Annotated in this window: 53 protein-coding genes and 1 tRNA gene (2 of these 54 only partly in view); 17 read left to right on the forward strand and 37 right to left on the reverse strand. The window is 62.8% G+C overall.

What is annotated here, in order from left to right:
* On the reverse strand, positions 1–72 hold the start of the coding sequence (locus tag DDF70_RS00470) for an autotransporter assembly complex protein TamA (protein WP_114942906.1). Its footprint begins 1908 nt before the window's first position; 72 of the gene's 1980 nt are visible here — the first part of the coding sequence; the start codon lies at positions 70–72; the stop codon falls past the left edge of the window.
* Positions 73–680: 608 nt separating this feature from the next.
* Between DDF70_RS00470 and DDF70_RS00475 the strand changes: the two genes are divergently transcribed.
* The 5 genes from DDF70_RS00475 to DDF70_RS00495 are packed head-to-tail and all read left to right on the forward strand — an operon-like array spanning position 681 to position 5088.
* Positions 681–1496 carry a cytochrome c oxidase subunit II gene (locus DDF70_RS00475; protein WP_114942907.1) on the forward strand — a complete coding sequence of 272 codons (816 nt, stop codon included), beginning with the start codon at positions 681–683 and terminating at the stop codon, positions 1494–1496.
* A gap of 36 nt (positions 1497–1532) precedes the next feature.
* A complete protein-coding gene (gene ctaD / locus DDF70_RS00480; RefSeq protein ID WP_162820165.1) occupies positions 1533–3314 on the forward strand; it encodes a cytochrome c oxidase subunit I in 1782 nt (593 codons plus the stop codon).
* A complete protein-coding gene (locus tag DDF70_RS00485; protein ID WP_114942909.1) occupies positions 3307–4005 on the forward strand; it encodes a cytochrome c oxidase subunit 3 in 699 nt (232 codons plus the stop codon). The genes ctaD and DDF70_RS00485 overlap by 8 nt, the downstream gene beginning before the upstream one ends.
* A 14-nt stretch (positions 4006–4019) precedes the next feature.
* On the forward strand, positions 4020–4742 hold the full coding sequence (locus DDF70_RS00490) for a heme-copper oxidase subunit III family protein (protein WP_114942910.1): 723 nt from the start codon (positions 4020–4022) through the stop codon (positions 4740–4742).
* A 10-nt stretch (positions 4743–4752) separates the two neighbouring features.
* Positions 4753–5088, forward strand: coding sequence for a cytochrome C oxidase subunit IV family protein (locus DDF70_RS00495; protein ID WP_114942911.1), 336 nt, complete (start codon positions 4753–4755; stop codon positions 5086–5088).
* A 58-nt stretch (positions 5089–5146) separates the two neighbouring features.
* Here DDF70_RS00495 and DDF70_RS00500 read toward each other — a convergent pair whose 3' ends face one another.
* Positions 5147–5971: a DUF2189 domain-containing protein gene (locus tag DDF70_RS00500; RefSeq protein ID WP_114942912.1), complete on the reverse strand. Its 825-nt coding sequence runs from the start codon at positions 5969–5971 to the stop codon at positions 5147–5149.
* A gap of 267 nt (positions 5972–6238) precedes the next feature.
* Between DDF70_RS00500 and tam the strand changes: the two genes are divergently transcribed.
* Complete coding sequence (gene tam, locus DDF70_RS00505) at positions 6239–7012, forward strand: trans-aconitate 2-methyltransferase (protein WP_114942913.1); 774 nt, start codon at positions 6239–6241, stop codon at positions 7010–7012.
* Positions 7013–7465: 453 nt separating this feature from the next.
* Here the strand turns inward: tam and DDF70_RS00510 are convergent, their stop codons facing one another.
* From DDF70_RS00510 to DDF70_RS00540, 7 genes are all read right to left on the reverse strand, one after another.
* Entirely contained in the window at positions 7466–8833 is a 1368-nt protein-coding gene (locus DDF70_RS00510; RefSeq protein ID WP_114942914.1) for an FGGY-family carbohydrate kinase, read from the reverse strand.
* A 4-nt stretch (positions 8834–8837) separates the two neighbouring features.
* On the reverse strand, positions 8838–9161 hold the full coding sequence (gene rhaM, locus DDF70_RS00515; RefSeq protein ID WP_114942915.1) for an L-rhamnose mutarotase: 324 nt from the start codon (positions 9159–9161) through the stop codon (positions 8838–8840).
* Positions 9158–10204 carry an ABC transporter permease gene (locus tag DDF70_RS00520; protein ID WP_114942916.1) on the reverse strand — a complete coding sequence of 349 codons (1047 nt, stop codon included), beginning with the start codon at positions 10202–10204 and terminating at the stop codon, positions 9158–9160. The genes rhaM and DDF70_RS00520 overlap by 4 nt, the downstream gene beginning before the upstream one ends.
* Positions 10201–11220 carry an ABC transporter permease gene (locus DDF70_RS00525; RefSeq protein WP_114942917.1) on the reverse strand — a complete coding sequence of 340 codons (1020 nt, stop codon included), beginning with the start codon at positions 11218–11220 and terminating at the stop codon, positions 10201–10203. Before DDF70_RS00525 ends, DDF70_RS00520 begins: the two co-directional genes overlap by 4 nt.
* A 29-nt stretch (positions 11221–11249) precedes the next feature.
* Complete coding sequence (locus DDF70_RS00530) at positions 11250–12767, reverse strand: sugar ABC transporter ATP-binding protein (RefSeq protein ID WP_114942918.1); 1518 nt, start codon at positions 12765–12767, stop codon at positions 11250–11252.
* A 78-nt stretch (positions 12768–12845) separates the two neighbouring features.
* The gene (gene rhaS, locus DDF70_RS00535) at positions 12846–13841 is read right to left on the reverse strand and encodes a rhamnose ABC transporter substrate-binding protein (RefSeq protein ID WP_114942919.1); all 996 of its coding nucleotides are present in this window, start codon (positions 13839–13841) and stop codon (positions 12846–12848) included.
* A 36-nt stretch (positions 13842–13877) separates the two neighbouring features.
* Entirely contained in the window at positions 13878–14690 is an 813-nt protein-coding gene (locus tag DDF70_RS00540) for a DeoR/GlpR family DNA-binding transcription regulator (RefSeq protein WP_114942920.1), read from the reverse strand.
* A gap of 243 nt (positions 14691–14933) precedes the next feature.
* Between DDF70_RS00540 and DDF70_RS00545 the strand changes: the two genes are divergently transcribed.
* Together DDF70_RS00545 and rhaI are read left to right on the forward strand one after the other, a co-directional pair.
* The gene (locus DDF70_RS00545; RefSeq protein WP_114942921.1) at positions 14934–17039 is read left to right on the forward strand and encodes a bifunctional rhamnulose-1-phosphate aldolase/short-chain dehydrogenase; all 2106 of its coding nucleotides are present in this window, start codon (positions 14934–14936) and stop codon (positions 17037–17039) included.
* A gap of 116 nt (positions 17040–17155) precedes the next feature.
* A complete protein-coding gene (gene rhaI / locus DDF70_RS00550) occupies positions 17156–18451 on the forward strand; it encodes an L-rhamnose catabolism isomerase (RefSeq protein WP_114942922.1) in 1296 nt (431 codons plus the stop codon).
* Positions 18452–18455: 4 nt separating this feature from the next.
* Here rhaI and DDF70_RS00555 read toward each other — a convergent pair whose 3' ends face one another.
* Genes DDF70_RS00555 through coxB form a run of 4 tightly spaced genes read right to left on the reverse strand, consistent with a single transcriptional unit; the run spans position 18456 to position 22956 of the window.
* Positions 18456–18983 (reverse strand): DUF421 domain-containing protein, encoded by a 528-nt coding sequence (locus DDF70_RS00555; RefSeq protein ID WP_114942923.1) that lies wholly within the window; start codon positions 18981–18983, stop codon positions 18456–18458.
* Between the two features lie 25 nt (positions 18984–19008).
* Positions 19009–19365: a hypothetical protein gene (locus tag DDF70_RS00560; RefSeq protein WP_114942924.1), complete on the reverse strand. Its 357-nt coding sequence runs from the start codon at positions 19363–19365 to the stop codon at positions 19009–19011.
* 1 nt (position 19366) lies between these two features.
* The gene (locus tag DDF70_RS00565) at positions 19367–21934 is read right to left on the reverse strand and encodes a cbb3-type cytochrome c oxidase subunit I (RefSeq protein ID WP_114942925.1); all 2568 of its coding nucleotides are present in this window, start codon (positions 21932–21934) and stop codon (positions 19367–19369) included.
* The gene (gene coxB, locus DDF70_RS00570; RefSeq protein WP_245435313.1) at positions 21931–22956 is read right to left on the reverse strand and encodes a cytochrome c oxidase subunit II; all 1026 of its coding nucleotides are present in this window, start codon (positions 22954–22956) and stop codon (positions 21931–21933) included. Before coxB ends, DDF70_RS00565 begins: the two co-directional genes overlap by 4 nt.
* Positions 22957–23129: 173 nt before the next feature.
* Between coxB and DDF70_RS00575 the strand changes: the two genes are divergently transcribed.
* On the forward strand, positions 23130–23675 hold the full coding sequence (locus DDF70_RS00575) for a c-type cytochrome (protein ID WP_114942927.1): 546 nt from the start codon (positions 23130–23132) through the stop codon (positions 23673–23675).
* Here the strand turns inward: DDF70_RS00575 and DDF70_RS00580 are convergent.
* The 7 genes from DDF70_RS00580 to DDF70_RS00610 form a co-directional block, all read right to left on the reverse strand.
* Positions 23672–24622, reverse strand: coding sequence for a hypothetical protein (locus tag DDF70_RS00580; protein WP_162820166.1), 951 nt, complete (start codon positions 24620–24622; stop codon positions 23672–23674). The genes DDF70_RS00575 and DDF70_RS00580 overlap by 4 nt on opposite strands.
* Positions 24619–25116: a c-type cytochrome gene (locus DDF70_RS00585; protein WP_114942929.1), complete on the reverse strand. Its 498-nt coding sequence runs from the start codon at positions 25114–25116 to the stop codon at positions 24619–24621. Before DDF70_RS00585 ends, DDF70_RS00580 begins: the two co-directional genes overlap by 4 nt.
* On the reverse strand, positions 25107–25646 hold the full coding sequence (locus DDF70_RS00590; protein ID WP_114942930.1) for a DUF3341 domain-containing protein: 540 nt from the start codon (positions 25644–25646) through the stop codon (positions 25107–25109). Before DDF70_RS00590 ends, DDF70_RS00585 begins: the two co-directional genes overlap by 10 nt.
* Positions 25643–26956 carry an NrfD/PsrC family molybdoenzyme membrane anchor subunit gene (gene nrfD, locus DDF70_RS00595; RefSeq protein ID WP_114942931.1) on the reverse strand — a complete coding sequence of 438 codons (1314 nt, stop codon included), beginning with the start codon at positions 26954–26956 and terminating at the stop codon, positions 25643–25645. The genes DDF70_RS00590 and nrfD overlap by 4 nt, the downstream gene beginning before the upstream one ends.
* 4 nt (positions 26957–26960) lie before the next feature.
* Positions 26961–29873: a TAT-variant-translocated molybdopterin oxidoreductase gene (locus DDF70_RS00600; protein ID WP_114943268.1), complete on the reverse strand. Its 2913-nt coding sequence runs from the start codon at positions 29871–29873 to the stop codon at positions 26961–26963.
* Positions 29874–29878: 5 nt separating this feature from the next.
* Positions 29879–30529, reverse strand: coding sequence for a cytochrome c3 family protein (locus tag DDF70_RS00605; protein ID WP_114942932.1), 651 nt, complete (start codon positions 30527–30529; stop codon positions 29879–29881).
* A 147-nt stretch (positions 30530–30676) separates the two neighbouring features.
* The gene (locus tag DDF70_RS00610; protein ID WP_114942933.1) at positions 30677–32989 is read right to left on the reverse strand and encodes an FdhF/YdeP family oxidoreductase; all 2313 of its coding nucleotides are present in this window, start codon (positions 32987–32989) and stop codon (positions 30677–30679) included.
* Between the two features lie 269 nt (positions 32990–33258).
* Here DDF70_RS00610 and DDF70_RS00615 point away from each other — a divergent pair.
* Positions 33259–33334: transfer RNA gene (locus tag DDF70_RS00615), tRNA-Lys, on the forward strand.
* Between the two features lie 147 nt (positions 33335–33481).
* Here the strand turns inward: DDF70_RS00615 and DDF70_RS00620 are convergent.
* Both DDF70_RS00620 and DDF70_RS00625 read right to left on the reverse strand, forming a co-directional pair.
* On the reverse strand, positions 33482–34561 hold the full coding sequence (locus DDF70_RS00620; protein ID WP_114942934.1) for an IS630 family transposase: 1080 nt from the start codon (positions 34559–34561) through the stop codon (positions 33482–33484).
* Between the two features lie 122 nt (positions 34562–34683).
* The gene (locus tag DDF70_RS00625) at positions 34684–36246 is read right to left on the reverse strand and encodes a 2-isopropylmalate synthase (protein WP_114942935.1); all 1563 of its coding nucleotides are present in this window, start codon (positions 36244–36246) and stop codon (positions 34684–34686) included.
* Positions 36247–36666: 420 nt separating this feature from the next.
* Between DDF70_RS00625 and DDF70_RS00635 the strand changes: the two genes are divergently transcribed.
* Complete coding sequence (locus DDF70_RS00635) at positions 36667–36990, forward strand: hypothetical protein (protein WP_114942937.1); 324 nt, start codon at positions 36667–36669, stop codon at positions 36988–36990.
* 38 nt (positions 36991–37028) lie between these two features.
* On the opposite strand, the gene DDF70_RS00640 is transcribed toward DDF70_RS00635, so the two are convergent.
* The 6 genes from DDF70_RS00640 to pdxY all read right to left on the reverse strand — a co-directional run bounded on the left by DDF70_RS00640 (position 37029) and on the right by pdxY (position 42646).
* Positions 37029–37745, reverse strand: a complete 717-nt coding sequence (locus DDF70_RS00640) for an NUDIX hydrolase (protein WP_114942938.1) — start codon at positions 37743–37745, stop codon at positions 37029–37031.
* Positions 37742–38647, reverse strand: a complete 906-nt coding sequence (locus DDF70_RS00645; RefSeq protein WP_114942939.1) for a PhzF family phenazine biosynthesis protein — start codon at positions 38645–38647, stop codon at positions 37742–37744. The genes DDF70_RS00640 and DDF70_RS00645 overlap by 4 nt, the downstream gene beginning before the upstream one ends.
* Positions 38648–38997: 350 nt before the next feature.
* Entirely contained in the window at positions 38998–40020 is a 1023-nt protein-coding gene (locus tag DDF70_RS00650; RefSeq protein ID WP_114942940.1) for an ABC transporter substrate-binding protein, read from the reverse strand.
* 36 nt (positions 40021–40056) lie between these two features.
* Positions 40057–40848, reverse strand: a complete 792-nt coding sequence (locus DDF70_RS00655; protein WP_114942941.1) for an ABC transporter permease — start codon at positions 40846–40848, stop codon at positions 40057–40059.
* Positions 40848–41660 carry an ABC transporter ATP-binding protein gene (locus DDF70_RS00660; protein WP_114942942.1) on the reverse strand — a complete coding sequence of 271 codons (813 nt, stop codon included), beginning with the start codon at positions 41658–41660 and terminating at the stop codon, positions 40848–40850. Before DDF70_RS00660 ends, DDF70_RS00655 begins: the two co-directional genes overlap by 1 nt.
* A 137-nt stretch (positions 41661–41797) precedes the next feature.
* Complete coding sequence (gene pdxY, locus DDF70_RS00665; RefSeq protein ID WP_114942943.1) at positions 41798–42646, reverse strand: pyridoxal kinase PdxY; 849 nt, start codon at positions 42644–42646, stop codon at positions 41798–41800.
* Between the two features lie 154 nt (positions 42647–42800).
* On the opposite strand from pdxY, the gene DDF70_RS00670 reads away from it, so the two are divergent.
* The 3 genes from DDF70_RS00670 to DDF70_RS36310 all read left to right on the forward strand — a co-directional run bounded on the left by DDF70_RS00670 (position 42801) and on the right by DDF70_RS36310 (position 44001).
* On the forward strand, positions 42801–43322 hold the full coding sequence (locus DDF70_RS00670) for a DedA family protein (RefSeq protein WP_114942944.1): 522 nt from the start codon (positions 42801–42803) through the stop codon (positions 43320–43322).
* Positions 43323–43386: 64 nt separating this feature from the next.
* Positions 43387–43542 (forward strand): hypothetical protein, encoded by a 156-nt coding sequence (locus tag DDF70_RS36305; RefSeq protein WP_162820167.1) that lies wholly within the window; start codon positions 43387–43389, stop codon positions 43540–43542.
* A 258-nt stretch (positions 43543–43800) separates the two neighbouring features.
* Positions 43801–44001, forward strand: coding sequence for a hypothetical protein (locus DDF70_RS36310; protein ID WP_162820168.1), 201 nt, complete (start codon positions 43801–43803; stop codon positions 43999–44001).
* A 119-nt stretch (positions 44002–44120) separates the two neighbouring features.
* Here the strand turns inward: DDF70_RS36310 and ilvC are convergent, their stop codons facing one another.
* On the reverse strand, positions 44121–45140 hold the full coding sequence (gene ilvC / locus DDF70_RS00680; protein ID WP_114942946.1) for a ketol-acid reductoisomerase: 1020 nt from the start codon (positions 45138–45140) through the stop codon (positions 44121–44123).
* Between the two features lie 277 nt (positions 45141–45417).
* Between ilvC and DDF70_RS00685 the strand changes: the two genes are divergently transcribed.
* Positions 45418–45963 carry a DUF924 family protein gene (locus tag DDF70_RS00685; RefSeq protein ID WP_114942947.1) on the forward strand — a complete coding sequence of 182 codons (546 nt, stop codon included), beginning with the start codon at positions 45418–45420 and terminating at the stop codon, positions 45961–45963.
* A gap of 3 nt (positions 45964–45966) precedes the next feature.
* On the opposite strand, the gene ilvN is transcribed toward DDF70_RS00685, so the two are convergent.
* From ilvN to DDF70_RS00700, 3 genes are read right to left on the reverse strand one after another with little or no spacing between them, the layout of a single operon-like run.
* Entirely contained in the window at positions 45967–46512 is a 546-nt protein-coding gene (gene ilvN / locus DDF70_RS00690; protein ID WP_114942948.1) for an acetolactate synthase small subunit, read from the reverse strand.
* A 29-nt stretch (positions 46513–46541) separates the two neighbouring features.
* The gene (locus DDF70_RS00695; protein WP_114942949.1) at positions 46542–47222 is read right to left on the reverse strand and encodes a glutathione S-transferase family protein; all 681 of its coding nucleotides are present in this window, start codon (positions 47220–47222) and stop codon (positions 46542–46544) included.
* A 17-nt stretch (positions 47223–47239) separates the two neighbouring features.
* Positions 47240–49012, reverse strand: coding sequence for an acetolactate synthase 3 large subunit (locus DDF70_RS00700; RefSeq protein ID WP_114942950.1), 1773 nt, complete (start codon positions 49010–49012; stop codon positions 47240–47242).
* A 276-nt stretch (positions 49013–49288) separates the two neighbouring features.
* Here DDF70_RS00700 and DDF70_RS00705 point away from each other — a divergent pair, with 276 nt between their 5' ends.
* Positions 49289–50116 (forward strand): RMD1 family protein, encoded by an 828-nt coding sequence (locus DDF70_RS00705; RefSeq protein ID WP_114943270.1) that lies wholly within the window; start codon positions 49289–49291, stop codon positions 50114–50116.
* Here DDF70_RS00705 and miaA read toward each other — a convergent pair.
* Positions 50076–51032, reverse strand: coding sequence for a tRNA (adenosine(37)-N6)-dimethylallyltransferase MiaA (miaA, locus tag DDF70_RS00710; protein ID WP_425374041.1), 957 nt, complete (start codon positions 51030–51032; stop codon positions 50076–50078). The two genes, DDF70_RS00705 and miaA, sit on opposite strands and share 41 nt — an antisense overlap.
* An 8-nt stretch (positions 51033–51040) precedes the next feature.
* Here miaA and serB point away from each other — a divergent pair, with 8 nt between their 5' ends.
* Positions 51041–51949, forward strand: a complete 909-nt coding sequence (gene serB / locus DDF70_RS00715; protein WP_114942951.1) for a phosphoserine phosphatase SerB — start codon at positions 51041–51043, stop codon at positions 51947–51949.
* Here the strand turns inward: serB and acs are convergent.
* The 4 genes from acs to hflC all read right to left on the reverse strand — a co-directional run.
* On the reverse strand, positions 51946–53886 hold the full coding sequence (acs, locus tag DDF70_RS00720) for an acetate--CoA ligase (RefSeq protein ID WP_114942952.1): 1941 nt from the start codon (positions 53884–53886) through the stop codon (positions 51946–51948). The two genes, serB and acs, sit on opposite strands and share 4 nt — an antisense overlap.
* Positions 53887–54062: 176 nt before the next feature.
* Positions 54063–55586, reverse strand: coding sequence for a DegQ family serine endoprotease (locus tag DDF70_RS00725; RefSeq protein ID WP_114942953.1), 1524 nt, complete (start codon positions 55584–55586; stop codon positions 54063–54065).
* Between the two features lie 87 nt (positions 55587–55673).
* On the reverse strand, positions 55674–55865 hold the full coding sequence (locus tag DDF70_RS00730; RefSeq protein WP_009764092.1) for a DUF2065 domain-containing protein: 192 nt from the start codon (positions 55863–55865) through the stop codon (positions 55674–55676).
* Positions 55866–55871: 6 nt separating this feature from the next.
* Positions 55872–56640: the 3' portion of a protease modulator HflC gene (hflC, locus tag DDF70_RS00735; RefSeq protein WP_114942954.1), read on the reverse strand. The gene runs 167 nt beyond the window's last position; only the last 769 of its 936 coding nucleotides appear in the window; the start codon falls outside the window, past its right edge; the stop codon is at positions 55872–55874.

The following is a 56640-nucleotide window of genomic DNA, read 5'->3' on the forward strand; positions in this document are numbered from 1 at the left end:
ACTCAAGAGGACGCCGACCAGAACGGGAACCACGATCCGTCGGTTGTTACGCAGCCGTCGCACGTGAAGCATGATCTCCCTGGCCAAAACAGATTCATATTTCTTGGTCTTGCCGATACCGTCCGGCAGCGGGCCGGGACCCCGATCGGCTCCGTTTGTCGAGAGGCACCTAACCACAGTTTCCCCAGCGGCAAAACCCTGGCCGTACGTTTTTGAGAGACAGTTGATCGAAGATCACAGGCACTGCAGAGGAAAATATACTTTCAATAGATGGAGTTTGAGATTGAGGATAACGGGTGATCGCTGCGCTATCGCGGCAGCAAGACCGTGACATTATAGTGCGACTTAAATCAACTCGACTGACGATTTCTCGCCCAGATCAAATGTGGCGAAAATGAGAACCTTTCCACTCTCCCAGAAAAGAAGGGTTAATCTATGCACAGCTGGAATGCGACAGCCAAGGCTCATTGACCGGATGCTTCGCCGGGTGTAGTTTTTCATCCCATATACTGGCCTTGTCCAAGTTGCTCCCATGTAGAGCGGCAGGCCAGCATTGCCTGCAAAGCGTTTTGGTTGAAGCTTCTCCAAGTGTTTATCAGCCGAAATCGATGTAAGGGCGTAAAAGAGTTATCGCCTTCTGCTTCAAATCCGAGGCCTCGCACGGCAAGGATGGGTCAGGAATGGCTGTAGCGTTCATCTTGGTTCTGGTCGCCGTCGGCTCGGTTCTCTTCCACCTCGTCAGCCCATGGTGGTGGACCCCGATTGCTTCGAACTGGCGCTATATCGACAACACGATCATCATCACCTTCTGGATCACCGGAGCGGTCTTCGTCGCGGTCGTCCTCTTCATGGCCTATTGCGTTTATCGCTTTCGCCATCAGGCCGGACGGCAGGCACATTACGAGCCGGAGAACAAGAAACTCGAATGGTGGCTGACCCTCGTCACGGCTGCCGGTGTCGCCGCCATGCTGACGCCGGGCCTGTTCGTCTGGCGGCAGTTCATCACCGTTCCGGAGGATGCGACCGATATCGAGGTCGTGGGCCAGCAATGGCAGTGGAGTTTCCGGCTACCGGGACCGGACGGGAAGCTTGCCACGTCCGACGCCCGACTGATCAGCCCCGACAATCCGCTCGGGATCAATAAGGACGATCCTAAATCACAGGACGATGTCGTGGTCGAAGGCGGCGAATTGCACCTGCCGGTCGGCAAGCCGGTCAAGGCGCTTCTGCGTTCCGTCGACGTCATCCACGATTTCTATGTGCCGGAGATGCGCGCCAAGATGGATCTCGTGCCGGGCCAGGTCTCCTACATCTGGTTCACGCCGACACGGACGGGCAGCTTCGACATTCTCTGCGCGGAACTCTGCGGCGTCGGCCATCCGCAGATGCGCGGAACGCTCGTGATACAGGAACAAAGCGACTATCAGGCATGGCTGCAGCAGAAGGCGGCGCAGAGCTTTGCGCGCCTCGGGCCTGCACGCGGCGTACCTGACTGAAGGAAGAAAGCGGAAGCAGCCGGGGAGAGAATCCTGATGGTTGATGTCCCACTCGGTCCGGCCGGAGCGGTCGCACCAGCCGATGTCGAAGATGTCGAACTCTACCATCCTCACAGCTGGGTGACGAAATACGTCTTCAGCCAGGATGCGAAGGTCATCGCGATCCAGTACGCATTCGTCGCCCTCTCGGTCGGACTGATCGCCCTCGTGCTGTCGTGGCTGATGCGGCTCCAGCTCGGCTTTCCCGGCGTCTTCGCCTTCATCGATGCGAATGCCTATTACCAGTTCATCACCATGCACGGCATGATGATGGTGGTCTACGTGCTGACCGCCCTCTTTCTCGGCGGCTTCGGCAATTACCTCATCCCCCTGATGGTTGGCGCCCGCGACATGGTCTTTCCCTATGTCAACATGCTGAGCTTCTGGGTCTATTTTCTCGCCGTGCTGGTTCTCGTCGCGAGCTTCTTCGCACCGGGCGGTCCCACCGGCGCCGGATGGACGCTCTATCCGCCGCAGGCCATCCTGTCAGGCACGCCCGGCGGACAGGACTGGGGCATCATCCTGATGCTCGTCTCCCTGATGATCTTCATCATCGGCTTCACCATGGGCGGCCTGAACTATGTGGTGACGGTGCTGCAGGCGCGGGCGCGCGGCATGACGCTCATGCGAATGCCGCTCACCGTCTGGGGGATCTTCACCGCGAGCTTCATGGCGCTGCTCGCCTTTCCGGCCCTGTTCGTCGGCGCCGTGATGATGCTCTTCGACCGGGTCTTCGGAACGAGCTTCTTCGTTCCCGCCATCGTCGAGATGGGCCAGCCTCTGGAACGCAACGGAGGATCTCCCCTGCTCTTCCAGCACCTGTTCTGGTTCTTCGGGCACCCGGAGGTCTACATCGTCGCACTGCCCGCCTTCGGCATCGTGTCGGACCTGATCAGCACCCATGCGCGGCGCAACATCTTCGGCTATCGCATGATGGTCTGGGCGCTGCTCGCCATCGGGGCCTTGAGCTTCGTGGTCTGGGCCCACCACATGTATGTGAGCGGCATGAACCCGTATTTCGGATTCTTCTTCGCCACCACGACGCTGATCATCGCCGTGCCGACCGCGATCAAGGTCTACAACTGGATCCTGACGCTCTGGCGCGGAAACATCCATCTCACCCTGCCCATGCTGTTCGCCCTCGCCTTCATCGTCACCTTCGTGAACGGAGGCCTGACGGGCCTGTTCCTCGGCAACGTGGTGGTGGACGTTCCGCTGTCCGATACGATGTTCGTCGTGGCTCATTTCCACATGGTCATGGGCGTCGCTCCGATCCTCGTGATCTTCGGGGCGATCTATCACTGGTACCCGAAGGTGACCGGGCGCATGCTGAACGAAACGCTCGGCAGAATCCATTTCTGGGTCACGTTTCTCGGAGCCTATGCCATCTTCTTCCCCATGCATTACCTAGGACTGATGGGGATTCCGCGCCGCTACCACGACATCGGGGACATGTCCTTCGTCCCGCCATCGGCCCACACGCTGAATGCCTTCATCACCATCGTGGCTCTGATCGTCGGAGCGACACAGCTTGTCTTCGTCTTCAATCTCTTCTGGAGCCTGCGCCACGGCAGGCCGTCCGGCGGCAATCCATGGCGCGCGACCACGCTGGAATGGCAGACGCCGGAAACACCGCCGCCGCACGGCAACTGGGGCAAGAACCTGCCGGTGGTCTATCGCTGGGCCTACGATTACAGCGTGCCGGGAGCCGACCAGGATTTCCTGCCTCAGAACCAGCCTGGGATCAGCCGCATCGTGCCGGGATCGTCACATGGCTAGCATCCTCCTGTTCCTGGGCGTGCTCGCCGTCATCGGCGCCTGGTGGCTGTCGCGGCAGGGGCTGACATCGAAGCCCTGGCTCGAACAGGGAGGCGCGGGCGCCTTGCCGGAAGCAACGCCCGCGCCTCCATACCGAGTCGGACTCCTCGTTCTTCTCGCCGTCATCGGTTCCCTGTTCGCATTGTTCATCAGCGCCTATGCCATGCGCATGCAATTGCCCGACTGGCGAACATTGCCGATACCACGCATCCTCTGGCTCAACACGGCCATGCTCGCCCTGAGCAGCCTCGCCCTGCAGGGCGCGAAGCGCGCAGCCGACCGCGATGAATTGCCTGAGCTGAGAGCGAGTCTTCTCGCGGGCGGCATTTCGGCTCTCGCGTTCCTGTCGGGCCAGCTTCTGGCCTGGCGTCAGTTGAGCAACGAGGGCTATTTCCTGGCCGCCAATCCGGCCAATGCCTTCTTCTACATCCTGACCGGCCTGCACGGCCTCCACCTGCTCGGCGGTCTGGTGGCGCTTGGCAGAACAACTGAGAAGGCATGGCGCGAAAATGCGACGGAGAAGCTGCGCCTGTCCGTGGAGCTCTGCGCCACGTACTGGCACTTCCTGCTCCTTGTGTGGCTGGTCTTCCTGAGCGTGCTGACTGGCTGGGCGGAGAACTTCGTGGACATCTGCCGGCAATTGCTGACGTGAGAGGAGTTCTGCTCATGGCGGAACAGGCTGCGACGGATTTGCGAACGACCTACACCGAGACCTCCGGCTTGCGTAGCATCGCGAGCGACTTCTCCTCGGATCGGCAGGCCTTCAGGAACGTGTCCTGGGGCAAGGCCATGATGTGGATCTTCCTCCTCAGCGACACATTCGTCTTCAGCTGCTTTCTGATCTCGTACATGACGGCCCGGATGTCCACGACCGTGGCGTGGCCCAATACGAGCGAGGTCTTCGCCCTGACCATCGGCGGCACGTCTCTTCCCCTGATCCTGATCGCCATCATGACCTTCGTTCTGATCAGCAGCAGCGGAACGATGGCGATGGCGGTGAATTTCGGCTACCGCCGCGACCGCAGAAAGACGGCCATCCTGATGCTGCTGACGGCACTTCTCGGCGCCACCTTCGTCGGCATGCAGGCTTTCGAGTGGACGAAGCTGATCCACGAGGGCGTCCGACCCTGGGCCAATCCGTGGGGCGCGGCCCAGTTCGGCTCATCGTTCTTCATGATCACCGGCTTTCACGGCACACATGTCAGCATCGGTGTGATCTTCCTTCTCGTCATCGCCCGGAAGGTGTGGCGTGGTGATTTCGACCATGAGCGTCGAGGCTTCTTCACGAGCCGGAAGGGGCGTTACGAATCCGTCGAGATCATGGGCCTCTACTGGCACTTCGTCGATCTGGTGTGGGTCTTCATCTTCGCCTTCTTCTACCTTTGGTAAGGGACGCGCCATGGCACAGGCAACGGCACATGCTCAAGGGCAACAGCACCCGATCAAGCTTTACCTAGTCGTGTGGGCATGGCTCTTCGTTCTGAGCGCTTGCTCCTACTTCGTCGACTACTTCCAGGTTCAGGGGCTTCTCCGATACGCCCTGATCGTCCTCTTCATGCTGCTGAAGGCGGGCCTCATCGTGGCGATCTTCATGCATATGGCCTGGGAACGCCTGTCATTGGTCTATGCCATTCTGGTGCCGATCAGCGCCGTGCTCGTGTTCGTCACAATCATGGTCCTCGAAGCGGATTACACGTTGCTGTCCCGGATCGTGTTCTTTGGATCCGGGTCCTGAACAGCGGGAAGGCGGTCCGATGACCGGGCCGCCTCCGATAGTCTCCTGAACAAGCGATTTATCTGATCGGGTGAGCGTCGTCGGGATGCGGAGGTTCCACGACCCGGCGATAGAGATGCCAGGTCGCGTGTCCGAGAACCGGCATCACGATGGCGAGCCCCACGAAGAGCGGGATGGAGCCGATGAGGAGAGCTGCGGCGACGATAAGGCCCCATAGTGCCATGGTGAACGGATTCATGGCCACCGCCTTGACGGAGGTATAAACGGCAACGGCCGCTCCTACATCCCGGTCGAGGAGAAGCGGGAACGAGATCACGCTGATGCTCAGCACCGCCACGGCGAAGACGAACCCGAGGATGTTGCCCCAGATGATCAACTGCATGCCCTCCGGTGTCGTGAGAACCTGGCTGATCAGCCCCGTGTAGGTATCGGGCACCGCATAGCCGAAGATCGATTGGTAAAGAAGGCGTGCCGTCGTCAGCCAGGTCAGGAAGATCACCAGCAGCACGACGCCGAGCGCAAGAATCGAGGGAATCGAGGGCGACTTCAGGACGTTGAAAGCATCCTGCCAGGAAGTCGATAGGCCGAGCTCCCGCCGTCGGCTGATTTCATAGAGACCGATGCCGGCAATCGGGCCGATCAGGGCGAAGCCCGAGGCCAGCGGATAGAGAAGCGGCAGCGCGTCATTACTGAAGGTAAGTGCGGCAAGGCAGACGCCCACGACGGGATAGATCAGCCCCAGAAAAACCAGATGCGACGGCATGGCCCAGAAATCATCGAACCCTTTTGCCAGGGCTTCTTTCAAATCGGCAGGTGTAATCTTTCTGACAACCGGATGTGCCGGAGCTTCGCTTGCGCCGGCGACAATATGAAAATTGGCCATAATCGCTCCTCCAGGGATGAACCTTGGCAGTCGAGATCACGGCCTTGCGTGTATCGTTCAGCGGTCACGCATAACCGCAACCCATCGTTAAACTATACGCGGAAACATTGTGTCTGTCGCGTTGGTTTTCACCGATGAGGCCTCACGGGCTCACACGATGTGTTGAGGCGCAGCGATGCGGTTGCACCGCTCCGCTCGTGGTGTGCTGGAATTCCGCCACGATGGTCGGATGACAGGCGGGCAAAACGGAGACGAGGAGATATTCCGTTGGTCGATTGGGATGCAGGACAATATCTGAAGTTCGAGGATGAGCGCACGCGCCCCTCACTCGACCTGCTCAGGCGGGTGCCCCTGGAAGCGGCAACGAACTGTGTCGATCTCGGTTGCGGACCTGGAAACAGTACGGAACTGATTACCCGGCGCTATCCGGCCGCGCGGATCGTTGGGCTCGACAATTCGCCGGACATGCTTGCCAAGGCGAGGATGCGATTGCCGGGGCTGCACTTCGAGGAAGCGGACATCGCCACATGGGAGACGTCCGAGCGTTTCGATCTGATCTTCGCCAATGCCGTCCTGCAATGGCTTCCCGACCACCCTGCCCTTCTCAAACGTCTTGTCTCCTTCCTGAAAGAGGGCGGATGCCTGGCCGTCCAGATGCCGAACAATCTGAACGAGCCTACCCATCGCCTCATGGCCCAGGTTGCACAGGATGGTCCATGGGCGGAAAAGCTGTCCTCCGCGGCTCGATCAAGGGAGACGATCGGATCGTTCGAGAATTATTATGGCTGGCTGCAGCAGGCGGGATGCTCGGTCGACATCTGGCAAACGACCTATGTCCATCCGCTCGACGGCGCCGCTTCCATCGTCGAATGGTTCAAGAGCACCGGCTTGAAACCCTATATCGACCCACTGTCGCCGGAGGAACGCGCCGAATTTCTGCGCCGCTATCAAGTGGCCGTCTTGGAAGCCTATCGGGCTCAGGGAGATGGCAAGGTCCTGCTGCGCTTTCCGCGTCTCTTCTTCGTTGCGCAGCGCCGGTAGAATGAGAGCATCGGGCCCGGAAGTGGAGCGCGCGTCCGGCCCGATGTTCAGAATCCATTTGCCTTCGGAGGTGAAGGTATCAGAGAGAGCTGAGATAATTCGATCAGGCTCTCTGTTCTTCGGCCGTGCGCTCCATCCGCACTGAACGCCTTCTCTCGCGTCTCAGTCGCTTCATCAGAGCAATCGACGCAACCATCGTCCGCTCGAGTTCTGACAAGATCGTGTTGGTGTCGACGGTGAGTGATAGGTTCTTTCGTTCCAATTTCATCAGCAACCTGTTTTGCTCTTCAAACGCTACAACCGAATTGTGACACAGCTAAGCGTCGCAGTGCGGCTGCAATATGGCAGGTGAATAGCAATAGAGGATCGATGATCGTTGCAATAACGTAGTACTACTTGCCGAAAAATTTAACGATATAGCGATGTCCGTTCAGGCAAGATATGCCGTCCCGCTCATATTATCTTCGAGTAAGCATTCCACGCGGCGCAATAGCGCTGAAAGTCTTTCGGCAGTTGGTGGGAGGACGTGTTCTGTCTGTCCTCATGTGAACCTGGATTTGTGGATGTCAACGCGAGGAGCGCCGCACCGACGCTCGTTCCGGTGGAGCTGGAAACGGCGAGGACCTGACGGCCGGTCGCGCTTCCCAGGGCCTCCGTATAGAGGGCATTGCGCGCGAAAGGCCCCTCCACGATGATCGGACCTGCAGCGTGGGCCAGATCGAGACAGGCTTGCGTCATCAGGGCCGTATAGAGCGAAGCCGCAACATAGATTTCATCTTCATTCAAATCGCCGGGCGCATTGACGAGACGATGCACGGCATCGGGAAACGGCCCGCACCCGGGCACGACGCTCGGTGTCAGGAGAATATCTTGGTCCACGACATGGCCGATCGCCTCCGGCGTCGCCTGGCCCCTCCCTTTTGTCAGCAGTTCGAACTCGCGCCCACCCATGAACCGCGCGGACGGGACGGCACGGCCGAGTGCATCCACGTTGGCGAGAGTGTCCCGCTTCGGATCCAGGTGATCGAGGTCGCCGCCGACCGCAAAGATCACGACCCACGTTCCCGTCGAGACGACCGCGAACGGCGCCTCATGCCGGCCCAGATGGGGCAGGAGCGAAGCGTTCGAGTCGTGAATGCCGCAATAGACGGGCACAGGCCGCGCAAGCCCTATCCTCGCACAGATCTCCGCCGTCACATACCCCAGGAGGTCCGAGGGCTTTCTGACGGGGGCGAGCCTGTCGGCGATTTCGAGCCTCTCGACGAGCGAGGAGAAGCGCCCCTCCTTCGGCCTCCAGAGATCGGTGTGACAGCCGAGGGATGTGACCTCCGTGGCAGCAATACCCGTCAGTCGCCAGCCCCAATACTGGGGATAGGTGACGATGGCCTGCACCTGTCCGAAGGCTTCGGGAAACACTGATTTCTGATAGTGCAGTTGTGCTCCGAGATTGAGCCCGCCGGGCAGGCGCGGCGAGAAGGTTTCCGAAAAATCCGGCCTGATCTCGTCATAAGCGGCATCGACCTCTGCCGGATAGCGGAACTCGTAATCGAGGACCGGAAGTGCAAGACCATTGTCTCCCAGAAGCGCCCCGCTTGCGCCATGGGCCGTGATCGATATGGCATCGAACCCGAATTCCACGTGGAGTTCCTTCAGAGATTGCAAGAAGAACTCGAAGATCCCATCGACATCGAAATGCGGATAGGGACCGTCGGTCAGCACCCGGTTCGGACGTGTGCGGGCGGCGATTTCACGCCGCGCTTCGGCATCGACGATGACGGCTTTAACATTGGTCTTGCCGACATCGAGTACTGCGACTTTCATGGGCTCACGCCATATGGAAGACGGTGACGAGGGGCATGTCCACCGGCGAATTGTCGGGATTCGTCGCCATGATGTCGGCCATGTGGGCCCACCAGCGCTTCATGACCGGATGGTTCGGCAGATCGGCCATGCGGTGATCCGCGGATCGCCAAAGGACGCCGAACAGGATGCCGGTCTCCCGGTCGAGATGGATCGAGTAATCCTCGACACCGGCCTCTTTCAGAAGCTCCAACAGTTCCGGCCAGATCTCGTCATGCCGACGGCGATACTCGTCCTCCATGCCAGGATGGAGTTGCATCTTGAAGGCGTATTTTTCTTTTCCTGTCATGCTGCGGCTCTCGAGCGGATGCGACGGATGACGATCGGCAGCGCGATCACGAGGATCAGCAACAGGCCTATGAAGATCGACATGACGATGCCCGGAACATTGAGGAGCCCAAGGCCGAAGGTGACGAGGCCCATGACGATGGCGGCCAGCACCACGCCCGGAACGGTGCCCGAGCCCCCGAGAATGCTGACGCCGCCGAGCACCGCCATGGTGACCACCTCGAGTTCCCATCCTGCCGCGATGGTGTGACGGGTCGAGCCCAGACGCGAGGTGAGGCAGACGGCCGCGAACCCGCTCATGAGACCTGTCAGCAGAAACAGCATGAACTTGGTGCGTTGAACCGGAATGCCGGAGAACTGCGCGGCAAAGGCGTTGTTGCCGATGGCGTAGATCCGCCGCCCGAAAGCGGTCCAGTGAAGCAGGACGCCGAAGATGAGGGCGAACACCACGAAGGCGACCATCTCGAAGGTGACGACCTCGAAACCAGGAAGGGTCGGCCACCAGGAAAAGTCGGACATGTAGCCCTGGCCGAACCAGGCGAAGCTCGCCGGATAGCCGCCATAGGCCTGGTCGCCGAGCACGATCTGGGCAATGCCCCGGAACAGACTCATGGTGCCGATGGTCACGACGATGGACGGAAGCCCGATGCGCGCCACCAGGAAACCGTTGAAGGCTCCGCAGAGCAGCCCGACACCGAGCCCGATCCCGACGAGAGCCGGCGTCTGGAAGCCGGCCTGCACGGCCGCCCCCATGGCGGTCGACGCCAGGGCGATGATCGCGGCGACGGAAAGATCGATTTCGCCCGAGATGATCAGCAGCGTCATCGCGAAGGCGATCATCGCTTTTTCCGTGAAGTTGTAGGTGGCATCCGACAGGTTCCACGGATCGAGGAAGTGCGGAGATGCGAAGGAATTCGCGATGAAGATCGCGATGGCGACGGCCGCGAGCAGGGCTTCCCAGCTGCCGAGGATCCGGCCAGCCGGTGTCGAGAGCTTGTCGGGGATATGTCGCGGCGGCTGCTTCTCGAACGTCAGCGTGCTCATGCGGCGGCTCCTTCGACCTTCACTCCAGCCAGGGGCGGCCTGCTTTTCGCGGCATCGCGGAGGATGAGGCGGCCTTTCCGCTTCTCCTGCCGCGCATTGAAGAGAACCGCCACGATGATGACGAAACCGGAAATGGCCATCTGCCAGAACGGAGAAATGTTGATCACCGGCAAGGCGTTCTTGATCACGCCGAGGAACAGGGCTCCGAGGATCGCGCCGCCCACGGAACCGATCCCACCGAGCGTGGAGATCCCGCCGATGACGCAGGCCGCGACCGTGTCGAGCTCGAAGCCGGCGGCGATGTCCACATAAGCGACCGCATAGCGCGACACCCAGAGATAGCCGCAGAGCCCCGCCAGGGCGCCCGACAGCACGAAGGCGAAGAAGCGCGTGCGCCCGACATCGATCCCCGCATAAAGCGCCGCCGTCGGATTGCCGCCCGCCGCGTAGAGCGATCGTCCGAACACCGTGCGCGTGAAGACGAGCGTGATGAGCGCGATCACCAGGATGGCCGTCCAGCCGAGCAAGGGCAGGCCGAGCAAGACGACACGCGGCGTATTGAGGAAGGTCGCGGTCATCTGCGTCTGGTTGACCCAGGCCCCACCCGAGAGCACGAAGGCCATGCCGCGATAGATCGTGAGCGTGCCGAGCGTCGCCACGATGGATGGAATGCCGATCTTCCAGACCATGAGGCCGTTGACGGCACCGAGGAACGCCCCGATGCCCATTGCCATCACGATGAGAAGAGGCAGCGGGATCTGCGGATAGGCGGCGTTCGTCATGGCGATGGCCATGCCGGTGAAGGACAGGTTCGCGGCGACTGAGAGGTCGATGGACTTGGTGAGGATCACGGCCATCTGGCCGAGCGCCAGGATCATCAGGATCGACGTATCGTTGAAGATGTTGGCGAGGCTCTCGGGCGAGGCGAATCCCGGCGCGCGCGACGAGAAGATCGCGATCAGCACGACGATGATCGCCACCAGCAGGAGTTCACGGTATTTCAGGATTCGGCTCATCGGTCATCCTTGTTCCCTGTCATGCCGGTTCAGGTATTGCCCGTCGCGGCCCGCACGAGCATCTCGGCATCGAGACCGTCGCGCTCCCACATCCCGGCCATACGCCCTTCGTGCATCACCATCACGCGATCGGACATGCCGAGAATCTCAGGCAGTTCGGACGAGACCATGATCACGCTCAGCCCCTCGCCCGCGAGCTCGCTCATGAAGGCATGCACAGCCGCCTTCGAGCCGATGTCGATGCCCTTCGTCGGCTCATCCAGGATGATGACCTTCGGCCGGGTGGCGAGCCACTTGCCGATCACCACCTTCTGCTGATTGCCGCCCGACAACGTGCCGACGGGGACTGAGAGCGCCGCCGCGCGAAGGTCGAGCCGCTCCGCATATTTCCGCGCCAGGGCGAACTCCTCCGCCTGCCGCAGGAACCCCGCCCGGGTGGTCCGGCCGAGCGTCGCCATCGAGATGTTCTGGAAGATCGGCATCTGCAGAACCGCACCGTGGCGTCCACGCTCCTCGGGCACGTAGACGATGCCCGCCGCGATGGCATCCGCCGGCGAGCGGATGTCGATCCGCCGTCCTTCGAGCTCGACGGTTCCGGCGCTGGGGCGGGTGATGCCGAACAGGGCTTGGCAGAGTTCCGAGCGCCCCGCGCCCACCAGACCGTAGAGGCCCAGGATCTCGCCGCGCCGCAGGTCGAAGGAGATGCCGTCGAACTCCGTCGGATGAGCATAGCCCGAGACTTCGAGAACGGTGTTTCCGATGGCTACATCCACCTTCGGAAAAACATGATCGACCGAGCGGCCGACCATCATGCGGACGATCTCGTCCTGCCCGGTCTGCGCCAGCAGGCCGGAGCCGATCGAACGGCCGTCGCGGAACACAACGAAGCGCTCGGCGATCTGGTAGACCTCCTCGAATTTATGGCTGATGAAGAGGATCGCCTTGCCCTGCTTCTTCAGCCGCTCGATGATCCGGAAAAGGTCCTCGACCTCCTTGTAGGAGAGCGCGGCGGTCGGCTCGTCCATGATGACGACGCGGGCCTCGACGGAGAGAGCGCGCGCGATGGCGACCAGATGCCGATGCGCGATCGAGAGGTCTTTCAAGCGGGTATAGGGGCTGATCGGCGCGTCGATGGAGGTGAGCAGAGCCGCGGCGCGTGCGTTCATGGCGCCCCAATTGACGAGCCCCAGCCGATTTCGCGGCGCGTGACCAAGAAAGATGTTCTCGGCGACGGAGAGCTCGTCGAAGAGCACGGTCTCCTGATGGATTGCCGTGATGCCGCTCCGGATCGCCGCCTCGGCGTTCGCGAAATGCACGGCGGCTCCATCGACGACGATCTCACCGCCATCCGGCTGATAGATGCCGGTGAGAATCTTGACGAGCGTCGACTTGCCCGCGCCATTCTCGCCAATCAATGCCGTCACGGTGCCGGGATAGAGCGCGACATCCACATGGTCGAGCGCCTTGACTCCGGGAAACGACTTGGAAATGCCGCGCATCTCCAGAAGCGGAGTCTGGACGTCGGGAACCGCTTGAACCACGGACATGGGAAACCCTGTCAATCGTCGATGAGAGAAAGGAGGGCGCGGCCACCCCGCGCCCTCTCTCCGAGTGGCTTGTCGATCTCAGAAGATCTTGGCGAACTCGTCGACGTTGTTCTTGTCGTAGACGAAGGGATCGGCCATCGCGGCCTCGCCGTTGTCGCCGATCTTGATCTTGCCCATGCGGCCGGCATTGATCTCCGCGCCCGGCTTGCCGTCGGTCTCGCCCTTGACGAGGCGATAGGCGATCTGCGTGGCGGAATAGCCGAGATCGATCGGGTTCCAGATGGCGAATTCCTTCGTGGCGCCGGAATGGACCGCACCGGCCATTTCCGAGGGAAGCCCGAGACCCGTCACGTAGACCTGCCCGATCTTGCCGGCATCCTTCACCACCTGCGAGGCGGCGAGCACGCCGACCGTCGTCGGAGCCACGATCACCTTCACGTTCGGATGGGACTTCAGCAGGCCCTGAGCCTCACGATAGCTCTTGTCGGCCAGATCGTCGCCATAGACGGTCGTGACGAGGTTCAGCCCGGGATATTTCGGAAGCTGCTTCTTCATCTCGGCGATCCAGGTGTTCTGGTTCGTCGAGGTGGAGGTCGCGGACAGGATCGCGAAATCGCCCTTGCCGTCCGGCAGGTGATCCGCCGCGAGCTTCAGGCACATGTTGCCGATCAACTCGTTCGAGGACGGGTTGAGGTGCACGATGCGACCGTCCTTGCCGACGGCGGAATCCCAGGAGATCACCTTGATGCCGCGCTGCGCGGCCCGCTTCAGCGCGGGAACGACGGCATCGGGATCGTTGGCCGAGATCGCGATCGCATCGACGCGCTGGGCGATGAGTGCGTTGATGACCTCGATTTGCCCTTCGGCGGTCGTGCTCGTCGGCCCGGTATAGATCACCTCGACACCGCCAAGCTCCTTCGCGGCTTCCTGGGCGCCCTTGTTGGCCGCCTCGAAGAAGCCGTTGCCGAGGGATTTCGCGACGAGACCGATCTTCACATTCTGAGCGCTTGCGGAGCCGGCGAAGAGTGCCAGACCCAGCGCGGTGCCGAGGGCAAGCTTTGCAAATGCCTTCATGTTCTTCCTCCCTTTCCAAACACCTCTCGCCGGCTCTCAGGCCGCCGATGAGGCTTCCACAGACTGATCCGCCGCCGTCGTTCCGGCGATGATCAGTTTGATTCCTGCATTTTCGATCATGGTCCTGGCTGAGTCCGGGATGGCGTCATCGGTAATCAGCGTCGAGACTCGATCGAGCGGGCAGAGAATAAGGCTGGAGCGACGCTGGAACTTGGTGGAATCCACCATCAGAACCAGCTCGTCGGCCTGATTGATCAGCTTCTGCTCGGCCTGGATGATCAGAGCATCCTGCTCCATGACGCCGAGCGAGCCGACGCCCTGAGCGCCCATGAACATGCGCCGCGCATAGAAATTTCGGGTCACGTCATTCTCGAATGGCGAGAGAATGATGCTCTGGTCACGATAGATCGAGCCGCCCGGCAGCATGACCTGGTTCTTGGAATGCTTCACGAGATGCTCGGCGATGGCGAAGGAGTTTGTGAACACCTGCAGCCGTCGGGTCGTCAGGTAATGAACCATCTGAAATGTCGTGGTGCCGCCATTGATGATGATGGCGTCCCCCTCCGTGCACAAAGCCACGGCCTCCCGGGCGATGGCCCGCTTCTTCGCAATGTTCTCGCTCTCCGACACGCGAAAAGGCTTGGCCGCAAGGCTGCCGATCTGTGCAGGGTGGAGGGCTTCGGCCCCGCCGCGGACGCGGCGCAAGCGCCCTTGAACGTGCAGGGCTGCGATATCGCGGCGGATCGTGGCTTCCGAGGCGGAAGTCAGTTCCACGAGATCCTGGACTGTCGCAACCGGCTTCTCCTGGACGGCGCTCAGGATGATCCGGTGCCTTTCGCGTTCGTGCATGGTTCCTCAACGGGTGGCTCAAGAATGATCGGAAGGATCGAGTACCTTTCAGGTTCACGCAAGTTCCGGCTTAGACTGCGCATCTAATCGCTCACAGTCAATCAAGATCGGCGTACCACCTTCGTATCATGATCAGTATTGATCAAATTTGATCGTTTTTGGTTGACAATCCTGGAGGCTCCCGCCACCTTTCGGCTCAAATCCGGGGCGCTGTGCGCCCTCATGAGCGGATAGGAGGAAACCGTGGACACCGCGACCCAAGCCGTCAAACTCCTCGAAAATCAGTGGGACGACGCCAAGGCGGCTACCTTGGACGAGCCGGGCCTGCTGCTCTACCGCTCCAATCTTCTCGGCGCCGATAAGCGGATCACCAATTACGGCGGCGGCAATACGTCGGCCAAGGTGCTCGAAACCGATCCGCTGACGGGCGAGAAGGTCGAGGTGCTCTGGGTCAAGGGCTCCGGCGGCGACGTGGGAACGATCAAGCTCGACGGCTTTGCCACGCTTTACATGGACAAGCTTCGATCGCTGAAGAACATCTACAAGGGTGTCGAGGACGAAGACCGGATGGTAGGCTTTCTGCCCCACGCCACCTTCAATCTCAACACGCGCGCGGCCTCGATCGACACTCCCCTCCACGGCTTCCTTCCCTACAAGCACGTGGATCACATGCACCCGGATGCGATCATCGCGATTGCGGCGTCGAAGAACTCGCGTGAGTTGACCAGGGAGATCTTCGGCGACGAGATCGGATGGCTGCCCTGGCGCCGCCCCGGCTTCCAGCTGGGTCTCGATCTCGAAGCTTTCGCCAAGGCCAATCCCAATGCCAAAGGTGTGGTGCTCGAAAGCCACGGCCTCTTCACCTGGGCCGACGATGCCAAGGAATGCTACGCACTCACCTTGCGGATCATCAATCAGGCCATCCAATGGTTCGCCGAGCGGACGGCCGGCAAGCCGGCCTTCGGCGGCGCCGTGACCTCCAGTCTCTCGCGGGACGAGCGCCGCAAGATCGCCGCGCGCCTGATGCCGGAGATCCGCGGGAAGATCGGCCAAGCGGAGCGCAAGCTCGGACATTTCGACGACCAGGATGCGGTGCTCGACTTCGTCAACTCGGCGAACCTGAAGCCTCTCGCCCAGCTCGGCACCAGCTGCCCCGATCACTTCCTGCGCACGAAGATTCGCCCGCTCGTCCTCGATTTCGACCCGACGACGCCGGACGCCGATGCGGAGCCTGCCGGTCTCGATGCGGCCCTGGAGGCCTATCGCGCCGACTACACGCGCTACTACGAGCAGTCGAAGCATCCGAATAGCCCGAAGATGCGCGATCCCAATCCGGTGATCTTCCTGATCCCTGGCGTCGGCATGTTGTCCTTCGCCCGCGACAAGGCGACGGCGCGCATCGCGAGCGAGTTCTACGTCAACGCCATCAATGTGATGCGTGGCGCCTCCTCGGTATCCGAGTACCAGGGTCTGCCCGAGCAGGAAGCCTTCGACATCGAATATTGGCTGCTCGAGGAAGCCAAGCTCCAGCGCATGCCGAAGCCGAAGAGCCTTGCCGGGCGTGTTGCCTTTATCACCGGCGGCGCTGGCGGCATCGGCCGTGCCACGGCAGAGCGTCTGGTGGGCGAAGGCGCCTGCGTGGTGCTGGCGGATATCGATGAGGAATCGCTGACCACGACGTTGCAGGATTTTTCCAAGCGCTTCGGACAGGACTCCGTGCGCGGCGTGAAGCTCAACGTCACGAGCGAACCGAACGTCCTGTCCTCCTTCGTCGAGGCGAGCGTCGAGTTCGGCGGCATCGACATCCTCGTGTCCAATGCTGGCATCGCGTCTTCGGCTCCCGTGGAGGACACCGATCTCGCCATGTGGAACCGCAACATCGACATTCTGGCGACCGGCTATTTTCTCGTCTCCCGGGAAGCCTTCCGCCTGTTCCGACGCCAGAAGCTCGGCGGCAATATCGTCTTCGTCTCGTCGAAGAACGGTCTCGCCTCCTCGCCTAACGCCTCCGCCTATTGCACCGCCAAGGCCGCCGAAATCCATCTCGCCCGCTGTCTTGCGCTGGAGGGCGCGGAAGCCGGCATCCGCGTGAACACGGTGAACCCGGATGCGGTGCTGCGCGGCTCCAAGATCTGGACCGGGGAATGGCGTGAGCAGCGTGCCGCCTCATCCAAGCTCGCCGTCGACGAGCTGGAGGAGCATTACCGCAAGCGGTCGCTGCTGAAACTGAACGTCTTCCCGGAGGACATCGCCGAGGCGATCTACTTCCTCGCCTCCGATCTTTCGGCGAAATCGACCGGCAACATCATCAATGTGGATGCGGGCAACGCGACATCGTTCACGCGATAAGCCAAGAGCATTTTTCGGTGAGGTTGATCCGGTTCAACGTCAAAAAATGCGGCAAAGCAAAGAGGGAGATGCTTCCACTTGAGTGAAAAAGCATCTCCAGCACCAGGGAGGACGCCATGACCGAACAGAGGATTGCAGGAGACATCGTCTCAGCCGACAACGAGAAGCGCATGAGCGCCTTGAAGGCGGATTACGATGCCTTGGGAGCCAAGCTCGCGCGCGACGGAGTCGACATCGACACCGTCACCGGCAAGGTCCGACAGTTCTTCGTGGCCGTCCCCTCCTGGGGCGTCGGCACGGGCGGCACCCGATTCGCCCGCTTCCCCGGGCTCGGCGAGCCGCGCAACATTTTCGACAAGCTCGACGACTGCGCGGTGATCCACCAGCTCACCCGCGCGACGCCGACCGTCTCGCTGCACATTCCGTGGGACAAGGTTGACGATCCGAGGCGGCTCAAGGCGCATGGCGATGCGCTGGGACTTAGGTTCGACGCCATGAACTCAAATACCTTCTCCGACGCTCCGGGCCAGGAGAAGAGCTACAAGTTCGGCTCCCTCAGCCACACCGATGCGGCGACACGCCAGCAGGCGATCGAGCACAATCTCGAGTGCATCGAGATCGGCGAGGCGATCGGCTCCAAGGCGCTGACGGTGTGGATCGGCGACGGTTCCAATTTCCCGGGGCAGACGAACTTCACCCGGAGCTTCGAGCGCTATCTCGAATCCATGAAGGCCATCTACAAGCGCCTGCCTGCCGACTGGCGCATCTTCTCCGAGCACAAGATGTACGAACCGGCCTTCTATTCGACCGTCGTGCAGGACTGGGGCACCAACTACCTGATCGCCACGGAACTCGGCGACAAGGCCTATTGCCTCGTCGATCTCGGCCACCATGCGCCGAACGTCAACATCGAGATGATCGTCGCCCGGCTGATCCAGTTCGGAAAGCTCGGCGGCTTCCATTTCAATGATTCCAAATACGGCGACGACGACCTCGATACGGGCGCCATCGATCCCCACCGACTCTTTCTCGTCTTCAACGAGCTGGTGGATGCGGAGCATCGCCGGGCCGAGAACTTCCACCCGGCCCATATGATCGACCAGTCGCACAACGTGACCGATCCCATCGAGAGCCTGATCCGCAGCGCCAACGAGATCCGCCGCGCCTACGCGCAGGCGCTCCTCGTGGACCGGAAAGTCCTCGAGGGCTATCAGGACGACAACGATGCCCTCATGGCGTCGGAGACGCTCAAGGCTGCCTACCGCACGGATGTCGAGCCGATCTTGGCGATGGCGCGTCTGCAGGCCGGCGGCGCTATCGATCCGATTGCGGCGTACCGCGCCAGCGGATACCGCTGGAGCGTCGCCCAGGAGCGTCCCGCCGTCGCGGGCGGTGGCGGAGGCATCGTCTGAAGATTCAGACCACTCCCTTCATGGTCTCGGCCTTCCCTCCGGCGTCCTCCTTGTCCATCCGGATAACGCTGATGGTCCCGTCGCCCTCGATATAGGCCCGCTTGACCTCGGAGCAGTGCTCGATGCCCTGCTCCCGAAGCTGGCTGTTGAGCTCCTCCGTCGTGATCATCTCCTGCCGCATGTTGCGCGGGAGCATCTTGCCGTTCTCGACCAGCAGGAGCGGCGGTGGCCGGGTGAGGCGCTGGAAGGCGGGGAAGTGGAAGCCGAGCCAGTCGATGGCGTAGTTCCAGAACACGATGGTGAGAACGAGAACGATCCCCTCGGTGACCGACTTGTACTCGCTCGCCATCGCGTTCTGCGACGCGTCGGCGATGAGGACGATCACGAGCAGGTCGGCGACGCCGATCACGCCGGTCTGACGCTTGAGCAGAAAGCGCAGGATCACGAACAGCATGATGTAGATCATCGTCCCGCGCACAATGGTCTCCAGGACCGAGTGAGAGGGTATGAATATCTCCTGCCAGTCGATCATGGTCGGACCTCGCGTATCGGGCGCATCATGCGCAGGCCGGAAGGATGAAGGCAGGAACGCCCTGCCAGAGAATGACGACGAGCGAGAGACCGCTGATGAGCGTTCCCGCCTGACTCATGAAGCGATCGGGTGCCGCAGCCTCCTCCCCGAGCCTGCCATGGACCTGGCGCGACCAGAGCAGCGACAAGGCTGCGATCGCAAGGGCCGCGAGCGTCGTGAGCAGCACGATGGCATGAACGCTTCCCACGCCGAGGATCGTCGCACCCGCCCATTCGCGGCCGCACAGGGTTGACGTCGCGCCGTAGATCACGGTGAACTGCACGGCCCAGGCAATGAAGCCTGCCAGCATCAGGAGCACTTGTCCCGTCCGCTGTCCGCTCATGCTAGACGCCTCCCGTCAGGCACGGAAAGCCGTGGACGACCGCGAGCCCGACCAGGCCCTGGCCGACCGTGTAGAACCAGAACAGCATCGTGTTGTCGAAGGTCGTGCGGCGGACGCTGTCTAGCCTGCCTGCGAGCCAGCGGGCAATGGTGTAGAGTCCCATGATGAGCGTCGTCAGCACGAAGAAGATCTGCAGGGACACGATGGCATAGACGGCCGCCCCATAGGCATGGACCGAGGGCCTCAGGCCCGCTTGCCACTGCGCCCAGAGATCCGTCGCAGAAGCGCCGCCCACACACAGCAGCGCCATGGCGATCAGGATCGGGACGGATCGCGGGCTGCGGCGATCATCCCCTCTCAAGCTGCGGCTCGCGTAGGCGATCAGCGCCGCGCTGACGATCAGGAGTGCCGCTGCGATGACGGGCGCAAGCCTTTCGGGGAGTTCGACGCCCTGCGGCGGCCATGCGCCGGGATTCACGAGCCACAGGAAGAGATAGGAGAAGATCAGACAGGTGAAGACCATGCCGGCGACGACCATCAGGACGATCATCGCCCACCAGGAATGGTTCATGGATCCGGTCGCGTAGACGGGAACGGCGATCCCGCCGCCGATATCGGCAGGCGGACGGACCGGGCCCGGATCGGTCTCCCAGAGCCACCAAATCACGCATATGATGGCAAGCACGCCGCAAATGGCCGATAGGAGCACCATCTTGACGGTGAGGAGCAGGAAGAACGCGGCCGTGAACACCGCGGCGAGCAACGGCTGCCAGCCGGGGCCTGGAACCTGCAGGATGTATTGCGGCCTCGCGTCGAACGGGCTCGTCACCAGCGTCTCGCGTCCGCCGGTGGCCGTGCCGGGCAGATAGTAGCGTCCGTCCTCCACATCCTTCGACAGGTTGGGCTCATCCCAGAGCGGGTCACGGCTGACCACGACCGGGATGCTGCGGGTGTTGTAGTTGGCGTTCGGGAGCCATTCGAGCGTGCTCGCATTCCAGACATTGCCGGCATTGTCGTCCGACGCGAAACGGAACTTGCGGGCAAGATCGAACAGGAAGAGCGCGACGCCGGCGGCGATCATGAAGGCCCCGACGGTGGAAACAAGGTTGAGCGCGTCCCATCCCATGCCGACCGGATAGGTGTAGACGCGCCGGGGCATGCCGATGAGGCCGGTGATGTGCATCGGCAGGAAGGTCACGTTGACCCCCACGAACATGAGGCCGAACACCCAGCGCCCGAGCCGTTCAGACAGAGCGTATTTGCTTGCCACCGGCACCCAGTAATAGAAGGCCGCGAAGAGCGGGAACACCATGCCGCCGATGAGCACGTAATGCAGGTGCGCCACCACGAAATAGCTGTCGTGCGCCTGCCAGTCGAAGGGTGCCATGGCGACCATCACGCCGGTGAGGCCGCCGAGGGTGAAGATAAACAGGAAGCCGATGATGAAGAGCGACGGCGTCGTCAGCTTCATGCGGCCCGATGCGATGGTGGCGATCCAGGCGAAGACCTGGATGCCGCTCGGCACCGCCACCGCCGTGCTGGCGGCGGAGAAGAAGCTCAGGGACATCTTCGGCAGGCCCGTGGCGAACATGTGATGCACCCACAGGCCGAAGGAGAGGAAGCCCGTCGCCACCAGGGCGAGCACGATCAATCGGTAGCCGACGAGCGGCGTCTGCGCCATGGCGGGGACGATCATCGACACCATGCCTGTCGCGGGCAGGAAGATGATGTAGACCTCTGGGTGGCCGAAGAACCAGAACAGGTGCTGCCACAAAAGCGGGTCCCCGCCCCTCTCGGCGATGAAGAACGGCCAGTCGAAGGCGCGCTCCATCTCGAGCAGCAGGGTGCCGAGAATGATCGCCGGGAAGCCGATGACGATCATGACGGCGAAGACGAGCATGGCCCAGGAATAGACCGGCATCTTGTCGAGGCTCATGCCGACCGCGCGGGTCTTCATCACGCCGACGATGATCTCGATGGCGCCCGCGATGGCCGAGATCTCGATGAAGCCGATGCCGAGGAGCCACCAATCCGCATTGTCGGCGGGAGAGTACTTCAATCCCGTGAGCGGCGGATACATGAACCAGCCGCCGTTGGGCGCGAGGCCGAAGAAGATCGTGCAGAAGAACACGAGGCCGCCGACGAAATAGGCCCAGTAGGCATAGGCCGAGAGGCGCGGAAACGGCAGGTCGCGCGCGGCCTGCATGTTCGGCAGGAGATAGACGCTCGCCGCCTCCACGGCCGGAACGGCGAAGAGGAACATCATCACCGTGCCATGCATGGTGAAGAGCTGGTTGTAGAGATCGTGCCCGACGAGATCGCTCTCCGGCGCCGCCAGCTGCACGCGCATGATCAGCGAGAGGATTCCCGCCAGGATGAAGAACAGGAACGCCGTGCCGACATACCACAGGCCCACATAGGTGTTGTTCACGGCCGTGATGAAGCTGAGGCCGCGCGGAGCTTTCCAGGCTTTCTTGAGCGCCTCGAACTCACCCGCGGGGCGCGGCAGCGGGTTGGGAAGCTCAGGCTTCCGCCCATCAAAGGCTCCGGAGCGCTCGGGTGCGTTCATTTCAAGCTCTCCAGATAAGCCGCCAATGCCCGCAGATCCTCACCCGTGAACGAGCCGTAGGACGGCATCCGCACGCCCGGCTTGATGTGCTGCGTGTTGGCGATCCAGCCGGCGAGCGTGCCGATGTTGTTGGGAAACTGGCCCGCCCCGATGGTGCGGCGGCTTCCCACATGGGTCAGGTCGGGTCCGAAGGCTCCATCGGCGTCGGTTCCGCGCACCACATGACAGGACCCGCATCCGCCGGCGCGGAACAGGTCTCGACCGCGCACGAGAAACGGCAGGTCCGGCGCCCGCGCGGGCTGCGCCTGCGCGGCTCTCCATCCTTCGAAAGCCCTGGGCTCCAGCGCCACCACGTCGAAGGCCATGCGAGCATGCTGGTCGCCGCAGAACTCGGCACAGACGCCACGATAGACACCGGGCCGCTCGGCCGTGAAGTTGAGACGGTTGATGCGTCCCGGGATCATGTCGACCTTCCCGCCCAGGTTAGGGATCCAGAAACTGTGGATCACATCGGCGGCGGTCACCGTCACCGTCACAGGCTGGCCGACCGGGATGACGAGCTCGTTGGCCGTGGAGAATTCAGGTGCCTCGCCTTCGGCCGCGTACTTCACCCGCCACCAATATTGCTCACCCACCACCTCCACCTGAAGCGCGCCGGGCACCGGCACGTCCGTGTCGCGCATGACGATCAGCCCGTAAGGCAGAAGTCCCGACAGAACGACGATCGGAAAGGCGAGCCCGCCAATGACGATGGTCCTGCGCCCGCCGAGCCAGGCCCGGCGCTCGGGCGGGGCGAAGATCGCGTAGAGCAGAAGCCCGGTGACGAGGAGGAAGATGAGCGTTCCGCCGACCGTCATGATGACGGTGAGCCAATAGATCCTAAGAGCATCGCCGCCCGCCGGATCGAGGGCCGACTGGACGCCGCTGCAGCCTGCAAGCGACAGCGCGCACATGAAGGCTGCCGCGCGGATCGTTGCCCTGCGCCGCCAAGGGAGGCCGTGCGGTGTCGTTTCCAGATCCATCCGCCCTACATGGGTCTTGCATGCATTGAACGGATAAGCTTGGCCGTGAGACTTGGTTCCCGCAAAACATCCTGCAGACGGTCGCCGGGCGAAGCATCTCATTCCATGATGTCAGGGCCGGAACGGAGTACGCGCCCGTCTGTTGCCTCGTCGGATCCCTTCAAGCAGAGCCCATGATCAGGCACTTTCTCCTGCGCATCGCCATCGTCCCGGCCCTTGCCGCATTGCCCTCCTGCAGCGACCAGCGGGAGGGGGCCGCCGCGTCGGCGATTGCAGGCGGCGAGCCTGGACGGGGCCGTGCACTTATTCAGGCCTATGGCTGCGGCACCTGCCACACGATCAGCGGCGTGAGAGGCGCCAGAGGCAGGGTCGGTCCCGAATTGAGGGACTACGCTCAGCAGCATCTGCTCGCAGGCTTTCTCCCGAACACGCCGCAGAACCTGATCGCGTGGCTGGTCGATCCCGTGGCGCTCAAGCCGCAAACGGGCATGCCGGCGCAGGGACTGACGGCGTCGGAAGCCCGCCATGTCGCAAGCTATCTCTATACCCTCGGGGCCAACGAGAACCCGGTCTATCCTCCCGATCCGCCGCTTCCACTCCGTGGGCAGGGAGAGACGACGGCGGATCTTCCGAAGGCGCCCCCCGGATCATCGGAGGCGGAGCCCCGCACGCGCCGCATCGTTCCTCATCAGGCCTCGGGTCCCGACGTAAAAAGTTAAGGCTCCGCCGCTGCCTCTTCCGCGTAAGTGGGGCGGAGCTGCATCACGGTTGTGAAAGCGGCGCCCCAGAGGCCCACGAGACCCAGCATGGAAGCCAAGTCGATCCAGGACGGGTTGCCTCGCGGTTGGAGAATCCAGACGAAATGGGTTCCGTGATGCAGCAGGGCAAGCGCACTTCCGACGATCATGCCGATCCGGCTCACGCCGGAGGGAACCAGCACCAGGATCGCAGCCAGCATCAAGCCATATGAAACCGCCACAAGGGTGAGGCTCTCGGGATCCGAACGCCTCGCGTACCATTCTGCGCCCTGCGGGAGATTGGCGAGCCAGACGATCAGGAACTGCGCGAACCATGTCCAGACCGAGAGCAGCGCCAGGGTCAGCAGCGCCCGCTCCAGGCTCTTCAGGCGCACAGGAGACGCGGGCTCGGTCTTGAGCAGGGCCACGAGGATGGCGATGGAAAGCGCCGCGAGAGCCTCGCTCAGGCCGAAGGCGAACCCGAACAGGCTCGACCACCAATGCGGCTCGCGCGACAGAACCCAGTCATAGGCGGACAGACTCATGACGGGGATCAGACAGGCCAGACCGATGGCGCTCGCACGGCGCACATGCGGCGTCCTGATCAGCCAGAACGCCAAAGCGGTGCAGATCGCCAGATAGATGGCGCTTCGCACCAGATAGAACGCCGGGTTCAGGAAGGCCGCCCGCAAGGGCGGCAGATCCGCTCGCCCGTGGGCCCAGGGAAAAACCTGTTCGAGCCCGAACGCGAGAGGGATTGCAAGAAGAAGGAGCAGCGGCAGCGTGAGGGCGGCCGCCTCGATCTCGCTGCGCACGGGAGCCAGCCAATGTTCGCTCATGAGATGGCCGAGCATGAGCACGACGAGAGAGCCCATCGCCAGTCCGGTCAGGCCGACGAACGCGATGTAGAAGACCTCCATCGCGCTCATGGCTTGGCCAATCCCTGATCGGGCGACGGGCCTTGTCCCCGTGACTGCAGGTCCTTCACGTAATGCGCGATGGCCCAGCGCTCCTCCGGCAGCACGCGATCCGCGTAAGAAAACATCCGCCCCTTGCCGTGGGTGATCACCTGGACGATCTGCTCAGGCGCAAGGGCGCGCAGCCGCTCCTCGTGATAGGACGACGGTGGTGGGAAGCCATGAGACACGACGGTTCCGTCGCCGCGACCGCTCGTGCCGTGGCATGGCGCGCAGAAGGCCCGGAACCGCTCTTCGCCGCGTGCCAGGAGATCTCGCGTCACCTCCGGTCCGGGAGGTGCAAGCGCCGCCTCCCGTGCGGCCGTGCCTCGAGCAATCGTTCCCGGGGGAACAGGCGAATAGGATCGCTGAACGGTGCGGGTCGAAGCGACCTCGTCGCGCTCCTCGGTGCCGATATCGCAGGCGGCCAGAAGCCCGGTCGCGACGAGGGCAAGCATCAGTCGCATGCCGGAACCTCCCGCACCGCCTGCGGTGACAGCCCCTGCAGGAAGTCCCGTGTGGACTCGCTGTCGAAGATCGGGTCCTCGCTCAGGACGCAGAGGAAGAACCGGTCGTTGGTGACCCGCTCGAAGCCGTGTACGGAAAAGACCGGATGATGAAGGCGAGGCAGCCGAAGGATCATGAGCAGGCCGAGCAGGGTCGCGGCCCCGGCCCAGAGGATGGCGACGATCAGCGTCGAGGGAATGAACGTCGGCCAGCTGTTGAGGGGGCGTCCGCCGACGTTCAAGGGATAATCGACGGCGTTCATCCAGTACTGGGAACCGTATTGGAGGCCCGCGCCAGCCAGGGCGGCCACGAAGGCGATCCACGGGACGATGCTGGTGCGGATGCCGAGTTCGTCGGCAAGGTCGGGCAGCGGAAAGGGACTGAACGCATCGATCCTGGTGAAGCCCGCGCGTCTCGCCGCCCGGACGGCGTCCATGAGGGCTTCCGGCGTTCTGAACTCGGCCATGATGCCGTAGGGGCGCTGCGTCATGACGATTTCTCCTCATGCTCGTCATGACGGGTCTCGAACATGGAGACCACCGGCAGGAAGCGCACGAAAAGCAGCAGAAGGCCTGCGAACAACCCGATGGTTCCAAGGAAGAGCCCCGTCTCGGCCAGCGTCGGGCTGTAGGTCCGCCAGATCGACGGCAGGTAATCGGTCTGGAGACCGCCGACGATGATCGAGAAGCGATCGAACCAGATGCCGACCCCGATGGAGATGCCGACGAAGACGCACGCGAGGGTGCTCCGGCGCGCGGCTTTGAGCCAGAGGAGTTGCGGAATCAGGATGCTGTAGACGATGGCCGTCCAGTAGAGCCCCGCGTAATCGCCCGTCAGGCGGTTGAACGTGGCCTCCTGGGCGATCCGATCCGCGAGCAGCGCCGCGACGATCTCGTCGACATAGAGATAGGCCGACACGAGGGCGCTCGCGAGGACGAGCTTGCCCAGGAGGTCGATGTCGCCCTCGTCGATATACGGCCCCAGCCGCAGGCCCCAGCGCAGCAGGACAGCAACGAGGAGAACGATGGACAACCCCTGCGCCAGTCCGGTGGCGACGAAGTGGAGCGGCTGGCGCGTCTCGTGCCAGTCGGGCACCAGGGTCACGGCGAATTCGAAGGCCACCGTGCTCTGCATGATGAGGATCAGGGGCAGCACCAGGATCGCAACGAGACGATAGGCGCGCTGATGATAGGCCCAGTCGCGGACCGACCCACGCCATCCGAGGGCGAAGACACCGTAGATGCGCTTGACATTCCTGCTCCGGGCGCGGTCGCGCAGGGTCGCGAGATCGGGAATGAGGCCCACATACCAGAGCAGGCTCGTGACGACCGCATGGGTGCTGATGGCCCAGAAATCCCACATGAGAGTGCTGCGGAACTGCGGCCAGACCTCGAAGGTCGCCGGGTACGGGAACACCCAGTAAAACAGCCAGGGGCGCCCGAGATGAAAGATCGGGAAGATCCCCGCGCAGACGACCGCGAAGAACGCCACCCCTTCCGCGAAGCGGTTCACCGCCGTGCGCAGATCGTGGCGGCGTAGCACCAGAATGGCGGCGAAGAGGCTCGCCCCGTTGGCGATGCCGATCCACCAGGCGTAGTTGATCAGGTCGAAGCCCCAGACGAACGGGATGTTGACGCCCCAGACCCCGATGCCGACGAACGTAACCGAGACCAGCGTGTAACCCAGGAGCAGCACGAGCGCGCCGGAGGCCAGGAGAGCTGCCCACCAGATCACGCCGAATCGGCGGGCGAGCGGAACTTCCGCGACTGTTCTCGTGACGGCCTGGGCCTCGCTGGTCATGCGGCTACCCGTTTTCGGAGGACGGTTCGATGCGGGCGAGATAGGTCGTGCGCGGCCTCGTGTTCAGCGTGCCGAGCAGCGCATAATTGCGCGGACTCGCCTTGAGCCGGCTCACGGCGCTATTGGGATCGTTCACGTCGCCGAACACGATGGCCTGCGTCGGGCAGGCCTGCTGGCACGCCGTCACGACCTCGCCGTCGCGCAGGGGCCTGTCCTCGATCCGCGCATCCGCGCGGGCCGCGCCAATGCGCTGGACGCAATAGGTGCATTTCTCCATGACGCCGCGATCCCGAACCGTCACCTGCGGGTTCATGGCATCGGGCGAGGCGGTGTAGTCCGTGCCCTGGTAATCGAGGAAGTTGAAGCGGCGGACCTTGTAGGGGCAGTTGTTCGAGCAGGTCCGCGTGCCGATGCAGCGGTTATAGACCATGTCGTTGAGCCCTTCCGCCGAATGCACCGTCGCGTTCACCGGGCAGACCACCTCGCAGGGCGCCTTCTCGCAATGCATGCAGGGCACGGGCTGGAAATAGGTATCGGGATTGGCCGGATCCCCGGCATGGTAGCGGTCGACCCGCAGCCAGTGCATCTCCCGTCCCCTCGCCACCTCCTCCGGCCCGACGACCGCGACGTTGTTCTCGGACTGACACGCGATGACGCAGGCATTGCAGCCGATGCAGGCATCGAGATCGATGGCCATGCCCCAGGCATGCCCCTCGTAGGACCAGTCCGGATAGAGGGAGGGCTGCTCCGTTGCAGCCTCGACGGCCTCCCGGTCGGAGGCGACCACGCGCACGATGTCGCGGCCCTGCAGCGAATGGTGCTGCTGCGTCGAGATCACCGGCATCCTCTCACCGGTCTTCCTGATCTCGCCCGAAGCGATCCAGGGCCGGCGGGACGGACGCACCGCATAGGCATCGAACCCGATGCCATTGCCGATCCTGCCGGCATGCCGGCGACCATGGCCGAGGGTCAGGGTCACGGCCCCCGGCGCATGCCCCGGCATGACCCAGACCGGTACGCGGATCACCCTCCCCTCGACCGTCAGGTCGATCGCATCGCCCGAGGTCAATCCGAACACGGTCGCCGTCTCCGGTCCGATCAGGGCCGCATTGCCCCAGACCTGTTTCGTCAGAGGCTTCGGCAGCTCCTGCAGCCAGCCGTTATTCGCATAGGAGCCGTCCCAGACGGATGGGTCGGGAGCGAATACCACATCGATTCCAGCCGAGGTGGCAGGAGCTTCCAGTTCAACTGCCAGCTCGGATCGTATCGACGCATCGACGCCTGGCAGGGCCGAACCCTCGATCACGCCGTCCTCGAGCGAGCGTGCCCAGCGCTCCTCGAAACCATCGCCCCAGGCCTCCCGCCAAGTCGCCTGGACGAGCGCCCGTCCATCCAGATTCTGCCCTGCCATGAGGCCGAGGAACTCCTCGGCGCTCAGCCCCGGCTTGAGCGGCATCGTTGCAGGCTGCCGCAAGCCCACAGTTCCATCGAAGGCCCGCAGGTCGCCCCAGCTCTCGAGCGGATGCGCTTCAGGAACATGCCAGCGGCAGACAGCCGCCGTCTCGTCCCAGTGCTGTCCGAGATGCAGCGACAGGGGCACCCGCCCGATAAGCGCGGTCAAGTCAATGTCGGCGGGTGCGGTATAAACCGGATTGCCTCCGAGAATGAGGAGATGCGACACCTCACCGGCTTGAATGGCCCCGGCCAGATCGGCCAGCGTGCGCGTATCGTTCGCCACCGACCTGACCGGTTCGATGGCGCGGACCGTCGTTCCGAACGCACCGATATGGGCATTGACCGCGTGAACAAGCGTGTGAATGCGGGCCGGTTGCTCGCGCCCCGCGACCACCAACCCGCGTGGTCCCGCACGGAGCAGGTCGTCCGCGAGTTTCGAGACGGATGGATGCGGAGTACCAGCAGGCGCAGGGCCGGCTCCCAGAGCAGCTGCAAGCGCCTGAACGAAGATTTCGACGTCTCGGGGCCTGAGAGAAATGCGTTCGTCCGCGCGAGTTCCAACAAGGCTGGGCCTCGTCTCGACGGCAGAGAGACGCGGCAGTGCCCGATCATTCCTCCTCCGTCGCGCCTGATAATCGGCGGCATAACGCAGGTGCCCCGCCTCCTCGGCGAAAAGATCGCCGCCCAAGGTGACGACGATGTCCGCCTGCGTCAGATCATAGACAAAGTCGAGATCCCGTCCGAATGCGGCCGTCGCGGCGGTTCGCCTGTTATCATCGTCGATAGGTGAAAACTCATGCCATTGCGCAAAAGGAAAGAGTTGCCGCGCCTGCGCCATCAGCCGGTGCAAGGTTGGCGAGGAGGTCGGCGGCATGAGGATATGCAGCCCCCGCCCTTCGTGCGCAACGAGCTCGTTGCGCACGAGGCGGATGAAGCTCGTGAGTTCCTCCCAACTTTGTGCCGATCCATTCTGCAGCGGGGACTCGGAGCGATCGGGATCGTAGAGGGAGAGGATCTCGGCCTGGGCGAACACATCCGTCGCACCGAAGCTTGCCGGATGCAGCGCATTTCCTTCGACCTTGACCGGCCGCCCTTCCTGCGCCTTCACCAGAACGCCCCGGCCATAACCATTCAACGGCAGAGACGTGGCGATGGTGACCGGCACGCCGGGCGCATAGCCCGTTAGGTTGTGGCTCTGCGACACGAGCGGAGCATTCTTTTCAGCCCCGCTGCCGTTGCATGCCGCAAGGCCTCCCAGGGCGAAGGAGGCGCCCATGAGCCTGAGGAGGGTGCGCCGGTCGATGGACGAAGCCTGCACGATGTCGGGGAATTCGGCCTCCACGTAACGGCGAACCTCCGGCATATCGGCCAGTTCTTCCAGGCTGCGCCACAGCCGTGGCCCGTCCTCATCTGCGAGGCGGGCCTTCAAGGCGTCGAGATCGAGTAATGCTTTCTCACGCATCGCGTCTACCGGTGGCATGTGCTGCAGCTGGTGAGGCGCCGGGATGCCTCCTGATAGAACACCCGCACATCCTCCGGCAGGTCATTGCCGTGCGGCTCGTAGCCCATCGAGAACACTGCTTCGCGCGGCCGAAGGTGCGGCGTCGGATCGCGATGGCAATCCAGGCACCATCCCATCGACATGGTCTGGGTCTTCACCGTTCTCGGCATCTGGTCCACGCGGCCGTGGCAGGTTTCGCAGGCCACTCCCTTGGCCACATGAACGGCGTGATTGAAATACGCGTAATCGGGCAGACGATGAACCGATGTCCATTCGATCGGCTGTCCAAGGAAGAAGCTCGATCTAATCGGTTCAAGGACGCTTGCTCCGATCCACACCTGCGAATGGCACGACATGCAGGTCTGGGCCGACGGCATTCCTGCATCCGCGGTGCGCTCCACGGTGGAATGGCAATAGCGGCAATCGATACCCAGCGATCCGCTGTGAAGATCATGCCTGAATGGAACGGGCTGCGACGCAGGCTTACCCACATTCCACGTACTGCCGGATCTCGCCCAGACATAAGCTGCCGCGCCTGCGGCAACGGCGCCTAGGCCGATAAGCACGATCACCACACGAAACAGAGTGGTTGCCGCCGGTGTGAAGAGCTGCGCCATTGCCTGTGCCGCGCACCCTTTACTGGTCAGGCAATGCGCCTGAGATGAAGCTTCGCTGTTGACACAATCGGTTCAGCGCAGCTTCGTTCCCTCAGGGCGTCCAAAGTTCGATACGTTCAGGACGAATTTCGAGTTCTAGCCGTTGAGTTATTCCGCCGCCTCCGGCTGCTGTTGCTGCATCAAGGCGATCCGAATCGGGATGGACTTCGCCGCCGGCACTTTGCTTTCATCCGCATGGTGCCAGACTGGGATCAGCGGATTGCATTCCGGATAATAGGCCCCACAACAGCCTTCAGGAATATCGTAAGGCGTAACGCGCAAGCCGTCCACCCGACGCATCACGCCGTCGTCGACGGCGGTCGTCAGGGTCACGAGGTCCCCTTCCGCCAGATTGAGGCGAGCGATATCGTTGCTGTTCATGAACAGAACCATGCGAGTGCCGCGCACGCCCCTGAACCTGTCGTGATAGCCGTACACCGTCGTGTTGAACTGGTCGTTGGAGCGCAACGTCATGAGCTGGAGGATATCGGCATTCTGCTCGGCAATTCCGAGATCGGCCTCCAGGCTCTTGGGGGGCGTGAAGTTGGCCTTGCCCGTTTCGGTTTTCCACTTCCTCTCGCGTGCCGCGATGGGACGGTGAAAGCCGCCCGGTTGCCACATGCGCTTGTTGAAGTCACGGAAATCTTCCGGATAGGTTTCCTCGATCGCGTCGCGTACGAGCGCATAATCGGCAACCCATTCATCCCACGGCACCTTGTCGTATGCCGGCAGCGTCGCCTTGGCGATCTCCGCGACGATCCGCGGCTCGGAGAGAAGGTCGGAGCTTGCCGGCTTGGCGATTCCCTTCGAGCCATGAATGCAGGCCGTCGAATCCTCGATGGATACGGCCTGAGGACCGGTTTCCTGCTCGTCGATTTCGATGCGTCCGAGGCAAGGCAGGATGTAGGAGATCTCGCCGGGAATGAGGTGATTGCGATTAAGCTTCGTCGAGATCTGCACGGAGAGGCGCAGGCGCGTCCAAGCCTCCTCCATGGCTGCCGTCTCCGGCACAGCCCGCACGAAGTTTCCGCCGAGCGCAACGAAGGCCTTGACCTCGCCTTTGATGATGGCTTCGCAAGTCTCGACCGTCGACAGTCCCTTCCAGCGCGGAGGCTCGAAGCCGTATTGCTCCTTGAGCTTGTCGAGAGGGACCAACTCGGGCTTCTCCGAGATCCCGACCGTCCGCTGCCCCTGCACGTTGGAATGGCCGCGCACCGGGCAGATGCCGGCGCCCGGCTTGCCGATATTCCCGCGCAGGAGAAGCAGATTGACGAGCATCTGCACGTTCTCGACGCCCGCCTTGTGCTGGGTTAGCCCCATTCCGTAGATGCCCATGGCGGCATTGGCCTGGGAATAAACGGTCGCGGCCGCTTCCAGAGCTTCCTGCGGCAGGCCGGAACGTCGTTCCAATTCGGGCCACGATGCCTGCCGGGCGGCGCGGGCGAACTCCTCGAAGCCGTGGGTATGCTCGGCGATGAACGCATGATCGAGAACCGGCTTGCCGCCAACCTCCCGGGCGCGATCGTCGGCTTCGATCAGGGCCTTGGCCATTCCCATGAGCGCCGCGATGTCGCCGCCGATCTTGAGCTGATGGTACTGTGATGAGATCCGAGTTTCCGATCCAGTCAGCATCTCGGTTGGCGCCTGGGGATTGGTGAAGCGCTCGAGGCCACGTTCCTTCAGAGGATTGAACGTGATGATGGGAACACCTCGCTTCGAGGCTTCCTGCAGCGGGTGGAGCATGCGCGGGCTGCTGGTGCCGACATTCTGGCCGAAGAACAGGATGCAGTCCGTCTTCTCGAAATCGTCGAGCATTACCGTTCCCACGGGAACGCCGATGCTTTTCGGCAGAGCGACAGAGGTGCTCTCGTGGCACATGTTGGAGGAGTCCGGCAGGTTGTTGGTGCCGTAGAGCCGGGCGAACAGCGCCCACATGTAGGAGGTTTCAAGCGAGGCGCGACCGGAGGTGTAGAACACCACCTCGCGCGGATCGAAGCCCTCCAGTTCCCGTCCGATCTCGTGGAATGCGTCCTCCCAGCTCACGGGCACATAGGTGTCCGAAGCGGCGTCGAAGCGCATGGGATGCGTGAGGCGCCCGGCCTCCTCAAGGTCGTGGTCGGCCCAGGTCCTGAGGTCGGAGACGGTATGCTCGGCGAAGAATTCGGGCGTCACCCGCTTCGTGGTGAGCTCCCATGCCGTCGCCTTGGCGCCATTCTCGCAGTATTCGAAAGGATGCGGATCCGCCGGCTTGGCCCAGGCACAGCTTACGCAGGCATAACCGTCAGGCTTGTTCTGCTTGAGCAAGATCGCATTGCCGCTGACGAGCCGCCCTTCCCTCGTCAGGATGCTCTCGACGGATCTAACGGACCCCCAGCCTCCTGCAGGCCCGGAATAAGGTTGGATCTTCGATTCATCGTTCATAGGGGCCAGCCTCCCGCTTGCCGCCGTTCACGCGCGGCGGTCGACACGACTGTCGACACGACTTATGTCAATGATCGGAAAGCCTGACCGTTCCTCCAGGGTGGAGAATGGTATGAAAAGCCACAGGCGGGGGCTCGGCACCGGCATCCCGCAAAAACTGCGATGGGATGCAAAAAACCTCGTCAAACAGGCTAGACAGGGGCCAAGCGGTTTGTTACACGCACGGCCTCTTCAGCGGACATCGCGCCGCTGAAGAGCGCTACGGCGACGGGTGTGTAGCTCAGTTGGTAGAGCAGCTGACTCTTAATCAGCGGGTCCAAGGTTCGAATCCTTGCACACCCACCAATCTCTTCAAAAATCGAGTTCGAAGGGCGCAAGGCGGCCGGCCTGCGCGACAGCTGAGCCGCGCTCGACGGGATCGAACCCTTAGCGGCCAATATTCTTGTTATCTCGAAATATTCCACCCTTCTCGCTGCTTATTGCAATCGTCCCCTAGTGTTGTGACTCTAACGCTTGTTTCGCACGGGCAACCTTTTCCAGGATCGCTGAGGCCGGGGCGGTCCAGACAAAAGGTTTGGGATCGGCATTGTGGTGCTCCAGGTAGTCCATGATTGCGCTCTCCAGGTCGGGCACGCTCGTGAAGGCGCCCCGCCGGATGCGCTCCTGCGTGATCAGGGCAAAGAAGCGCTCGACTAGGTTGAGCCACAAAGCCGAAGTCGGGGTGAAGTGCAGATGAAAGCGCGGATGCTTTGCCAGCCAAGCCTTCACCTTCGGGTGCTTGTGGGTGGCATAGTTGTCCACGATCAGGTGCAGGTCGAGGTGCCGTGGCGTGGCCCGGTTGATCTCGCGCAGGAAGCGCAGAAACTCCTGATGACGATGCCGCTTCATGCAGGTGCCCAGAACTGTGCCAGTCGCCACATCAAGAGCGGCAAACAGGGTCGTGGTGCCATGTCGTTTGTAGTCGTGCGTCATTGTGCCGGCACGGCCCTTCTTGAGCGGCAGACCCGGCTGGGTGCGGTCGAGCGCCTGGATCTGAGATTTCTCGTCAACCGCGAGAACCAGGGCTTTGTCCGGCGGATCAAGATACAGGCCGACCACGTCCTGGACCTTCTCGACAAAGTGCTTGTCGGTGGAGAGCTTGAACGTCTTGACCAGATGCGGCTTGAGGCCGTGCGCGTGCCAGATCCGCTGCACGCTGGTGTGGGACAGGCCCACGGCAGCCGCCAGGGAGCGCACGCTCCACTGGGTCGCCCGTGGCGGCTTTTCGTGCAAGGTCATGTCGACCACCCGCTGGATCACCGCGGCCGTGAGGGGCTTGCGCCCCGGCGGGCGAGTGGCGTCCTTGAGAAGCCCCTCCACACCCGCCTGCACATAGCGGCGGCGCCAGCGCCGCACCGTCAGAGTGCTCGTGCCGACGCGGGCGGCCACCTCGGTGGCGCGCAGGCCCTCGCCAGCCAGCAGAACAATCTGAGCCCGCCAGACCACCTTCTGGGGCGTGTTGCGGTCACGGACCAGGGTCTCCAGGCACTCCCGATCGGCGGCGGGAACCTCAATGCGTTCGATCTTGCCCATCCAGGCAGCATCGCACAGCCCACCAGATTTCGGAATCACCCGTCAGTGACAGAACACTAGCGAAGGATTGCGCGTCCTTACATCCCCGGCTCGCGCCGGGGATGCATCAGGATGAAAGAGCGTTACTCCGCCGCGTGCTGGGCGTGCAAGCGCGCGCCGCGGCTCATGAGCTTGTTCAGGGCACCCAGATAGGCCTGGGCCGAGGCGACCAGGGTGTCTGGATCCGCGGCCCGGGAGGTGACGCTGCGATTGTCGGCAGAGAGGCGTACCGAAACCTCGGCCTGGGCGTCCGTGCCCTCGGTCACAGCGTGAACCTGATAGAGCTCCAGCACCGCCTCGTGGGGCACGAGTGCCTTGATGGCATTGAAGGTGGCGTCCACCGGGCCGTTGCCCTCCTGCTCCTCGATGACGATCCTGTCGTCGACCTGGAGCCGCATCGTGGCGCGTTGGGGTCCGCGGGTTCCGGCCACGATGTGGAGCGAGACCAGCTTAATGCGGTCATGAGCCGTGGCGATGTTCTGATCGACCAGGGCCTCGATGTCCTCGTCATAGACGTGTTTCTTGCGGTCGGCGAGTTCCTTGAACCGCTCGAAGGCATCCTGGAACTGGTTGTCGGCCAAGCTGTAGCCCAGTTCCTCCAGTTTGTTGCGGAAGGCCGCGCGGCCCGAGTGCTTGCCCATGACCAGGGAGGTCTTGGTAACGCCTACGCTCTCGGGCGTCATGATCTCGTAGGTCTGGGCATTCTTCAGCATGCCGTCCTGATGGATGCCGCTCTCGTGGGCGAAGGCGTTCCGGCCGACGATGGCCTTGTTGTACTGCACCGGGAAGGACGTGGCCGCCGAGGCGAGCTTCGAGGCGCGGGTCAGCATGGTGCTCTCGATGCCCGTCTCGTATGGCAGCACGTCGCCGCGGGTGCGGATCGCCATGACGACCTCTTCGAGGGCGGCATTGCCCGCGCGCTCGCCGATGCCGTTGAGGGTGCACTCGATCTGCCGGGCGCCGCCCTCCAGGGCCGCCAGGGAATTGGCGACGGCAAGCCCCAGATCGTTGTGGCAATGGGCCGAGAAGATGGCCTTGTCGGCATTCGGCACGCGCTCGCGGACAGCCCGGAACATGGCGCGGTACTCATCGGGCGTGGCATAGCCCACCGTATCGGGCAGGTTGATGGTGGTGGCCCCGGCCTTGATGGCGGCCTCCACACAGCGGCACAGGTAATCGATAGGCGTACGAGTGGCGTCCATGGCGGACCACTCGATGTCCTCGATCAGGTTGCGCGCCTGGGTCACAGTCTTGGTGATGATCTCTAGAACCTCCTCCTCCGACTTGCGCATCTGGTGCGCCAGATGGATGGGCGAGGTGGACACGAAGGTGTGGATGCGGGGCCGCGCTGCATGGCGCACAGCCTCGCCGGCACGGGCAATGTCGGCCGAGATGGCACGGGCAAGGCCCGCGACAGTGGCCCGTTTGACCTGCTTGGCGATGAGAGAGACGGCCTCGAAGTCGCCGTTGGACGCGATGGGGAAACCCGCCTCGATGATGTCGACGCCCATGGTGTCGAGCAGTTCCGCAACCTCGAGCTTCTCCTCCAGGGTCATGGTGGCGCCGGGGCATTGCTCGCCGTCGCGCAGGGTCGTGTCGAAGATCAGAACGCGGTCCTTGGAGGAGCCGGATACGGAAGAAGTCATGATTCTAGTCCTTCTCGGAGGGAGCGGCCTTTTGCGCTCAAGGTTGTTCCTGCTGTTTCAGAACCCCTGAGAGCCCAGGCGGCAACGCCCAGCCGACCCTCAGGGGCAGCTAAGGAGAAGGAGGCCAAGAAGACGCGCGCGATCGGCCGCGGGAGCGGGTCCGTTCGTCCAGGCGCTGTGGGAGCCGATGATCATCGCTGCCCAATCCTCCTCGGCCGCGGGCGTGAAGCCGCGAACAACGGCCTGTTTGTAACGGGGGTTCACTCCGATGGCAAGCGGTTGAAACAAACGAAAAGACAAAGCTCGACTAACGTATGGCTTATGACTCCGGACAGGTAAGGACTGGTCTGCGGGGAAAACGCCCTAGATCGGATCAAGCTTAACCTTTATCCCTCGCCATCACCGATCCAGGAGTGTTTCATGAGACTTGCGATCCGATCCCTGTGCCTAATGGGATTGCTGGCACTGCCGCTCGCCGCCTGCAACCAGACCGTCTCGGCTCCGGCCAGCGCGGGTGTCTCGCCGTCCGGCTTCCGCATGCCGGAAGGGGCGGGCTGCAAGGGCGAGATCGACCGCTACCGGGCCGTGATGAGCAACGACCTTGCCATGGGGCACGTGAACCAGTCGGTCTATAACCAAGTCGAGCGGGAACTCGGGCCGGCCGACGCTGCCTGTGCCGGCGGGCGTGATGCCGAAGCCGTGCGCATCGTCCATGCCACCAAGACCCGCCACGGCTATCGCTGATCAGTGCATTCGGTAGGGCCTGAAAGCCGATTCCACTTTCAGGCCGGATGCTCGAACACCCAGCCGAAGAAGGATTGCAGGAAGAGCGGCATCCGTTCCGGGTCGATATCCTCCGCCCCACGAACAACCCGCACATCCTGCAATTCCGGCTCGTCCTGGGCCGCAATGTTGGCGCGGATCCTCGCCGCGCCCTCCTCGGCGGTCATCGGCAGCGTCACCATCCGCAGGAGCGCGATGGTCGGCCAGCGCTGGACGATGATCCATTCGTCATCCACATGGTAATCGCCGTCCGTAAGACCTGTCTCCTCAGCAAGCTCCCGCGTGAGGCTGGTGGCAAGATCGACCGTGCCGTCCGGCCTCAGATCGGTTGGATCCGGCGTTCCGGCCGCGAAATAGACCCGGCCCGCATTGGTCGTACCGTCTCCCATGACTCCGCAGATGAAGGCCCCGTCGGAGCCTCGCAGTGCCCCCATGGCGAAACCGTTGGCGATGGCCGGGTCAGGATAGTCCCTGTCGATCCAGCCGAGGAAATCCGCGTAGTCGACCTCGAAATAGATGTTGCGGCACAGATCCTGCTCGAACTGAACATCCTGGAGCAGGAGCACCCGCCCGTTGAACATCTGCGGCTTGCCCGCCGTGCGGCGCTTCCAATTCTCGGCGATGAAGTCCCGGTTCTGCTTGGGCCAGGCCCAATCCAACGGACGGCAGAACGCCTCGACGCGGGTGACCCGCCTGATCTGGGGCGTCCGGTTCACGACAGGATCTCGCCGCGGCTCACCATCACGGCTCCGCCCCCGATCTCTACCGAGGTCAGGGCTCCCCCCTTGATCACCATCTGCAGGGCGATTTCGCTCGGACGCCCCATCTCGACGCCCTGCTCGATGACGATATTGTGCTCGCCATCGCCCAGAGGCTCGCATTGCATGAGAGCGCCCGCGAAGGCGGCCGCAGCCGAGCCGGTCGCCGGGTCCTCGGCAACGCCCATGCCGGCACCGTACATGCGCGCGCGAAACCTCAGCCCCTCCGCATCCGGAACGCGGGCATAGACGTAGGCGGCCGGGTGATCGCTGTCGCCAAAGGCCTTATCGAAGGCTTCCGCATGCGGCTTGGAACGTGCCAACGCCTCCAGGGACGCGACAGGAACGAGATCGTAAGCTACGCCGGCTGAATGACGGCTCGGAATATGCTGGCCGAAACCGATCTCGGTCGGATCGAGGCCGAGCGCCCAGGCGCAATCGGCGCTCTCCTTGCCCTCGCCCCAGACGAAGGGCAGGCGCGGCAGGCGGAACCGTGCCGTGCCCCCCGTCGCATTCTCTACCTCGACCGCGCAGGGAACGATGCCGACCTGCTCCTTCAGACCGAAGGCTGCCGCGCCCGGCTGGCCATTCTGATCGAGAAGCGCCAACAGCACCGCTGTGCCCACGGTCGGGTGCCCGGCGAAGGGAAGCTCACGGGCCGGCGTGAAGATGCGGATATCCGCGCGCTGGCGCGGCTCGGAAGGTGGGAAGACGAAGACGGTCTCGGAGAGATTCAATTCCTTTGCGATGCGTTGCATCCCGTCCGTGTCCAACCCTTCGGCTTCCAGTACGACCGCCAGCGGATTTCCGGCGAAGCGCTGGGATGTGAAAACGTCGAGGGTGACAAAGCGACGGGACATGCGGATCAGACCTCTTCGGGAGCATTCGGGAACACGAGACCACCGATTCTTCAGCACCGGATGAGGTACCGTAGGGCGACCTCCTGTCAACTGAACGCGCGTAATCGCCCTTGAGGAGACAATGTCTTCCTGCGCAAAAACCTGAAAGTCTGGCCCATAAATCTCGCCCGTCTTCCTGAGAAGCAGCGAAGCTGCGTCTCGAAGGAGGGTCCAGAGAGCACCGGAAGCGCCCTCGTGCCCGGACATCGTCCGGGCCTCGAGATGGTCGCTCTGCGACCTCCTCAGGTTGAGGGCTTAGGATTGTGCGGGCTTTGAACCAGACTCTAAGGAAGTCGGCACGGAAAGCCTGACTAAATCGCCGCCTGCCGCACGAAGCGGTCGTTGAAGGTTGCGGCGAGATCGACCTTGGCATCCTTCAACTCCGGATCGAGCTGACGCAGCATGTCGAGCACGCTCTGCATGCCGCTCATCTGAATGATGCCGTCGCGCGAATAGCTTTCCAGCGAGTTCTGCACAGCCTTGAGATAGAGCGGCTTGTCTCCCAGGTAGTATTCTTCCGGCACCGTTGCGGCGACATCCTCCGGCTTTGCACTCTGGAGCCACTTCAGCGTCTTCACGAAGGCATTGACGAGACGTTGCACGGTCTGCGGATTCTTCTCGATGAAATCCTTTTTCGTGTAGAGCGTCGCGGCAGGATTCGAGCCACCGAAGAGTTGGCGGGTTCCCGCCTCGGTACGGGTATCGATGAGGATCTGAATGTCCCCATCGGCCTCGAGCTTGGCGATGACCGGATCAAGATGGGAGATCACGTCAATCTCGCCCTTCTGCATGGCAGCCACCGCGCTGGCACCGGAACCGACGCCGATGATGGCGGCATCGGACGGCTTGAGGCCCGCCTTCACCATGGCATATTGGGCGGTGAGAGCCGTCGAGGATCCCGGCGCGGTAACGCCGATCTTGAGGCCTTTGAAGTCGGCAGCCGACTTGATCTGTCCGGCCTTGTCCTTCTTCGCCGCGATCACGATAGCCGGGAAGCGGCCGAGTTCGGTGACGGCCACCACATCTTGGCCCTTGGCCTGCATCCGGATCGTGTGCTCATAGGCTCCCGTCACCACATCGACGGAGCCACCGATGAGGGCCTGCAGGGATTTCGCGCCGCCGCCGAAATCGTTGATCTCGACCTCGAGCCCTTGCTCCTTGAAGAAGCCTTTGCGCTCCGCGATGGTGAGCGGGAGGTAGTAGAGCAGCGGCTTGCCACCGACACCGAGCGTCACTTTCGCCTTCTCCGGCGCTCCCTGTGCAAAGGCGTTCGGACCCAAAGCGGCAGCCAGTCCGAGCGCTCCGGCGCTTTTCAGAAAAGTACGGCGTTCCATGGCGCTTCTCCCTGTTTTGATAGGTCGTTATAAATCTTACGTTCGCGCGGCCAGGGACGTCTGCGGCCGCCAAACGAGGAAGCTGTTCTCGATCCTTGTCACGAGCATGTCGATGAGGATGACGAAGACGGAGAGGATCAGCATGCCGGCGAAGACGCCCGTCACGTCGAAGACGCTCTCGGCCTCATGGATCTTGTAGCCGAGGCCGGCGGACGACCCGAGATATTCTCCGACGACGGCGCCGACGAGAGCAAAACCCACCGAGGTGTGAAGGGACGAAAACACCCAGGTCAATGCCGATGGCCAATAGACATGCCGGAGCAGTTGACGCTCGTTCATGCCAAGCATCCGTGCATTGGCGAGCACGACGGGCGATACTTCGCGAACGCCCTGATACACGTTGAAGAACACGATGAAGAACACGAGCGTGAAGCCGAGCGCCACTTTCGACCAGATGCCGAGCCCGAACCAGAGGGCGAAGATCGGAGCGAGCACCACGCGCGGCAGCGCATTCGCGGCCTTGATGTAAGGATCGAAGACCGCGGCAAGCAGTTCCTTCCTGGCGAACAGGAACCCGAAGATGATGCCTCCGCCTGCGCCGATCAGAAAGGCCAGGATGGTCTCGACCAGCGTGATCCAGAGATGACCCCAGATCTCCCCGCTCGCGAACAACGTCCAGCATCGCTTCAGGACATCGAGCGGCGTCGAGAAGAAGAATTGGACCTGCTTGGGCGTTCCCGAGATCGGATAGACGGTCAGAACGTGCCACAGCATAAGGAAGACCAATCCCACGCCGATCTGGAGGACTGTCAGTTTCAGGCGCGGCATCACGCTCCCTCCCCCTGGCTGTAGGCCTTTTGAACCTCGACGCGCAGGCTCGCCCAGATCTCTTTATGAATGTGGTGGAACGTCGGCTCCATGCGCACTTCCGCGATGTCGCGCGGGCGCGGCAGCTCCACTGAGAAATCACCGATGATCCGCGCGGCAGGGCCGGCCGACATCAGAACCACGCGGTCGGCCAAGGCGATGGCTTCTTCCAGATCATGCGTGACGAACATCACCGCCTTGCGGTCCGCCGCCCACAGGTCCAAAAGCAGATTGCCCATGATCTGCCGTGTCTGAGCATCGAGAGGCCCAAAGGGCTCGTCCATCAGAAGAATCTCGGGATCGCGGATCAGGACCTGCGCGAGCGCCACGCGCTTGCGCTGCCCGCCGGAGAGCATGTGAGGGTAGCGGTCGACGAACGCCGAGAGGCCGACGCGTCCGAGCCACTCCTTCGCACGCTGCAAGGCGTCGCTGCGCGAAACGCCTTTCGACTCAAGCGCGACCGCCACGTTGTCGAGGGCCGTCTTCCACGGCATCAGCGCGTCCTGCTGGAAGAGATAACCGGCGCGCAGATTGAGGCTCGAAAGATCGCTTCCGAAGATCCTCACACCACCGGCTGACGGCTTCAGCAGTCCGGCTGCGGCGTTCAGGATGGTGGACTTGCCCGATCCCGTCGGTCCCACGATCGCTACGAATTCGCCCGGGCGAACCGAGAGATCGATGCCGCTGACAGCCGTGTAACCACCCACTTTTGGTCCGAACGTGATGGCAACATCGTTGAGCGCCACCGCCGCGAGGGAGGTTGCCTGATCCATTCCGCTCCTCATGACCCTTCGTTAGGACGGCATTCTAGGACCGCCTGAAGAAGGATCGCAAGGCAGGCCGCCTTCGCCCTTCGGCCTATTGGCACCTGACGGGTGTACCGAATCAGGCCTGATGGCTCGGTACCGCCCTAAACCTCTGCTGTCTCGAAATGGTGTGAGGGGGAAACGAATTCATCCTGCGCCGCGATGGTCAGGATCTCACGGGATCCCGCCTCCTCCGTGCGCTTGAGCAACCCATAGATGGAGGCCGAGGCCTCGGCCAAGGCCGTCGGAGCCGAGCGCGAGCGGGCATAATGAACGAAGAAGAGTGCCGCGATGGCATCCCCTGCCCCGTTCACGGACAGCGACAGCTTCGGCGTCCGCACACGCCAGAACCGTCCGCCTTCGCCGGCAAGGAGATCGACGCTGTCGGCGGGCGTTTCCTTCGTTTCGACCGAGGTCACGAGCATGACCGAGGGACCCAAAGCCTGCACGATCGATATGGCCTGCTTCACGTCATCCAGGGACTGCGTCGTGATGCCGGACAGGTAATCCAACTCGAACTGGTTCGGCGTAATGATGTCGGCGGCGGGCACGGCCTGTTCGCGCATGAATTCCGGGATGCCCGGCCGCACGAACACGCCGCGGCCCACGTCGCCGATGACCGGATCGCAACAATAGAGAGCCTCCGGATTGAGAGCGCGCACCCGCGCCACAGCCGAGAGGATCGCGTTGCCGATATCGGCTGAACCCATGTAGCCCGACAGAACGCCATCGCAGCGGGCCAGCACGCCCCGCTCCGCAATGCCTTCCACGAGGTCTTCGATGGCCGGCCCGTCGAAGACGCGTCCCTTCCAGGAACCGTAGCCGGTATGGTTGGAGAATTGCACCGTGTGAATGGGCCAGACCTCGACGCCGAGGCGCTGCATTGGAAAGACCGCGGAGGCGTTACCCACATGGCCGTAGGCGACATGGGATTGGATCGAGAGAACATTCATGGTTCAGGCCCCTTTCACTCTCCGGTTAGCGCAACAGCCGTCCCGCTACAAATCGCCTAATGTGATCACATTCATCACAGGGGCCATTGGTTCTTGAGAGGACAGGCCATATTGACCCTGTCATCCGAACAACCACAGGACATTCAACGGCGCCATGGACATCGAGTTTCTGAAGACCAGCATCCTGGAATTCGTGCAGAACCATAAGAGCTATGCACCCTTCGTCCTCGCGCTCATGACCTTCGTCGAGTCCCTCGCCTTCGTTTCCCTCCTGCTACCCACCATGACGATCCTCATCGCCCTGGGTTTTGTCCTGGCGGCCGCCGAGATCCCGTTCTGGATGGCTTGGTCCGGCGCCGTCTGCGGCGCCTTCCTCGGCAACTGGCTGTCCTACGCCATCGGTCAGCGTTTCAAGAAGACGGCCTATGAAGTCTGGCCCCTGTCCCGCCACCCGAAGCTGATCGCAAGAGGCGAGAGTTTCTTCCAGCGCTTTGGCCCCTGGGCAGTCTTCCTGGGCCGGTTCTTCGGCCCGATCCGTGCCGTCATCGCGCTGATCGCGGGCATCTTCCTCATGCCGCAGATCCTGTTTCAGGCCGCGAACCTGGCATCGGCGTCCGTCTGGGCCTTCGTGATCCTCGCGCCCGGCGCAGGTCTCGCGCATTTCCTGCTGTGGTAGGTGGGCGCAGCCGGGAACCCAGTGTTGCAGGGGTCATTAACCCCGATCAACAAGGAGGCTACCCATGGGCAAAGGCAAGATGAACGGCGACAACTCCGGCGAGAGCAAGAAGCATCCCGGTGACCATATCCGCGGCTCGGGCGGTACCATGAAGAACCGCGTCGATCCCGGCAAGCAGGACAACAACAAGGCGCAGAACACGAAGAGCAACAAGCAGTAACAAATCCGGCAGCTCACTGAGTCTTGGGCTGCCACTCCCCTTTATTTCCAGAGGTGGCAGCAGCCATCCGCAATGATAATCGATAAGATATATCATTTCGGAAACATCGTTGTGACACTTCCATCCTCTGGCTCTTACGAAGACCTTCATGTCGTTGCGTCTCCGGACAGCGCAACCAGTCCCCTGACAACCGGCTTGCCGGCGGCATGGTGGCCATCGGTGGGCGGCGCAACGTCTTTCGCTTTTTCGATCTTCTGGATGCTGGAGAGCTGGGAAGAAGCCCGGCCATTGCTGGGTCCGACGAAGGTCAACCATCTGACGCAAGGTCTCGCCGGCCCTCTGGCAACCCTTCTCTGCTCCTACGGCATCTACCGCTTCTGGACGGAACGATCCGAGACGATCGGCATCGTTCTCGGCGCTCTCTTGGCGGCGGCGACCATGATACTGCACCGTATGTGACTGAATAGAGCCGTGATGCCGTAGCGCTTGCTTGCACATGGTGTTCATGGATACAAAAAAGCCTCGAAGGGATCCCTTCGAGGCTCTGGCATAGACCGGACGTGCCGTCTGGAATGGCCTTAGTTCCGGCTCTTGTCGACGAGCGCCTTTTCCTTGATCCAAGGCATCATGTCGCGCAGACGGGCGCCGACATCCTCGATGGGATGGGCGGCGTTGCGGGCACGGGTCGCCTTGAAGGAGGTCTGATTGACCTTGTTCTCCAGCATCCAGTCGCGGGTGAACTTGCCGCTCTGGATGTCTTCCAGAACGCGCTTCATCTCCGCCTTCGTCTCGGCCGTGATGATGCGCGGGCCGGTGACGTATTCGCCGTACTCGGCCGTGTTGGAGATCGAGTAGTTCATGTTGGCGATGCCGCCCTCGTAGATGAGGTCAACGATCAGCTTCACTTCGTGGAGGCACTCGAAATAGGCCATCTCGGGGGCGTAGCCCGCCTCGACCAGGGTCTCGAAGCCCGCCTTGATGAGCTCCACGAGACCGCCGCAGAGCACCACCTGCTCACCGAAGAGGTCGGTCTCGCATTCTTCCTTGAAGGTGGTCTCGATGATGCCGGCGCGGCCGCCGCCATTGGCGGAGGCATAGGAAAGCGCGATGTCGTGGGCGTTGCCCGTGGCGTCCTGGTGGATCGCGATGAGGGTCGGCACGCCGCCGCCACGCTGGTACTCGGAGCGCACCGTGTGGCCGGGGCCCTTCGGGGCGACCATGAGCACGTCGAGATCCTTGCGGGGCTCGATGAGGTTGAAATGAACGTTGAGGCCGTGGGCGAAGAGCAGCGCCGCGCCCTGCTTCATGTTGTCGTGAAGTTCGTTGCGGTAGATATCGGCCTGCAGCTCGTCGGGGGTCAGCATCATGACCACGTCGGCCCACTTGGCCGCCTCGGCCACGTCCATGACCTTGAGGCCGGCCTTCTCGGCCTTGGCCACGGAGGGCGAGCCCTTGCGGAGGGCCACGACGATGTCCTTCACGCCGGAATCGCGCAGGTTCAGGGTATGGGCGTGGCCCTGGCTGCCGTAGCCGACGATGGCAACCTTCTTGCCCTTGATCAGATTGATGTCTGCGTCGCGATCGTAATAGACACGCATGGTCCTCAAGTCCCTTATCTCAAAGGGGGCTTTCCCCCGTCCTCGTCTCGTTGCACCGCCCGAAAGGACCTGCGCAACATTTGTTTTATCAGGCGCCGCTTTTAGCGAATAAAACTGCGCTGACAAGTTCTTGTTTGTAGCAAAACTGCGGATCCCGCCTGCACCCAGCGCAAGTCCCCGGATTTTGTCAACAAACGATCCGAGCCCGGAGAGTTCAAACCCCTCTCCCATGCTCTAGATTGGCTTTAATCTTTTGCGCCGAGAAGGACGACACCGCATGCAGCGCCTTGCCACTCCCGACGAAGTCCTCGGTTTCTGGCGCGAAGCCGGACCGGAGAAGTGGTTTTCGAAGGACGACGCCTTCGACCAGGTCTGCCGCGACCGTTTCCTACCCACCTATGAAGCCGCCGCTCGCGGCGATCTCAACGAGTGGGAGCTCACCCCGGAGGGCGCGCTCGCCGTCATTCTCCTCCTCGACCAGTTTCCCCGGAACATGTTCCGGGGCCGACGCGAAACCTACAAAACCGACCCTGTCGCCCTGATGGCCGCGGACCGCGCCATCGAGCGCGGTTTCGACACCAAGGTGGAACCCGAATTCCGCCGGTTCTTCTACCTGCCTTTCATGCACTCAGAGTCCTTGCGGCATCAGGAGCGCTCTGTGCTTCTCAACGAAGCCCTCGGCGAGGATTCCAGCAAGTGGGCGCGCCACCACCACAACATCATCGCCCGCTTTGGTCGTTTTCCCCACCGCAACGCCCTCCTCGGCCGGGAGTCGACGCCGGAGGAGGAAGCGTTCCTGAAGGAGAACGACTTCCGGGGCTGATACTTACAAGATCCCTTCCGCACCACGCGCCATGGCGGCGACCCCGGTGCGGGACACTTCGACCAGTCCGACAGCCGTCATCAGCTTGATGAAGCGCTCGACCTCGTCAGTCGTGCCTGTCAGCTCATAGACGAAGGAGGTCAGCGTCGCGTCCATCGTTCGAGCCCCGAAGGCGGATGCAAGCCGCATCGCTTCCACCCGGTGGTCGCCCTTGCCGACGACCTTCACCAGGCAGAGCTCTCGCTCGACGGCTTCGCCGGTCAGCGTGAGGTCCACGACGCGATGCACGGGGACGAGGCGCTCCAGCTGGCTCTTGATCTGCTGGATGATGCTGTCCGTGCCGGTGGTCACGATCGTGATGCGCGAGATATGGGCCTCGTGCTCCGTCTCGGTGACGGTCAGGCTCTCGATGTTGTAGCCGCGGCCCGAGAACAGGCCCGCGATGCGTGCAAGAACACCCGGCTCGTTGTCGACGACGACGGCGAGCGTATGCCGGTTCGACGGCTCGACGCGGGTCGCATCGGGATAATGGGTTTTCATCTGAAGCATGGTCTGGTTTCCCGAATTCTGATTGGGCTTCAAGCCGCCTTGCGGTAATTCTCGATCGCCTCTTCGTCGATCTCGTCGGCATCGACGATCCACTCCTCCTTCATGGCGGCCGAGCGCCACTCCTGGAAGGTGGGCAGCGACAGGATCGCATCCACATAGGCGCGCGTCGTGGCATCCAGCGCGATGGAATAGGTATCGAGGCGCGTCACGAGCGGCGCATACATGGCATCGGCTGCGGTGAACGAGCCGAAGAGGAAAGGACCGCCAGCGCCGAAACGCTCGCGCGCCTGATGAACGATCTCGCTGAAGCGGGCAACGTCGCGGGCAACGCCTTCGCCCCGGTCCTTCTGCGCGAATTTCTTGCCGAGGTTCATCGGGCATGTGGAGCGCAAGCCCGAAAATCCGGCATGCATCTCCGCTGCGACCGAGCGCGCCATGGCACGAGCTTTCGGATCCGTCGGCCACACCGGCGCCCCATAGGCTTCGCCCACATACTCCATGATGGCGATGGTTTCCCACACGGTCACATCTCCATCGATAAGGATTGGCACCTTGCCCGCCGGCGAGTGCCTGAGCACCTTCGCTTTCGTATCCGGCAGGTCGAGCGGAATGGTGATCTCGTCAAAGGCGACCCCAAGCTGCTTCATCAGCAGCCAGGGACGCAACGACCAGGACGAGTAGCACTTATTGGCGATGACGAGTGTTGGCATGGTTCAGGCTTTCCGCATCAAACAAGCATCTTGCCCTTCTCGTCGATCACGGACCCGATATCGGCTCCGGTCTCACCGAGATAGTCGTTGAGCAGCATCTCGTTATGCGCCTTGCCCGAAGGGATCATCGGGAAGCAGTTCTCGGTCTTGTCGACGATGCAGTCGAAAATAACCGGGCGGTTCACGTTGACCATTTCGAGGATCTTCGCATCGAGATCGCCGGGCTTGTCGCAGCGGATACCGACACCGCCGTAAGCCTCGGCGAGCTTCACGAAATCGGGCAGCGATTCCGAATAGCTCTGCGAGTAACGCCCGCCATGCAGCAACTCCTGCCACTGGCGCACCATGCCCATGTACTCGTTGTTGAGGATAAAGACCTTGATCGGCAGATTATACTGCAGGGCCGTCGACATTTCCTGCAGCATCATCTGGATCGAGGCCTCGCCGGCAATGTCGATCACGAGTGCGTCGGGGTGTGCCAGCTGCGCGCCGACGGCGGCAGGCAATCCGTAGCCCATGGTCCCGTGGCCGCCGGAAGTCATCCAGCGGTTCGGCTCCTCGAACTTGAAGTACTGGGCCGCCCACATCTGGTGCTGCCCCACCTCGGTGGTGACGTAGGTCTCGCGATCCTTGGTCAGCTCATAGAGACGCTGGATCGCGTATTGCGGCTTGATGGTCTCGGTGGAGTTGCGGAACGCGAGGCAGTTGCGGGCACGCCAGCCCTCGATCTTGTTCCACCAATCCTTGATTGCCTCCTTGTCCGGCTGATGAGCGCTCTGGCGCCACAGGCGCAGCATGTCCTCGAGCACGTGGGCGCAATCGCCGACGATCGGGATGTCCACCTTCACCGTCTTGTTGATGGAGGACGGATCGATGTCCACGTGGATGCGCTTGGAGAAAGGCGAGAAGGCATCGAGCCGGCCCGTGATGCGGTCGTCGAAACGCGCCCCGAGATTGATCATCACGTCGCATTCATGCATCGCGAGATTGGCCTCGTAGGTTCCGTGCATGCCGAGCATGCCGAGCCACTGCTTGTCGGAGGCCGGATAAGCGCCGAGACCCATCAGGGTCGAGGTGATGGGAAAGCCTGTGAGTTGCACGAGCTCACGCAGCAGCATCGCGGCGTGAGGCCCCGAATTGATGACGCCGCCGCCCGTGTAGAACACCGGACGCTTGGCATTGGCCATCAGCTCCACCGCTGCGCGGATGTGGTCCATGTCGCCCTTGACGGTCGGACGGTAGGTCTTGTGCTGGTTGCTCAAGGGACGGGCATAGGAGCCGGACTTGAACTGGATGTCCTTCGGCAGATCGACCACGACCGGCCCCGGCCGGCCGTTCTGCGCCACGTAGAACGCCTCGTGCAGGACACGCGGCAGATCCTCGATGGATTTGACCAGGTAGTTGTGCTTCGTGCAGTGGCGGGTGATGCCGACCGTATCGCATTCCTGGAAGGCATCGGAGCCGATGAGATGGGTCGGCACCTGGCCGGTGATGCAGACCAACGGAATGGAATCCATCATCGCGTCGGCAAGCCCCGTGATCGCGTTGGTCGCGCCGGGACCAGATGTCACCAGCACAACGCCCGGCTTACCTGATGAACGGGCATAACCTTCCGCTGCGTGCACCGCCCCCTGCTCGTGGCGGACGAGGACGTGGCGAACCTTGTCCTGGTGGAACAGCGCATCATAGATGGGAAGCACCGCGCCACCCGGATAACCGAAGATATGCTCAACTCCCTGGTCCTGCAGGGCTCGGATCACCATTTCGGCTCCGGTCATCGTCTCGCTCATCTCAAGTGCTCCTCGGGGTCTTTCGCATCACTGTCTTGGAATTCGGGCAATAAAAAAGGCCCCTGTGGGGGCCTGTGCGCCATCGCCGGACCTGCGGGGATCAATCCCGCTCCGTCGATGGCGCTCGTACTACGAGAATAAGCTTGCGCATGGGGGCAGCTCTCGGTTCAAAAGTTGCGCTGACGCTAAACGATCCATTTCATTCGGTCAAGCAGGATCAACTTGGCTGAAATCTGCCTAGCTTCTATTTTAAGCTGCTATTTTAGTCGTATGACCATGACCGATACCATCTCCTCGACCGGCGCGCCCATGCAGAACATGCGCCTCACCGCCCGAGCCCTGCTTCTCGGCGACCGCCTCGATGTGGCGGGGCTGGAACGCAGCGACGTGCTGTCCACGACTCCCCTGGCCTTCCGGGCCGGCCAGGACGGCTTCGTGGCGCTCTTCCGTTATGGGGTCGCCGTTCTCGTGGGCCTCACCCCGCTCGAGGAAGACGAGGTCATCCGAGGCCTGCGCCAGCGCATCCGGGGCGAGTTCGCCCGGCACGAGGAGGAGACCGCGATCATTGAAATCTCGCCGGACCGGGACGACCAGATCCCGCCGGGAGGCCCGATCTTTATCAAAAAGCTCTCCACCGAGCGCCTGATCGTCATCGCGGATGCCCTGTCCAAGAGCGCGACTCTCGCCCGCGACGAGCGGGAGGCCTCCGCGGCCTTCGAGCTGGTTGAGCCGTCCGTGCAGCATCTCGCCGCAAATGGCCGGCGCCCCCGCGACCGCCGCCGGATCCTCAAGCAGGTCGGCCAAGCCCTCCTGGTTCGCCAGCGCATGTCGGGCGGCGTAGCCGTTGAGGAGAAGCCCGACGTTCTTTGGGATCGCCCTGACCTCGAACGTCTCTACGCTCGCCTGGAGGACGAATACGAGCTGAGGGAACGCGCCACGGCGCTCCACCGGAAGCTGGAGGTGCTGGGCGACACGGCCCAGGCATTGACCGACATCATCGACACAGAGCGGTCCCTGCGTCTCGAACTGATCATTGTCCTGCTGATCGTGTTCGAGATCTTCATCACCTTCTATCAGATGTGGGCGGGGACGCCGGGGCATTGAGGCGCTCCATGACCGTCTCAAACCCTCTTTCCGGCGTAACCCACTGCCAATCGGGCAGTTGGTGTCGAAACCATGTGAACTGGCGCTTGGCATAGCGCCGCGTATCGCCCTGCCCCTTGGCGACTGCCTCGTCGAGCGAGATCTCGCCCCGGAGATGAGCCAAGAGGCCGGGGACTCCGTGGGCCCGCATGGCCGGGAGCATGGGATCGAGCTTGCGCTCGCCCAGCGCCCTGACTTCGTCGAGAGCTCCGCGGTCCATCATGGCGAGGAACCTCGCGTCGATCCGCCGACGCAGTTCGTCCCGGTCGGGCGCGAGAAAGAGCTTGATGACCGGCGCGTCGGCCAATGGTCCCGGCTGGCGGACGCCATGGAAGGAGACAAGGGGCTGGCCTGTCGCGGCAAAGACCTCGAGCGCCCGCTGGACGCGCAGCCGGTCGGAGGGACGCAGGGTCCGGGCCGTTTCCGGATCGCGCTCCGTCAGGAGGCGGTGGAGCTCGGGCGTTTCCAGCCCTTCGCTGTCACGGCGCACCTGATCGCGCACCTCGTCCGGAACGGAAGGCATGTCGGACAGCCCCTCCGTCAGGGCCTTGAAGTAGAGCCCGGTCCCGCCCACGAAGATCGGCAGCTTCCCGCCCTGGACCTCCCGCAAGACCGCGACCGCGTCGGCCACATAGCGCCCCACGGAAAAATTCACGGCCGCATCCACATGGCCGTACAGCCGATGAGGAGCCTCAGCCTCCTCCTCGGGCGTCGGGCGGGCCGTGATCACTCGAAGGTCCCGGTAGACCTGCATGGAATCGGCATTGATCACCACGCCGTCGAGTTCCCGAGCCAGTTTAATGCCCAATGCGGACTTGCCTGATGCGGTCGGCCCTGCGATGAGAACCGCGCCGATCCCAAACCCCTTCAAAGCCAGGTCTCCCAATGGCGTCTTCCCAGAATTCCCTCGTTGCGACCCTCATCGCCAACCCGTCACGGCCGGTGCTTACGGACGAGATCATGGCCTTGGCCGCAACGTCGCTCGGACAAGAGACGGAACGCTCCGTTCTGGCAAGGGGAATCGCCGCGGATCTAATCGTCCCGGGCACGGGCCAGCCCAAGTCCGTCGAGGCCGCCCTGCGCCAAGTCTTGGCCGGCCAGCCCATCGATATCGTGGTGCAGCCTCTTGCCACCCGCCGCAAGCGTCTGTTCCTGGCAGACATGGATTCCACCATGATTGGCCAGGAATGCATCGACGAGCTGGCCGATTACGTGGGCCTGAAACGGGAAGTCTCCGAGATCACCGAGAGGGCCATGCGCGGCGAGGTCGCCTTCGAGCCCGCTTTGCGCGAGCGCGTGGCGTTGCTCAAGAATCTGCCGGTCAATGTGGTCGACGAGATCATCGAGAAGCGCATCACCCTGACGCCCGGCGGCCGTGCCCTTGTCCAGACCATGCGCGCCAGCGGGGCCTATACTTGCCTCGTTTCCGGCGGCTTCACCCTGTTCACCGGCCCTATCGGGGCCAAGATCGGCTTCAACGAGCACCGCTCCAATCGCCTCATCGTGGAAGGCGGGAAGCTCGCGGGCCAAGTCGAGGAGCCGATCCTCGGCCGCGAGGCGAAGCTCACGACCCTGGTCGAGTTGCGCACCCGTTTCGGCCTGGCCCATCATGAGACCATGGCCGTTGGAGACGGCGCCAACGACCTCGCCATGCTGGAGGAAGCCGGGCTCGGCGTCGCCTTTCACGCCAAGCCCGCCGTCGCCGCTGCCGCCCAGGCCCGCATCGACCATTCAGACCTGTCGGCGTTACTTTATATGCAGGGTTACAGGATGGATGAGATCGCGGACATCTAAACAGCAGCCTGAACCCGCCTGACGATCTCGGCCACCACTGTCGGATCGGCAACCGTCGATGTATCGCCGTGGTTCTCGTAATCGCCGGCCGCGATGCGCGTGAGGATGCGGCGCAGGATTTTTCCGGAGCGATTTTTGGGCAGTTGCGGCGCCCATTCGATCCGGTCGGGCGTGGCGATCGGGCCGATGCGCGTGCGCACGACCTGGATGAGGTCACGGCGGAGATCATCGTTCTCGGCGACGCCCTCTTTCAGCGTCACGAAGGCGAAGATGCCCTGTCCCTTGATCTCATGCGGCATGCCCACCACGGCGGCTTCCGCCACAGACGGGTGCGAGGCCAGGGCGGATTCGACCTCCACGGTGCCGAGCCGGTGGCCGGAGACATTGATCACATCGTCCAGGCGACCTGTGATCCAGTAATAACCGTCCACGTCCCGCCGCGCACCGTCGCCGGTAAAGTAGTAGCCGGGAAAGGTGCTGAAATAGGTTTTCAGGAAGCGGTCCCGGTCGCCGAGAATCGTGCGGGCCTGTCCCGGCCAGGAATCGGCGAAGCACAGGTTTCCCGCTCCCTCGCCTTCGATAATTGTGCCGTCGCTACCCAGCAGAGCGGGCCGCACGCCGAAGAACGGCTTCGTAGCCGAGCCCGGCTTAAGATCCGTGGCGCCGGGCAGCGGACACAGAAGAACGGCCCCGGTTTCCGTCTGCCAGTAGGTGTCGACGATGGGGCAGCGCCCTCCTCCGACGAGCTCATGGTACCAGAGCCAGGCTTCCGGGTTGATCGGCTCGCCCACGGATCCCATGACGCGCAGGGATGACAGGTCGTGCTTGCGCACCGGCCCCTCGCCGTCGCGCATCAGCGAGCGGATGGCTGTCGGCGCGGTGTAGAAGATGTTGACCTTGTAGGTCTCGATGATCTGCCACCAGCGGGAGGAATCCGGCCAGGTGGGAACGCCCTCGAAGAGCACGATAGTGGCGCCGTTCGCGAGCGGGCCGTAGATCAGGTAGGTATGCGCCGTCACCCAGCCGACATCCGCCGTGCAGAAGTGAATGTCGCCCGGATGATAATCGAACATCGCCCGGAAGCTCGCTGCCGCATGGACCAGATAGCCGCCGGTTGTGTGGAGCATGCCCTTAGGCTTGCCTGTCGAGCCTGAGGTATAGAGCACGAAGAGCGGATCCTCGGCGCCGACCGCGACAGGAGCACACTCGTCCGCCACCTCGGCCAGGGCCTCGTCGTACCACCGGTCTCGGCCCGCAATCATGGGAACGTCCCGTCCCGTGCGGCGCACGACGAGGACGTGCTCGACGAAGGGCAGGTTTTCCAGGGCCGCGTCCGCATTCTTCTTGAGCGGCACGCTCTTGCCCGACCGAAGGCCTTCGTCGGCTGTAATCAGCACCCGCGAGCGGCAATCCTCGATACGCCCGGCCAAGGCCTCCGCCGAGAAGCCGCTGAAGACCACGGAATGCACCGCGCCGATCCGGGCGCAGGCCAGCATGGCGGCGATGGCTTCCGGCACGACGGGCAGGTAGACGCTTACGAAATCCCCCTTCTTGACCCCGAGCTCCTTCAGGGCATTGGAGAGGCGGGAGACTTGCTGCTGAAGGTCCTTCCAGGTCACCCGGCGCGTGTCGCCCGGCGTGTCGCCCTCCCACAGGATAGCGGCATCGTCGCCGCGGTCGCGGGCATGGCGGTCCAAGCAATTGAAGGACGCGTTCAGCGTTCCGTCGGCAAACCACTCGATGGTGACGTCATCCGGCGAGTAATGCGTATTCTTCACCTTCGTGAAGGGCTTCACCCAGTCCAGGATCTGCGCCTGTTCGCGCCAGAAGCCTTCCGGATCGTCGAGAGAGCGACGGTAGAGATCCTGATAGGCCTGCAAATCCACATGGGCTGTCGACTTTAGGGCCGCCGGAACGGGGAAGACGTGCTGGGTCATGATGCTCTGATCTTGCACATGAGGCTTTGTCGAAGCCTCGCTTCGTGGAGGATACAGCCCTTCAATCCTCCAAGTCTGGCCTATATGTCAACCATATTGTTCGTAATAAAGAACATGGCCGATAAACGAAAAGGGCGGCCCGAAGGACCGCCCTCTGCTGCTTCTTCCGGAGAAGCCTACTCGATCGATAGGGCGACGAAGCGTACCTCGCCCTGGGCGTTCGCCACCAGGAGCAGAGCGGACTTGCGCCCTTGGGCCTTGAGATCATCGATCTTCTTGGTCACGTCGGCCGGGCTCGTCACCGGCTCCTGATTGACCTCGACGATCACCTCACCGGCCTGGATCCGCTTGTCGGACGCGTTCGAATTCGGGTCGACCCGGGTGATGACCACGCCTTTCAGGTCATCCTTCAGGCTGAAGCGGCGACGCAGCTCGTCCGTCATGCCGGACATGTTGAGGCCAAGCGCCTGACGGGTGGCCGTCGGCGGTTCGGTCGAGGGCTGCTGCAGGCTCGCCTGCTTCTCGGTGTCCTCGAGCCGCCCCAGGGTGACCTGCTTGGTCATCTCCTGGCCCTTGCGGACGATGGCCACATCCACGGCCTTGCCAACGGGGGTCGAAGCCACGATACGCGGCAGATCGCGGGAATCCTTGACTTCTTTGCCGTCGAAGCGAACGATCACGTCGCCGACTTCGAGGCCGGCCGGCTTGGCAGGCCCCTTGTCATCGATGCCGGCGATCAGGGCGCCGCGCGCCGTGCCGAGGTTCAGAGCCTCCGCGGTCGCGTCATCCACATTCTGGATGCGGACGCCGAGCCATCCGCGACGGGTCTCGCCGAACTGGCGCAGCTGGTCGATGACCGGGACGGCCGTGGACGCGGGAACCGCGAAACCGATGCCGACCGAGCCGCCCGTGGGCGAGAGAATGGCCGTATTGATGCCGATGACCTCACCGTTCATGTTGAACAGCGGACCGCCGGAATTGCCTTTATTGATCGAGGCATCGGTCTGGATGTAGTTGTCGTAGGGACCGGACTCGATGTTGCGACCGCGGGCCGACACGATACCGGCCGTCACCGAGCCGCCGAGGCCGAAGGGGTTGCCGATCGCCATCACCCAGTCGCCGGGCCGAATGGACTCGGAATCGCCGAACTTCACCGCCTTGAGCGGCTTGTCGGATTTCACCTTCAGGACGGCGAGATCCACCTTGGAATCCTTGCCGACGATCTCCGCCTTCAGGCGCGTGCCGTCCGGGAAGATGACGCTGATGTCGTTGGCATCGCCGATTACGTGGTTGTTCGTCACCACGATGCCCGAGGGATCGATGACGAAACCGGAGCCGAGGGAATTCGAGCTGCGCGGCCGCGAGGGGGCGCTGTCCCCGCCGCCACCACCGCCTTGGCCGCGACGGTTGAAGAACTCCTCGAAGAGGTCCTCGAACGGAGTACCCGGCGGCAACTGCGGCAGGGTTCGATTGCGGGTCTCAACGGTGGTCGAGGCCGAGATGTTGACCACGGCCGGCGTGACCTCTGCCGCAAGATCGGCGAAGGATTCGGGCGTAGAACGGGCAAGAACCGGCAGCGGCATGGCGGCCGTTGCGACAATTGTGAAGACCGCGAAGCATGACGCGGCCAGCCGGCGGCGCAGGGGACGCTGGGGCAGCGCCGTCTTGGAAGGCTCCAGCGCATTCGTGGCTGTGTTCATCGAAAACCTCTCTCGGAGAATACGCATATAGATTGGTATCTGGCCGCGCCATTCAAGCGGATATTGCGGCGGAAGCTTGGCGGCACTTCAGCTGAAGTGCCGCACCAGCCAGATCACGCCAACTCCGATCAGCGCGGAGATGATCCCGACGATCCGCATCTGGTCGCTCGGGCTGTGGGCCGCCTCGTACATGGCCCGGCGCATGCCATCAGGGAATGCCGCAAACAAAATGCCCTCGACCGCGAGAGCGAGGCCGAGGGCTGCAATCAAATCCAACATCAGGGCTTATTGGGCTGGGGCCGGTTGTGCCGGCGCGGGGGCTGGTTGGGGGGTGATGCCTCTGCCATTCCCCCGACCGTTCGGGTCGTTGAAATAGCGGAAGAAATCGGAATCCGGGCTCAGCACGAGGCGGGTATCGCCAGCCTTGAGACCGGCTTCGTAAGCCTGCATCGAGCGATAGAAGGAGAAGAACTCCGGATCCTGCCCGAAGGCCTCAGCCAGGATGCGGTTCCGGTCCGCATCGCCCTGACCGCGCAGTTCCTCGGCCCGCTGATTGGCCTCGGCCCGGATGATCGTGGCCTCGCGCTCGGCACGGGCCCGGATGGTCTGCGCCTGCTGCTGGCCGTTGGCGCGGAGATCCGCCGCCTCGCGCTCACGCTCGGTGCGCATGCGCTGGTAGACCGCTTGGCTGTTGGCCGCGGGGAGATCGACGCGGGTGAGGCGCACGTCGATCATCTCGATGCCCAGGCTTGCCGCCTGCCGGTTCACGTCGGCCTGGATGCGGTTCATCAGATCCGCGCGCTCGGTGCGGACGATGGCATCGCGGGATGCGCTCGCCAGCGTGTTACGCATGACCGAGTTCGTGAAGCTCTGCAGACGCTGGTTCGCCAGCGCGATGTTGCCGACCGCCTGATAGAAGCGCAGCGGATCGACGATCCGATAGCGGGTGAAGGCATCGACCTCCAGGTTCTGCCGGTCGGCCGACAGGATGGTCTGAACCGGCAGGTCGAGGTCGAGCACGCGCTTCTCGAAATAGGTCACGGCGTCGACCAGC

Origin of the sequence: Microvirga calopogonii (assembly GCF_003347665.1) — a bacterium.
Classification (GTDB): Bacteria; Pseudomonadota; Alphaproteobacteria; order Rhizobiales; family Beijerinckiaceae; genus Microvirga; species Microvirga calopogonii.

Coding starts and splice junctions, on each gene's coding strand:
- DDF70_RS00705 (WP_114943270.1), top strand. CDS start 49,289: ATGACCGATACCATCTCCTCGACCGGCGCGCCCATGCAGAACATGCGC.
- DDF70_RS00560 (WP_114942924.1), bottom strand. CDS start 19,365: ATGAGCGGACAGCGGACGGGACAAGTGCTCCTGATGCTGGCAGGCTTC.
- DDF70_RS00650 (WP_114942940.1), bottom strand. CDS start 40,020: ATGGAACGCCGTACTTTTCTGAAAAGCGCCGGAGCGCTCGGACTGGCT.
- DDF70_RS00525 (WP_114942917.1), bottom strand. CDS start 11,220: ATGAGCCGAATCCTGAAATACCGTGAACTCCTGCTGGTGGCGATCATC.
- DDF70_RS00695 (WP_114942949.1), bottom strand. CDS start 47,222: ATGCCAACACTCGTCATCGCCAATAAGTGCTACTCGTCCTGGTCGTTG.
- DDF70_RS00645 (WP_114942939.1), bottom strand. CDS start 38,647: ATGTCCCGTCGCTTTGTCACCCTCGACGTTTTCACATCCCAGCGCTTC.
- rhaM (WP_114942915.1), bottom strand. CDS start 9,161: ATGACAGGAAAAGAAAAATACGCCTTCAAGATGCAACTCCATCCTGGC.
- DDF70_RS00670 (WP_114942944.1), top strand. CDS start 42,801: ATGGACATCGAGTTTCTGAAGACCAGCATCCTGGAATTCGTGCAGAAC.
- DDF70_RS00490 (WP_114942910.1), top strand. CDS start 4,020: ATGGCGGAACAGGCTGCGACGGATTTGCGAACGACCTACACCGAGACC.
- DDF70_RS00655 (WP_114942941.1), bottom strand. CDS start 40,848: ATGCCGCGCCTGAAACTGACAGTCCTCCAGATCGGCGTGGGATTGGTC.
- DDF70_RS36310 (WP_162820168.1), top strand. CDS start 43,801: ATGCTGGAGAGCTGGGAAGAAGCCCGGCCATTGCTGGGTCCGACGAAG.
- nrfD (WP_114942931.1), bottom strand. CDS start 26,956: ATGACCAGCGAGGCCCAGGCCGTCACGAGAACAGTCGCGGAAGTTCCG.
- acs (WP_114942952.1), bottom strand. CDS start 53,886: ATGACCCAGCACGTCTTCCCCGTTCCGGCGGCCCTAAAGTCGACAGCC.
- DDF70_RS00725 (WP_114942953.1), bottom strand. CDS start 55,586: ATGAACACAGCCACGAATGCGCTGGAGCCTTCCAAGACGGCGCTGCCC.
- DDF70_RS00580 (WP_162820166.1), bottom strand. CDS start 24,622: ATGAGCGCGATGGAGGTCTTCTACATCGCGTTCGTCGGCCTGACCGGA.
- ctaD (WP_162820165.1), top strand. CDS start 1,533: ATGGTTGATGTCCCACTCGGTCCGGCCGGAGCGGTCGCACCAGCCGAT.
- DDF70_RS00635 (WP_114942937.1), top strand. CDS start 36,667: ATGAGACTTGCGATCCGATCCCTGTGCCTAATGGGATTGCTGGCACTG.
- DDF70_RS00475 (WP_114942907.1), top strand. CDS start 681: ATGGCTGTAGCGTTCATCTTGGTTCTGGTCGCCGTCGGCTCGGTTCTC.
- DDF70_RS00685 (WP_114942947.1), top strand. CDS start 45,418: ATGCAGCGCCTTGCCACTCCCGACGAAGTCCTCGGTTTCTGGCGCGAA.
- DDF70_RS00555 (WP_114942923.1), bottom strand. CDS start 18,983: ATGATCGACTGGCAGGAGATATTCATACCCTCTCACTCGGTCCTGGAG.
- DDF70_RS00590 (WP_114942930.1), bottom strand. CDS start 25,646: ATGACGCAGCGCCCCTACGGCATCATGGCCGAGTTCAGAACGCCGGAA.
- DDF70_RS00730 (WP_009764092.1), bottom strand. CDS start 55,865: ATGTTGGATTTGATTGCAGCCCTCGGCCTCGCTCTCGCGGTCGAGGGC.
- DDF70_RS00530 (WP_114942918.1), bottom strand. CDS start 12,767: ATGTCCGTGGTTCAAGCGGTTCCCGACGTCCAGACTCCGCTTCTGGAG.
- DDF70_RS00660 (WP_114942942.1), bottom strand. CDS start 41,660: ATGGATCAGGCAACCTCCCTCGCGGCGGTGGCGCTCAACGATGTTGCC.
- DDF70_RS00495 (WP_114942911.1), top strand. CDS start 4,753: ATGGCACAGGCAACGGCACATGCTCAAGGGCAACAGCACCCGATCAAG.
- DDF70_RS00625 (WP_114942935.1), bottom strand. CDS start 36,246: ATGACTTCTTCCGTATCCGGCTCCTCCAAGGACCGCGTTCTGATCTTC.
- DDF70_RS00600 (WP_114943268.1), bottom strand. CDS start 29,873: ATGCGTGAGAAAGCATTACTCGATCTCGACGCCTTGAAGGCCCGCCTC.
- coxB (WP_245435313.1), bottom strand. CDS start 22,956: ATGGATCTGGAAACGACACCGCACGGCCTCCCTTGGCGGCGCAGGGCA.
- pdxY (WP_114942943.1), bottom strand. CDS start 42,646: ATGAATGTTCTCTCGATCCAATCCCATGTCGCCTACGGCCATGTGGGT.
- DDF70_RS00610 (WP_114942933.1), bottom strand. CDS start 32,989: ATGAACGATGAATCGAAGATCCAACCTTATTCCGGGCCTGCAGGAGGC.
- DDF70_RS00510 (WP_114942914.1), bottom strand. CDS start 8,833: ATGAAAGTCGCAGTACTCGATGTCGGCAAGACCAATGTTAAAGCCGTC.
- ilvC (WP_114942946.1), bottom strand. CDS start 45,140: ATGCGTGTCTATTACGATCGCGACGCAGACATCAATCTGATCAAGGGC.
- serB (WP_114942951.1), top strand. CDS start 51,041: ATGGCGTCTTCCCAGAATTCCCTCGTTGCGACCCTCATCGCCAACCCG.
- DDF70_RS00540 (WP_114942920.1), bottom strand. CDS start 14,690: ATGCACGAACGCGAAAGGCACCGGATCATCCTGAGCGCCGTCCAGGAG.
- DDF70_RS00485 (WP_114942909.1), top strand. CDS start 3,307: ATGGCTAGCATCCTCCTGTTCCTGGGCGTGCTCGCCGTCATCGGCGCC.
- DDF70_RS36305 (WP_162820167.1), top strand. CDS start 43,387: ATGGGCAAAGGCAAGATGAACGGCGACAACTCCGGCGAGAGCAAGAAG.
- DDF70_RS00700 (WP_114942950.1), bottom strand. CDS start 49,012: ATGAGCGAGACGATGACCGGAGCCGAAATGGTGATCCGAGCCCTGCAG.
- DDF70_RS00520 (WP_114942916.1), bottom strand. CDS start 10,204: ATGAGCACGCTGACGTTCGAGAAGCAGCCGCCGCGACATATCCCCGAC.
- DDF70_RS00620 (WP_114942934.1), bottom strand. CDS start 34,561: ATGGGCAAGATCGAACGCATTGAGGTTCCCGCCGCCGATCGGGAGTGC.
- rhaS (WP_114942919.1), bottom strand. CDS start 13,841: ATGAAGGCATTTGCAAAGCTTGCCCTCGGCACCGCGCTGGGTCTGGCA.
- DDF70_RS00605 (WP_114942932.1), bottom strand. CDS start 30,529: ATGGCGCAGCTCTTCACACCGGCGGCAACCACTCTGTTTCGTGTGGTG.
- DDF70_RS00585 (WP_114942929.1), bottom strand. CDS start 25,116: ATGCGACTGATGCTTGCCCTCGTCGCGACCGGGCTTCTGGCCGCCTGC.
- DDF70_RS00565 (WP_114942925.1), bottom strand. CDS start 21,934: ATGAACGCACCCGAGCGCTCCGGAGCCTTTGATGGGCGGAAGCCTGAG.
- ilvN (WP_114942948.1), bottom strand. CDS start 46,512: ATGCTTCAGATGAAAACCCATTATCCCGATGCGACCCGCGTCGAGCCG.
- rhaI (WP_114942922.1), top strand. CDS start 17,156: ATGACCGAACAGAGGATTGCAGGAGACATCGTCTCAGCCGACAACGAG.
- DDF70_RS00500 (WP_114942912.1), bottom strand. CDS start 5,971: ATGGCCAATTTTCATATTGTCGCCGGCGCAAGCGAAGCTCCGGCACAT.
- DDF70_RS00575 (WP_114942927.1), top strand. CDS start 23,130: ATGATCAGGCACTTTCTCCTGCGCATCGCCATCGTCCCGGCCCTTGCC.